The following is a 57,671-nucleotide window of genomic DNA, read 5'->3' on the forward strand; positions in this document are numbered from 1 at the left end:
AATGAATCCAAGGAAGTTGACGACATGAGTCACCGTATCGCCTGTCTCTTCAAGCCGATGCTTCGGCTCCTGCGCCGCCCGCACCGAGGCGTTGTCCCCGCTGCCGCCGATCGGCCGTGCCGGTGCCTCGATTCCTCTTACGTCGACACCCTGTACGTGAGCGGACCGACCGCCTACCACACCGGCTACCAGCCCCCGACCGCGGCCAGTCTGATCGCCATCTTCGGGATCGGCGTCGGGTCCTGCGGCATGCTCGCAGTAGGCGCGGAGGGCGCCAGGTGAACAGCCAGGTGAAGAGCGGCGTCACCGGTGCGCATGGCATGATCGGCCCGCGCCTGCTGCCCTGGGCCGGCGCGGAGGGCAAGCCCTGCTACCTCGTCGGTGACGGCACCGGGTATCTCTCCCGCGTCGCCGACAGCATCGAGAGCGTGCAGCTCGGCATGGCGGGTGACCTCCTTGATCACGCCACCGACATGCTCGCCAACCGTAAGGCTACTCGCGCGCAACTCCACTTCCTGGCGTCCCGCATGGCTGAATCGCTGCGCGACGTCCACCGCATCGCGGAGAGCCGGGGCGCCCGCCTTCCTGCACCCGTGTACGGCGGCCTTGATGGCATCGACGTTCCTGACGATCCCGCCCAGAGCCCCGTACGAGAAGACTGATCCCACCCCCGGCGGACGTCGCACCCTCACGGACGGCGACCCACCGAAAGGACCCGGCAGAGCACTACGCCGTTCCACGCACTTCAAAGCCCCAAAGGTCCGATACATCCCCGCCCTGCGCTCCACCCCATCCGGCCGGATCCCTCCCACCCGTCCCGCCCAAGGCGCAGAATGGATCACCTGAACGGGCAGGCAACGGTGGGGGAAGGCGCGGCGCATGGCAGTACACACCGAGCGGGATGAGGCGGAGTGGCCGTTCGTCGAGCAGCTGACGGCGATGGGCTGGACGCACGTCCCTGGTACGGAGGTCGGCACGCTCGACGCAGGCACGCCGCTCCTCGTCGACAAGCTGGGTGCGGCCCTTCGCCGTATTAACGTCCGTGCGACGGACCACGAGCCCTGGATGGACGACGCCGATATCGCCCGCTCCATCGTGGAGTTGACGTCCGTCCCGCTCGGGCAGGGCATCGCCCAGGCCAACTTCAATGCCACCGACCTGCTGCTCAGTGGTTACGTCCTCACCGGGCCTTCCACTGCTCACGGCGGCGCCTCCGCCACCGTCCAGTACATCGAGTGGCACCCCGACCACGTCGCGCTCAACGACTTCACCGTCGTCGACCAGCTCCGCGTCAAGAACCGTTCCGGTGACGTCTCGATACTCGACATCGTCCTCTTCGTGAATGGCATCCCCCTCGTCGCCGTCGAGTGCAAGAGCCCCGATCTCGCCGAACCCATACGCAGCGCCGTACTCGATCTGCGGCACTACGCCGGCGACCCGATCGAGGACGACGAACGCGCCGGAACCGACCTCCCGCTCCCCGGCGGCGTACCGGAGCTGTTCCGTACCGTGCAGCTGCTGGTCGCCGCGACCGGCGAAACCGCTCACCTCGGAACCGTCACTTCCACGCCCGACCACTACTATCCGTGGCGCAGCATCGCTCCGGAGAGCGAGAGCACTCTCCGGGCCGAGCTGCCCGGTCACGCGGGCAAGCTGACCGAGCAGCACAAGCTCGTCGGTGTCGTCCTACGGCCCGCGTCCCTCCTCAATTTCGTGCGGCACTACGTCATCCCGCTGCCCGTCGAGACCGACTCCGGCGCTGTGCGGACCGTCAAGGTGGTCGCCCGCCACCAGCAGTACCGGGCCGCGGAGAAGGCGGTACGGAAGCTGCTCACCGGCCGCCCGCGCGGCGGCCCGGTCCTCGAAGACGAGCGCGGTGGTGTCATCTGGCACACGCAGGGCTCCGGCAAGAGCCTGACGATGACCTTCCTGGTGCGTCGGGTCCATCTGCATCCGAAACTCAGCGAATTCACGGTCGTGATCGTCACCGACCGTACGCAGTTGCAGGACCAGCTCTCCCAAACCCTGAAACTGAGTGAGTCGGACGTTGAGACGGCCGAGACCCGCACCCAGATGGAAGGGCTGCTGAGGGACGGCGGACGGCGCGTCGTCTTCGCCATGATCCAGAAATACGGCGGCGGGTTCACCTTCGCCGCCGAAGCAGAGGGCGACGGTGACGACCGGGAGCTCGCCGGCGAGTACAAAGCCGCTGAGCAGGCCAGGAAGGGCAAGCATCGCAAGAAGAGCCCGCCGCCGGTCCCGAAGTTCCCCGAGTGCAACACCTCGTCCGACATCCTCGTCCTCGTGGACGAGGCGCACCGCTCGCACACCAGTGTCCTGCACGCCGCTCTGCGCAAGGCCATCCCGAATGCCGCGAAGATCGGGTTCACCGGTACGCCCATCATCACCGGCGAGGAATCCGACACCCGCCGTATCTTCAGCGGCGGTCCGGACAGGGGCTTCCTGGACGAGTACCGGATGGAGGACGCGGAGCACGACGGTGTCGTCGTACGCATCCGCTACGAGGGGCGCACCGGCGAGGGTAAGGTCCAGGACAAGGACGGCCTGGACCGCGACTTCGAGGACCTGATCCGCGACCGCAGCGACGACGAGCGCGCCGCGCTGCTCAGGCGCTGGCCCACCGAGCGTGACGTAGCCGAGTCCTGGCCGATGATCTGCAAGAAGGCCGAGGACATGCTGGAGCACTGGGTGTGCTGGGTGCTGCCCGGTGGCGGGTTCAAGGCTCAGGTCGCGGTCGTCAGCCGGAAGGCCGCCGTCGAGTATCACCATGCTCTGCGTCGGGCACGTGACCAACTCCTCGCCGATCTCTTCGAGTTTAGGCCGGAATCGGTTCAAGGGATCCCGGTCAAGGAGCTGCCCCAGCGTCTTCGCTACCTGTACCAGGCTTACGAGTACCGGGCGCTGCTCCGTCGCATCGACTTCGTACCCGTCATTTCCCCGGGCGCGGAGCGCAAGCGCCGAAAGTGGCTTCACTGGACCGATCCGAACCGGCAGACGGCGTACATCGAACGCTTCCACGATGCGCTTCCGCATCTGCCGCCCGAGCCGGACTGGGTCGCCGCTGCTCCCTTCAACGTCCCGGAGCCGGACATTCCCGAGGATGGTCTCGGCGCCGACACCCCTTGGTCCGACATGCCCACGGGGGAACCGGAACCGCGGCATGGACCTTCGAAGGCCGCCGTTCCCGACCCCGTGCACCCGGAGAGCCCCGTCGCCTTCCTGATCGTGAAATCGATGCTGCTCACGGGATTCGACGCCCCGCGCGAGCAGGTGCTCTACCTCGACCGCCCGATCCGAGACGCGGAGCTGCTCCAGGCCGTCGCCCGGGTCAACCGGCCCGCGCCGGGCAAGGAGGTGGGCTACGTCGTCGACTACTACGGCGTCTTCGAGCACCTTTCCAGCGCCCTCGCCGACTACCGGCAGGCCGACGTCGACGACACCATGCGCAGTCTCTCCGAGGAGGTCCGGGACCTGGAGCCCGCCGCCGAAGAGGTGCGCGCCTACCTGAGCGGACACGGTGTCACGGACGCGGACCTCACCGACCTCGCCCGGCTGCGTGGCGCCGTGCTCGCCTTCGAGGACGAGACGGTGCGCCTCGGTTTCGACGAGGTGCTCCACGAGTTCCTCGCCGTCCTGGAGCGAGTGCTGCCACACGAGGAAGCGCTGGACTACCTTGCCGACGCCCGACGTTGGGGGATGCTGCAGAAGCGCATCCGGCGGCTCTACCGGGACGACACGGGCGGGATGTTCACCCTGCGCCGGTACGGCCGCAAGGTGCGGTCGATGATCGCCGACCATCTGGAAGGGCCGAAGATCGAGCAGGTCATTCCGCCTGTGTCACTCACCTCGCCCGCCTTCGACGACATGGTGCGCGAGTTGCCCCCGCGTGAGGCCGCGGCCGAGATGGGGCACGCCCTCCGGTTCCATCTGGAAGAACGGGTCAGGAGGGAGGACCCGGAGAAGTACGACAGGCTCTCCAAGCGACTGGAGGAGATTCTGAAGCAGATGCCCGGCCGCTTCGAGGATCAGGTCGAAGAGTTCGAAACGCTCATCGAGCAGGCCCGGCAGGAGGACGAGGAGGACCCGGCGCTCGCCGGCCTCAGCCCGCTGGAACAGCGCGTCCACCGGCTTCTGGACCAGCTCCTGCAAGACAACCTGGGTGTCGAGGAAGGCGGGCAGGACACACGAGCCCTGGTCGTCGCCGTGTGCGATACCACGGCGAGTGTGATGTCCAAGGCCTCCTACCAGGGGCAGCACCAGGACATCACCCTGCTCGCGAACGGGATCAAGACACAGCTGATCCGTGGTGGACTCAGGCCTGCGACCGCGGACTGGGGGCCACTCACCAGCATCTCCGAACGACTCGCCGCGTATGCGGAGAACAACCGGCAGCAGTTCCTGGCTCGGGCCAGGGGAGAATAGGGCGCGTGACCGCGCTCGCCGAGAAACACCAGGACCGGACACCCGCCGATGGTGACTGGGTCTCCGTCGACGGTCTCTCCCTGCGCGTGCGCGCGAGTGCCCGCAGGAAGCGGTTCGCGCTCACCGTGGAGCCGGACGCGACCCTGACGCTGCACGTTCCCGAAGGGCGCCCGAGGACGGAGGCTGAAGGCTTCGTACGGGCGCACCGGGAGTGGGTGGTCGCGAAGCTCGGTCAACGGGAGCGGACTCGCCCGCTTAATCCCGCCAAGCGGCTGTCGGAGGGTGAGGTCTTCCGCTACCTCGGGCGAACGTACCGCCTGGCTGTGTCGGACAGCACACCGGCAGACGGCAGGGTCCGGCTGGTCGCAGGGCGGCTGGTCATCGCCCGCAAGCACACCGAGGACGCGGCGGAAGGGCGTGCGGCACTCGTCGACTGGTACTGCCGGGTGGGACGGTCATGGGTCGGCAACCGGCTTCAGCCCTGGGCGGCCCGCATGGCGGTGGGCGAGCCCCAGCTGGACGTGCGGGACCTGGGGCAGAAGTGGGGCGCGTACCAGCCGGGCGACGGGGCGAATGGGCACGGTCGGATGAGCCTGGGGTGGCCGCTCTTTCAACTGCCTATGCACCTGGTTGACTATGTCATCGCGCACGAATTGACGCATGTGAAGGTGTCGGGGCACGGAGCGGGCTTCTGGCGGCTGCTGAGGCTCGCGTTGCCGGAGTACGAGGAACGTCGCGCCGAACTCGATGAGCTGGGGCGTCGTATGTGGATGGGGGAGATCGAGCGGCAATAACCCCGCACACGACGTGGGATGCCGAACGGCCCCTGACCGTGGTGGTCAGGGGCGTTGCTGGCAATGCCTCAGTTCACGTCCGACGGGTCCAGGCGGTAGATCGTCGACCCGTTGCTCTGCGGCGTCGTCTCGGACGAAGACTTCGACGTCGAAGACGACTTGGACGAGGGCGACTTCGCGCCCGAAGTGCTCGCGCTTTTGCTGTACGCGCTCTCCTTCACAGCCGTACTGTGCTTCTGCACCCAGGACGTGACTTCGGAGGTGACGTTGTTGTTGCCGCCTCCGGGGCCGCCGCCCTCCCCCACGCTCGAATTCGCTCGCGCGGGAGCACCCCCATCGCCGCCGGCCTGGACGTAGTGCAGCTCGCCCTTCTTCACGAGTTCCTTGAGCTTGGCCAGGGTCATTGCGTTGTCGGTGCCGGTGAAGCCCCACATGGAGATGACCGGCACCTTGCTGCTCAGCTCGATCTGGGCCGCGTTCTGTGAGTTCGACACCGCCAGCAGCCACTTGGCGCCGTCCTGGTGCTTCTTCAGGTACGCGATCAGCTCGCTGCTCGCGCCGCCGCCCATGCCGCCGGGCCCGCCGCCACCGGTCAGGCCGCCGCGCTGTCCGCCGGTCCCGCCGGTGCCGTTCGGGGGCGTGCCGCCCGTCTCGCCGGCGCCGGCGTTTCCGCCGGGAGCCTGCCCGTTCTGGCCGCCGGGGAGCTCACCGTTGCCCTGCGGGCCGCCGGGCATGCCGCCCGTACTGCCGCTCGGCAGTTCGCCGTTCCCGCCGCCGGGGAGTTCGGCCTGTCCGCCGCCGGGCATCCCGCCGGCCTCCGTGGTGCCGCCGCCCTGTCGTCCCCCTGGCATCTCACCGCCGCCCGGGAAACCACCCCGGCCGCCGCCGAAGCCGTTGCCGGTGGAGGGGCCGGCCGTGGGGTTCGTACCGCCCATGCCGCCGCCGGAACCCGACGGCACCGACCAGGCGTACGCCGCCGGGCCCGCCACCGCCGCGACCACCGCCGCGGCCAGGGACGCGGCGAGCAGGCGTACCCGGTCGCCGTTCCGGAAGAGGAACAGGCCCACGATCGCCGCCGCCATGACCACGCCGATCGTCGGCCACAGCCAGGTCTGCCAGCCGGAGGCCCGGCGGAGCAGGACGATCGCCCACACCGCCGTCACCGCGAGCGCCACCGGCAGCACCCACAGCCAGCGCCGGTCCGTACGGAACGCACGCCACAGCATCACGCCACCGCCGCCGCACAGCGCCGCGATGCCGGGCGCGAGAGCCGTCGTGTAGTACGGGTGCATGGTGCCCTCGGCCATGGCGAACGTCAGGTAGTGCAGGGCCGTCCAGCCGCCCCACAGGACGAGTGCGGCTCGGGTGAGGTCCGTGCGCGGGGCGCGGCCGCACAGCACCAGGCCGCCGATGCAGGCGAGGGCCGCGAAGGGGATCAGCCAGGAGATCTGGCCGCCGAGGATGTCGTTGAAGAGACGGCCCGGGCCCGCCGTACCGGAGAAGCCGCCGCCTCCGCCGCCACCGCCTGCGCCGTTGCCCTCGCCGCCGAAGACCCGGCCCAGGCCGTTGTAGCCCATGATCAGGTTCCAGGCCGTGCCGTCCGTGGAGCCGCCGATGTAGGGGCGGTCGGAGGCGGGGACCAGGGAGACCGCCGCCGCCCACCAGAAGCTCGACACCGCCAACGCCAGGCCTGCGAGCAGGAGGTTGACGATGCGTTTCGTCAACGGCAGCCGGGCCGCGTACAGGTACACCGCGACAACCGCGGGCAGCGCGATGTAGCCCTGCAGCATCTTGGTGTTGAAGGCGAGGCCGAAACAGACCGCCGAGCCGAGCAGCGGCAGCAGACGGCCTCCCGTCACCGCGCGCAGGGCCAGGGCCGCGCCGCCGGCCATCAGCAGGACCAGCAGCGTGTCGGGGTTGTTGTCCCGGTTGATGGCCACGGTGATCGGGGTCAGGGCCAGGACGAGGGCCGCCAGGGCCGCCGCGCCGTGGCCCCACACCCGCTTCACCGAGGAGTGCAGGATCCAGATCGTCGCCAGCGCGGCCACGATCATCGGCGCCATCATCTGCCAGGTACCGAAGCCGAAGACGCGGCAGGACAGGCCCATGACCATGAGGGCGAGCGGCGGTTTGTCGACGGTGAGGAAGTTGCCCGCGTCCAGCGAGCCGAAGAACCACGCCTTCCAGCTCTGCGTGCCGCTGAGCACGGCCGCGCTGTAGAAGCTGTTGAGGCCGGAGCCGGAGAGGTTCCAGGAGTAGAGCGCCGCCGCCAGGATCATGATCGCGAGCAGGGCGGGGAGCGACCAGCGCGGTGCGGCGCCCGAGGGCCCGGCCGTGGGCGGCGGGCCGGGGGCGGTCAGGGTCGTCGGATGGGCGAGGGGATCGGTGGCAGATGTCACCACTGCACCTTGCAGAGCGGCGATGGGTGCCGACTGTGGCCCACCTGGGAAGAGGCTGTCAGTTCATCGGACGGTTCATCAGGCAGTTCGTCAGGACGTCCGCCGGGCAGTTCATCGGATCGCGCCACACCACCCCCCACCCTCTGACTCGAACTACCGCCCTGGGAACATGCGTACAACTCTCGGCCATCCCGGCGAGTCAGTTCAGAAGGCGCAGGGGTGCGCCCGATGGCGCGTCCCACCGGCGCCCACACGACGTTTCAAGGGGAACCTTCCATGACTCACCGGATATCCCGGCGTGCCAGAGTGCTGGCGGCGGCTCTCGGCGCCGGGGTGCTCATACCCTCCGTGGCCGCGGCCTCCCCGGCCGTCGCGACGACGCCGACCGTCAGCTGCACGTCGGGCAAGGCGGGCCTTGCGGCCAAGCTGCAGAAGGACATCACGGCCGCGCTCGCGAACCGCAAGGGCACCGTCGCGGTCGGGGTCTACGACCGCACCACCCACACCACGTGCAGTCTGCGGGCCACCAACTCCTACGACTCGGCCAGCACGGTCAAGGTCACCGTCCTCGCCACGCTGCTGTGGGACGCCAAGAAGCACAACCGGTACCTGACGAGCACGGAGCAGTCGCTCGCCAAGGCCATGATCACCGAGTCGGACAACACCGCGACCAGCAAGCTCTGGAAGCAGCTGGGCCTGACGAAGATCAAGGGTTTCCTGAGCGCCGCGGGCATGACGAAGACCGTTCCCGGCGCGGACGGCTACTGGGGCCTGACCCAGATCAACGTCACCGACGAGCAGAAGCTGCTCAAGCTCATCACCGCCAAGAACACGGTCCTGACCGACAACTCCCGCGCGTACATCCTGAAGCTGATGAGCCAGGTCATCTCCGAGCAGCGCTGGGGCACGCCGGCCGGTGCGCCGTCCACGGTGACCGTGCACGTCAAGAACGGCTGGCTGCAGCGCTCCACGCACGGCTGGCGGGTGCACAGCCTGGGCACCTTCAACGGTGGCGGCCACGACTACATGATGTCGGTGCTGACCTGGGACGACAGCACCATGGACTACGGCGTCACCACCATCCAGAACGTGGCGAAGGCCGTTCACAAGGACCTCGTTCCGACGACGTCCTCCGCCACCGCGCTGCGCTACACGCCGACGTCCACGCCGAGCGAGGCGTTCCCCGCGGTGCCGTCGAGCGGCTGACGCTTCACGAGGCGGTCTCCCCGGCGTCACCCTTCGGTCCTACGGTGACGCCCATGCGCCTGAGAACCGTACTCGCCACCCTCACCGCCGGCCTGGCGGCGGCCACCTGTCTGACCGCCGCCGGGCCCGTCGGCGCCAACTCGGCCGGTAACAACGCCTGTTCGCCCACCGTCGCCATCGACCGCTTCTCCGACGCGCTCGACAAGACGACGTACGACGGCACCTTCGTGGGCAACTTCTCCGCCCTCGCGGTGGACCGGGACGGCTCGATCGCCGCCTTGGAGGACCGCTCCTCCCTCTTCGGCCTGGACCCGCGGACCCTCCAGCCGGTCTCGTCCGTCCACCTCGCCGACGAGAAGGGTGCCGACCTCGACTCCGAGGGGCTCGTCATCGACCTCCCCCACTCTCGGCCTCGCTCGAGCGGGGGGACCCCCATCGGCACCCTGCTGATCACCTCCGAGACCGAGCCGTCCGTCCGCCGCTACTCCCGCGACGGGAAGATCCTCGACCGCCTCCCGGTCCCGCCCTCCCTCCTGGTCGCCCCGGCCGGCCGCGCCACCGCCAACCAGACCTTCGAGGGCCTGACCCTGCTGCCCGGCGGCCGCACCCTGCTCGCCTCCATGGAGGACGCGATCTCCGGGGACTCCGCCGGCATCGTCCGCTTCCAGACGTGGACCCGCCACCACGGCCGCTTCGAGCTCGCCGCCCAGTACGCCTACCGCACCGACCCCGGCCTCGGCGTCCCCGAGGTGCAGGCCACCCCCGACGGCCGTCTCCTCGTCCTGGAACGCGGCTTCACCGCGGGCGTCGGCAACACCGTCCGCCTCTACCAGGCCGACCTCCGCCACGCCACGGACACCAGCGGCATCGAGAACCTGACCGGCCAGGCGGACGTCCACCTGATCAGGAAGACCCTCCTCACCGACATCGCCACCTGCCCGTCCCTCGGCGCCACGGCCAAGCAGCCCCAGCCGAACCCCCTTCTCGACAACATCGAGGGCATGACGATCACGGGCCGCGACCACACCGGCCGCCTGAAGGTCCTGCTGGTCAGCGACGACAACCAGAACCCGGCCCAGACGACCCGGTTCTATTACTTGCGGGTACGTGTCTGACGTCTGCCTTCGTTTTGTTGCAGAGGGATGAAATCCGCTCCCCTCGACGTTGGTGCCTTCCGGTAGAGCAGGTCTGACGGAAGGCACCGGCGTGGCAGCGCAACGGGGATGGGCACGACGGCTGGCGGGCTACGCCTGGCGGTATCCGAAGGACGTCGTCCTGGCGCTCGGCTCCTCCCTTGCCGGAATGGCGGTCATGGCCGTCGTCCCGCTGATCACCAAGGTGATCATCGACGACGTGATCGGCGACCACAGCCGCGCCATGACCCCTTGGGCCGGCGCCCTGATCGGCGCGGCCCTCCTCGTCTACGGCCTCACCTACATCCGCCGCTACTACGGCGGCCGTCTCGCCCTCGACGTCCAGCATGACCTGCGGACCGAGATGTACGCCACGATCACCCGCCTCGACGGCCGCCGCCAGGACGAGCTGTCCACCGGCCAGGTGGTCGGCCGTGCCACCAGCGACCTCCAGCTGATCCAGGGCCTGCTCTTCATGCTCCCGATGACCATCGGGAACGTCCTGCTCTTCCTGATCTCCCTGATGATCATGGCGTGGCTGTCGCTGCCGCTGACCCTGGTCGCCCTGGCCGTCGCCCCGGCCCTCGGCTGGATCGCCAAGCGCAGCCGCAGCAAGCTGCACCCCGCCACCTGGTACGCGCAGGCCCAGGCCGCCGCCGTCGCGGGCGTGGTCGACGGCGCGGTGAGCGGCGTACGCGTGGTGAAGGGCTTCGGGCAGGAGGAGCAGGAGACCGGGAAGCTCAGGGAGGTCGGCCGCCGCCTCTTCGCGGGGCGGCTGCGCACCATACGCCTGAACAGCAGGTTCACCCCGGCCCTCCAGGCCGTCCCCGCCCTCGGTCAGGTCGCCATGCTGGCGCTCGGCGGCTGGCTGGCCGTGCGCGGGCACATCACCCTCGGCACCTTCGTCGCCTTCTCCACCTACCTCGCCCAGCTGGTCGGCCCGGTCCGCATGCTCGCCATGGTCCTCACGGTCGGCCAGCAGGCCCGCGCGGGCACCGAGCGCGTGCTGGAACTGATCGACACCGAGCCGTCGCTCACCGACGGCACCAAGGAACTCCCCGCCGACGCGCCCGCGAGCGTCGAGTTCGACGACGTGTCGTTCGGATACGCACACGAGCGCCCGGTTCTGGAGGGGCTCAGCTTCGAGATCCGGCCGGGCGAGACCCTCGCCGTCGTCGGCTCCTCCGGCTCCGGCAAGTCGACCGTCTCCCTCCTCCTGCCGCGCTTCTACGACGTCACCCGCGGCGCCGTCCTCATCGGCGGCCACGATGTACGCGAGCTGACCCTGGACTCGCTGCGGGCCGCGATCGGACTGGTGCCTGAAGATTCGTTCCTCTTCTCGGACACCGTCCGCAGCAACATCGCCTACGGCCGCCCCGACGCCACCCAGGAGGAGATCGAGGCGGCCGCCCGCGCCGCCCAGGCGGATCGTTTCATCGCCGAGCTGCCCGGGGGCTACGACACCAAGGTCGGTGAGCACGGCCTGACCCTCTCCGGCGGCCAGCGTCAGCGCATCGCGCTCGCCCGCGCCCTGCTCACCGACCCGCGCCTGCTGGTCCTGGACGACGCGACCTCGGCCGTGGACGCCCGCGTGGAACACGAGATCCACGAGGCCCTGAAGCACGTCATGGAGGGCCGCACCACCCTCCTCATCGCGCACCGCCGCTCCACCCTCAACCTCGCCGACCGCATCGCCGTCCTCGACGGCGGCCGGCTCGCCGACCTCGGCACCCACGAGGAGCTCCAGGAGCGCTCCGCCCTCTACCGCCGCCTGCTCACCGACCCGGACGAGCTGGGCGGAGTCTCCCCGGGCCATGCCCGCCCGGCCCCGCCGCAGGAGGACACCTCCGTCCGCGAGGAGCTGGACGCCGAGTTCGACGCCGAGCGCGGGGTCACCCCGCGGCTGTGGACCGGCGACCGCGAGCCCAAGGACCAGGCTCTGTCGGGCACCCCGGCCACCCCCGAACTCCTCGCCCAGGTCGAGGCGCTGCCCGCGGCCACCGACACCCCCGACATCGACGAGGCCCGCGCGGTCCGCCCCGAGGACTCGTACGGCCTGCGCCGCCTCCTGCGCGGCTTCGGCCCGCCCCTGCTCGTCAGCCTGCTGCTGGTCGCCGTGGACGCGGGCGCGGGCCTGCTGCTGCCGGTGCTGATCCGGCACGGCATCGACCAGGGCGTCACGAAGATGGCCCTCGGCGCCGTATGGGCGGCCTCGCTGCTGGGCCTGCTCACGGTCCTCGTCCAGTGGACGGCGCAGACCGGCGAGACCCGGATGACCGGCCGCACCGGCGAACGCGTCCTCTACTCCCTGCGCCTGAAGATCTTCGCCCAGCTCCAGCGGCTCGGCCTCGACTACTACGAGCGCGAGCTGACCGGCCGGATCATGACGCGGATGACGACGGACGTCGACGCCCTGTCCACCTTCCTGCAGACCGGCCTGGTCACGGCGTTCGTCTCGGTCGTCACCTTCTTCGGCATCATGGTCGTCCTGCTGGTGATCGACGTCCAGCTCGCCCTCGTCGTCTTCGCCACCCTGCCCCCGCTGATCATCGCCACCTTCTTCTTCCGCCGGGCGAGCGTGAAGGCGTACGAACTCGCCCGCGAGCGCGTGTCGTTGGTGAACGCGGACCTGCAGGAGTCGGTTGCGGGCCTGCGGATCGTCCAGGCCTTCCGGCGCGAGCAGGACGGCGGCCGCCGCTTTGCCGAGCGCAGTGACAGCTACCGGCGTGCCCGCATCCGGGGCCAGTGGCTGATATCCATCTACTTCCCGTTCGTCCAGCTGCTGTCCTCGGTCGCGTCGGCGGCCGTGCTGACAGCGGGCGCGAGCCGGGTGGAGGCCGCCACCCTGACCACCGGCGCCCTGGTCGCCTACCTCCTCTACATCGACCTGTTCTTCGCCCCGGTCCAGCAGCTCTCCCAGGTCTTCGACGGCTACCAGCAGGCCACGGTCTCGCTGGGCCGCATCCAGGAACTGCTGCGCGAGCCCACCTCCACCAAGTCCGCCGACGAACCCCTCGACGTTCTCTCCCTGCGCGGCGACATCGCCTTCGAGGACGTGCACTTCGCGTACGGCGACGAGGAGGAGGCGCTGACGGGCATCGACCTGACGGTCCCCGCCGGGCAGACGGTGGCCTTCGTCGGCGAGACGGGCGCCGGCAAGTCGACCCTCGTCAAGCTGGTGGCCCGCTTCTACGACCCCACCGCCGGCCGGGTCACCGTCGACGGCACGGACCTGCGCACCCTGGACCTGACCTCGTACCGCCACCGCCTCGGAGTCGTCCCGCAGGAGGCGTACCTCTTCCAGGGCACCATCCGCGACGCCATCGCCTACGGCCGCCCGGACGCCACCGACGCCGAGGTCGAGGCGGCCGCGCGGGCGGTCGGCGCGCACGAGATGATCGCCACCCTCGACGGCGGCTACCTGCACGAGGTCGCCGAGCGCGGCCGCAACCTCTCGGCCGGCCAGCGCCAGCTGATCGCACTCGCCCGCGCCGAACTGGTCGACCCCGACGTCCTCCTCCTCGACGAGGCCACGGCCGCCCTCGACCTGGCCACGGAGGCCCAGGTCAACCAGGCCACCGACCGCCTGGCGGGCCGCCGTACGACGCTGGTGGTCGCCCACCGGCTGACCACGGCCGCCCGCGCGGACCGGGTGGTGGTGATGGACCACGGCCGGGTGGCGGAGGACGGCACCCACGAGCAGCTCCTGGCCCGCGGCGGCCGCTACGCCGAGCTGTGGCGGGCCTTCGTCGGCCAGGCCGAACCGGAGGAACCGGTCGGCGTGTCCCACTGACGGCGTCCCGGCCCGGCGGCACGTTCTGCTGACGGTCGTGCAACCATCCGGCACATGTCGTGCGTCCGTACATCAGTACGGTCATCGATCAGGTATGGCGGCGGTGCGGGGAGGACAACAGTGGACAGTGGTGCGATACGTCGGCGCCTGGCGCTCGGAGCGGCGGTGCTGGCCGCGTCCGCCGGGCTCGCCCTCGCGGTACCCGGCAGCGCCCAGGCGGCGACCGCCGGCTCCTGCGCCGGGCGCCAGGTGCGGACCCTGCCCTTCAGCACGGGCATCGTGCACGTCTACAAGCGCGACGGCTACGTCTGCGCCGTCACCGTCGCCCGCAATCCCGGGGCCAAGCGCGTGATGTCGCTCAGTGTGCAGGCGCGCGGGAACCGGCCGGTCGTGGACAAGGGCACGTTCAGGCAGCTGGCGGGCCCGGTGACGGTCCACGCCGGGAACCGCTGCGTGTGGGTGAAGGGTTCGGTGGGCCGCGATTCGGTCAGTTCCGGCTGGATCCTGTGCTGATCGCGTTAACCTTCCAACCTCCCCTGGTGTGACGGCTGTTGCTCGGATAGCTTCCGGCGCACATCTGTCACACAGGGGAGAGTGCGCATGCGCAAGGCGCTCAGATGGCTGCTGGCGCTCACGGTGTTCATAGGCACGCTGAGCACGGCGGGCGCGGCCACCGCCGCACAGTCCGCACAGTCAGGGCCCACCGACATCAAGGACCGGCTCCTTTCCATACCCGGCATGAGCCTGGTCCAGGAGAAGCCGTACCCCGGCTACCGCTACTTCGTCCTGAACTACACCCAGCCGATCGACCACCGCCACCCGGACCGCGGCACGTTCCAGCAGCGCATCACCGTGCTGCACAAGGACGTCTCGCGCCCCACGGTCTTCTACACCAGCGGCTACAACGTCTCCACGACCCCGTCCCGCCGCGAGCCCACCCAGATCGTGGACGGCAACCAGGTCTCCCTGGAGTACCGCTTCTTCACGCCGTCCCGCCCCGACCCGGCCGACTGGTCCAAGCTGGACATCTGGCAGGCGGCGAGCGACCAGCACCGCGTCTACGAGGCCCTCAAGCCGGTCTACTCCGCCAACTGGCTGGCCACCGGCGGCTCCAAGGGCGGCATGACCGCCACCTACTACGAGCGCTTCTACCCGCACGACATGGACGGCGTCGTCGCCTACGTCGCCCCCAACGACGTCGTCAACAACGAGGACTCGGCCTACGACCGCTTCTTCACCACCGTCGGCACCCAGCAGTGCCGGGACCGGCTGAACGCCGTCCAGCGCGAGGCCCTGGTGCGCCGCGAGCCACTGGAGGCGAAGTACGCGAAGTTCGCCGCTGAGGGGGGCTACACCTTCGACACCGTCGGCAGCCTGGACAAGGCCTACGAGGCGGTCGTCCTCGACTACGTCTGGAGCTTTTGGCAGTACAGCCTGCTGAAGGACTGCGACTCCGTCCCGGCGGACGCGGCAACCGCGACGGACGAGGCGATCTGGAACTCGGTCGACACCATCTCCGGCTTCTCGGCCTACACCGACCAGGGCCTGGAGCAGTACACGCCGTACTACTACCAGGCGGGCACCCAGCTGGGCGCTCCGACGATCCACTTCCCGTACATCGACCGGAAGTTGATCCGCTACGGCTACCAGCCCCCGCGCAACTACGTCCCCCGCTCCATCCCGATGCGCTGGCAGCCCGGTGTGATGCGGGACGTGGACACATGGGTCCGCCACCACGCGCAGCACATGCTGTTCGTCTACGGCCAGAACGACCCGTGGGGGTCGGAGCGGTTCCGGTTGGGGGCGGGGGCGCGTGACTCGTATGTCTTCACGGCGCCCGGGTTGAATCACGGGGCGAATGTGGCGGGGTTGGCGGCCGAGGAGAAGGCCCTGGCGACGGTGCGGATTCTGGAGTGGGCGGGGGTTGCGTCGTCCGCGGTCGAGAAGAACCCGTCTGCGGCGAAGCCGCTCGCGCGCTACGACTCCAAGCTGGATGTACGGGACGTGGAGCGCGAGCCCGCGCTGCGGCCGTAGCGCCGATCCGACACCAGCTGACGGCGGGGGCCGCCTGGGCGGACCCCGCCGTCCTGGTTATGGGTGGGTTGGGCAGACGGGGCCTGCTGATTGGCCTGGGAGGTAGGCGGTCCGTTCCTGCGAGGTCAGGTCCCGGTTGACGGCGCGGCAGATCTTCTGAATTGCTTCCGCGGGTTCAGGAAGGGCGACATGCCACAGATGCACTGTCTTGTCGCCGCTGCCCGAGGCGAGGATACGGCCGTCAGGACTGAACGCCACTGAAGTCACCTCGTCGGTGTGCTGCCCCAGCAGGGTCATGCGGCTCTTGCCCGTGGCGACGTCCCACAGGCCCGTGGTCCAGTCGAAGTCAGCGGTGGCGAGGGTGTGGCCGTCGGGACTGAATGCCACCGACTCCGCACGGCCGGTACGCCCGGCCAGGGTGGTCCGGGTCTTGCGGGTGGAGGCGTCCCACAACCGCACGGTGTAGTCACCGATGGCGGTGGCGAGGGTGCGGCCGTCGGGGCTGAACGCCACGTCGTCCACCTGGTCGGGGGTGGCGATGGTACGTGCCTTGCTGGTGGTGACATCCCACAGGCGTGCAGTCTTGTCGACGCTTCCGGTGGCGAGGGTGTGGCCGTCGGGGCTGAACGCAACGGAGAACACCGCGTCGGTGTGCCCGGCGAGCTTGGTGCGTGGTTTGCCGGTGGCGGCATCCCACAACCGCACCGTGCCGTCGCGGCCGCCGGTGGCAAGTGTGTGGCCGTCGGGGCTGAACGCCACCGAGTGCAGCGGCGTGGTGTCGCTCAGGGGGTTGGTGCGGGGTTTGCCGGTAGTGGCGTCCCACAGCCGCGCGGTGCCGTCTGCGCCGGCGGTGGCGACTGTATGGCCGTCGGGGCTGAACGCGACCCCGAGTACCAGGTCATCGTGCCCGCGAAGAATGAGGCGTTGCTTTCCGGTGGTGACGTCCCACAGGCGTGCGGTTTCGTCAGCACTGGAGCTGGCGAGAGTCTTGCCGTCAGGGCTGAAGGCCACCGAGTAGACCAGGCCGGTGTGCCCGACCAGGGACGTGTCACCGCCGGTGGTGACGTTCCACAGGCGTGCGGTCTTGTCGTCACTTCCGGTGGCGAGGGTGCGGCCGTCGGGGCTGAACGCCACCGAATTCACCGCGTCGGTATGACCGATCAGCGACCCGCTCATCGCACCGGTGGTGACATCCCACAGCCGCGTGAGGCGATTGGTGCCGGCGATGGCGAGGGTGCGGCCGTCGGGGCTGAACGCCACGGAGAGCGCCGTGCCGGTGAGCACGTCCACCTTGGTGCGGGGTTCGCCGGTGGTGGCGTCCCACAGCTGCATGGCGCCATCACCACCGCCGGTGGCGAGGGTGCGGCCGTCGGGGCTGAACGCGACCGAGACCACCTGGGCGGTGTGGCCGGTGAGCTGGATGCGGGGTTTGCCGGTGTTGGCGTCCCACAGCCGTGCGGTGCCGTCTGCGCTGGCGGTGGCGACGGTGTGGCCGTCGGGGCTGAACGCGACGGAGAACACCGTGTCGGTGTGGCCGGTGAGCTGGGTGCGGGGTTTGCCGGTGTTGGCGTCCCACAGCCGTGCGGTGCCGTCTGCGCTGGCGGTGGCGACGGTGTGGCCGTCGGGGCTGAACGCGACGGAGAACACAGTGTTGGTGTGTCCGGTCAGGGGGGTGCGGGGTTTGCCGGTGGCGGCATCCCACAGCCACGCGCTGTAGGAACTCCCGGTCGCGATGGTGTTGCCGTCAGGGCTGAACGCCACCGAGTTCACCTCGCCAGAAAGACCGGTGAGCCTGGTGCGGGTTGTGCCGGTCGCGGTATCCCACACGCGCACGGTGCCGTCGGAACTCCCGGTGGCGAGGGTGTGGCTGTCGGAGCTGAACGCCACCGAGTTCACCGCATCGGCGTGCCCGAGCAGGCGCCGGCCCAGTGGGAGGTACGCGTCGGTCCGCAGCCTTGCGAGAGACTCGGCCGTGTGGCTGGTGCGGTATGCCTGGACGGCCAGCAGTGAGGAGAGTTCGGGGTTTACGTCGATGAGTGTGCCGGACTGGGTGGCGAGGAGCCGGGAAAGGGCGGCCTGCCGTTCACCGAGCGCCGTCCGCCGCTGCCAGATCGCCCCCGCACCGCCCAGGAGCGCCAGCACCAGCAACGTCGCCAGCACGGTGATGAGGCGTCTGCGCCGCTGAGCGATCGCCTCTTGGCGTTGCCGGCTCGCGGTGAGGAAGGCCGCGATGTCATCCGGCAGACCACGACGCCGCGACCACTCGACACCCTCCGCCAGCGCCGTCCCCGCGAGCAGATCCCCCGGATCGCGCTTCTCGGCCCACCGCAGCTGCCGTTCACGCGTGCGGTCCAGCCACTCATGGAACCGGTGATCCTGGCGTACCCACTCCCGCAGTGTGCCCCAGTCACGGATGAGCGCGTCATGGATCAGTTCCGCCACCGGTTCACCCGGCGGCGCATCGGGGCGGTGCGGATCGCGGAGTGTCTGTGTGGTGATGATGCGATGGCGGGCGAGCGCGGCGATGACGGCGTCGACGTCGCCGTCGGGTGTGCTGTCCGGCCCGGCCGCCAGGTCGCGCAGGTCGTCCAGGGGCACCTGCGCGCGCACGGCGGGGGTACGGCGACTGAGGTCCGCAGGGCGCACCAGGGAGGTGAGGATGCGCCTCGCGATGTGCTGCTGATCGGGCGACAGTTCCTCCAGGGCGCTGTCGCACCAGGTGGTCAGGCTTCCGGTGACCGCTCCGATGCGCCGGTATTCCTCATGGGTGAGGAACCCGTCCTTCCGCCGGAGCCACAACTGCTTGAGCGTCATCTCCAGCAGCGGCAGCACGGTGACCGGTGCCTGCCGGGTCGCCGCTGCTTCGGGGCTGGTCTCCAGGACGTCGCTGATGATCTGCTCGGGCAGTCCCGGCTGGAAGCGGAGTCCCACGTCCCGGGCGGGCAGCACGATGATGTCGTGCAGGTCCTCCTGGCTCAGCGTGCCCGGCACATTGAGGAGCCCGGGGGTGGCGGCCTCCAGCAACCGGGGTGCCAGTGCGGCGAGTTGAGGATAGAAGTCGTCGCGCATGACCAGAATCACGCTGAGCTTGGTGTAGGCGTCGGCCACCGTGGTGATGTCGTCGACCACGCTCAGGAAGTCCTGCATCCTGCCGTCGGTGCTCTGTACCAGCAGCTCTTCGAACTGGTCGATGACCAGCAGCACGCGATGGTGATCGGGCTCGTCCCCCAGCCTGTGGTTGACCGCCGCCATGATCCCGTCCCGGGTGGCCCCGGGGAGCCCGGCCCGCTCGATCTCCGCCAGCAGGTTCTGCCTCGGCCGGGCCAGCACCGGCAGCCACCGGTCGCTCCCCGGCACCTCCCCCTCCGCCAGCGCCCGCAACACCCCAGCCTGGATCAATGACGACTTGCCCGATCCCGACGGCCCGAGCAGCAGCGTCAGCCGTCGCTGCAGGGCCAGGTTCGCCACGACCTGCCGTACCGCGTCCGCCCGGCCCTGGAACCATCGCGCATGCTCCGCGGTGAACGGCTCCAGCCCCCGGTACGGACACACCTCCTGCGCCGCCAGCTCCGGCCGGATCTCCCGCAGGACCTCGGTGGGGGTGACGTAAGCGATGCCCTGCCCCCGCGCGAACCCGTCGGGTGCCGTGATCTCCGTGAGCATGCCGATGACCAGGCCGGTCATCTCGTCGAGGACGGGTCCGCCGCTGAACCCGGTGGTGAGGTCATTGGCGTCGGTCAGTTGAAGAATTGAGCCCCTGCCCGTCGAGGCCGGCAGTAGATCGCCGGCCTCCCCGTAGCCGGAGTGGCCGCCCTGCGGGGCTTGCGCGGGGAACCCGAACGAGCGCACCCGATGCCCTCGGCACCCCTCGGCGGAGCCCAGCGGCAGCACCCTCGTGCCGGGCGGCGTACCACCAAGCCGGACGAAGGCTACGTCCTCGTCCTCGGGCGCACGCCATCCTTCGACGGACCCCTCCAGGCCGTCCGCGCCCGCCACATGAGGGAATGCCAGCAGCACCCGCTCCCCAGGCCCGGACCCGGCCGCCCGGACCACGTGCGCGCAGGTGACCAGGACGTCCTCGGTCACCAGGAAACCCGCCCCCGCCACGTTCCCGTCCGGCCCGAGGATCTGTGCCACCGCGGTGGGCAGGTCCGACGGCATGCCGCCGTCCGCCCATTCCCCGGCGCTAGCCACCGTCGCCCTTCCATGACACTGTCACCTGCAGATGGCCGGCGGCCCTGCCCTTGGTGATCACGGCGCCGGCCTCGACCGCGAGGTCCACGCCGAACTCGACCGTGATCTCGTCGGGCCGGGCCATGCGCAGCTGATCGAGAGCCGCTTGCGCTGCCTCCGTGATCGGCGCCAGAGCGTCCTGCAGGGTGCCGGGCACCTCCCGGACGACGTCCTCGAGGCGCCCGGCCTTCACCGGCCCCGCCACCCCGGCCGGCGCCTCGACCAGCACGGAGCCCCCGCCCTCCAGTGGAATCCGGGTCAGGGATGTCAAGGCGCCTCCTCCGTCGCTCGCGGGCGTTCACCAGGGATCCCCGCCAGCATCCGGCACTTCTGGCATATGCCGCAGCTCGGAGTGGGCCGTACGGAGGAGACGTCAGACGGGCCGGGCGCAGCCCACCGGCCGCTTCCCGCCCAGCTGGACGTAGAGGACCGTCGGCCCCGGGCACAGGGCCCGGTCGGTGACCGCCGTCGTCACCTTGTACTGCGGTTTTCGCTGCCCCGACCCGTCGCACGCCGTCTCCCGCACCTGCCCGTCGCCCGAGTCGTACACGCAGTCACCGGGGATCGTGCGCGGGCCGCCTCCGCCGCCGGGGTCGCCGGGGTGCGGGGGTTCCAGGTTGCGCATGCAGGCGTAGCCCTGGGGAATGGCGCCGTCGCCGTCCTCGTCGCCCTGCGACCGCTGTTGGCTGATGTGCAGGACGAAGTCGGTGGCCGGCGGGCACCGGGGGCCGTCGGTGCCCGCGCCGTCGTAGCGGGCGACGACCCGGGCCGCGGCCCGCTCGCTCGCGCAGGGCACCTCGGTGAAGCTGGTGGTGCCGAAGGAGCTGCACTCTCCGACCGCGAGGAACTGGGCGCCGTAGCCGGACGGGCGGACGGAGGTGGGCCGGGCGTTGCCCACCGGGGCGTCCGCCGGGCCGTGGCAGCCGGTGAGCAGGGCGGCCAGCGTGGTCAGGGTGAGGGCGGGGGCGGCCGGCAGCAGCCGGACCGCCACCCCCACGGCACCTTTCCCGCGCATCGTCATTCCCCCCGGACGCCCCGGTCCAGCGTGGCCCTCGGCGGCGGGGCCACGCCAGACATCCGTGAGGATTTCCTCCCCTTGGGGGTATTACGCCCGGTGTGTGACGTACGTCTAGTACGTCAGCCCGTGGCCGAGGGGGTACAGCACCTGCGCCGGATCGTCCGCCCGCTGCACCGGCACCGGGAGCCGTCCGCGCGGGTCCACCCGGCCGGCGATCACCCGTGCGGCGGCGCGCAGTTCGACGTCAGTCCAGGAGTAGCTCGCCAGATACCCCTGGACGGCCGGGAGCTGGGCGACGTCGTAAGGGTTCCTTATGGCGACGGCCACCACCGGTTTCCCGGTGGCGAGCAGCCGCTCCACCAGGGTCCGCTGGCTGTTGCCGGCCGTCACGTTGTACGTCCCGACGACCACCGCGTCCGCGTCCTGCGCGGCCGTCTCCGCCTTGGCGATGGTGTCCGCCGAGGGTGCGGTGCCGGTGGACAGGGCGGTGGCGGTGAAGCCCAGTTCGGTGAGGGCGGTGGCGAGGACGCCGGTGGGCGGGCCGGTGGTGCCGGACGGGGAGGCCGGGTCGGCGCCGACGACGAGGATCCGGGGCTGGGTGCGGTCGTCGAGCGGGAGGATGTCGTCCTCGTTGACCAGCAGGGTCGTGGTCCGCTCGGCGATCCGGTCGGCCGTGGCCAGGTGGGACTTGGTGCCCACCGCCCGTTCGACGTCGGCCCGGGTGACGAGGGCCCGGTCGAAGAGTCCGAGCCTGACCTTCAGTCGCAGGATCCGCAGGATCGATTCGTCCAGGCGGGCCTCGGTCAGCTCGCCGATCTGCACGGCCTGGAGAACCGCGTGCCACGCCACGTCGATCGACGGCGGGTTGAGCAGCTGGTCGACGCCGGCCTTCAGGGCCAGCACCGGCACCCGGTTGTCGCCGTACTTGGTGCGCACGCCCTCCATGCCGAGGGAGTCCGTGACGACGACCCCGTCGTAGCCGAGTTCGCCGCGCAGGATGCCGGTGAGGATGGGGTGGGAGAGGGTGGCCGGGTCGCCGGAGTCGTCGAGGGCCGGGAACTGGATGTGGGCGGTCATGATCGAGTCGATGCCCGCCTCGATCGCGGCCCGGAAGGGTACGGAGTCCAGCGTCTCCCACAGCTCCCGGCTGTGGGTGATGACCGGGAAGCCGGTGTGGCTGTCGACGGCGGTGTCCCCGTGCCCCGGGAAGTGCTTGGCGGTCGCCGCGACCCGGGCGGCCTGATAGCCCTTCACCTCGGCCTCCACCAGCGCGGCCACCGCGTCCGGGTCGGCCCCGAAGGACCGTACGCCGATGACCGGGTTGGCCGGGTTGACGTTCACGTCGGCGTCGGGCGAGTAGTCCTGGTTGATGCCCATCGCGCGCAACTCGGCGCCGGAGATCCGGCCGAGGGTGCGGGCGTCGGACCGGGAGCGGCCCGCCCCGATCGCCATGGCGCCCGGGAACAGCGTGGCCGGCCTGCCCACCCTGCACACTATGCCGTGCTCCTGGTCGGTGGTGATGAGCACCGGCAGGCCGCGGGGCTGCTCCAGGGAGGCCTGCTGGATGCCGTTGGACAGGTCGGCGATCTGGTGGGGGTCGCGGGTGTTGTGCGCCCAGGTGAAGTAGATGATGCCGCCGACCCGGTACTTCGCGATCAGCTCGGCGGCCGTGCGGACCCCGATCTCCTTGAGGTTGGCGTCGATGTCGGCCTGGTCGGGGGCGGTGGCGGAGTGGCCGTAGACCCGCATCACGAAGAGCTGGCCGACCTTCTCCTCCAGCGTCATGCGGGAGATGAGGGTGCGCAGTCCGCGGTCGTCCGGGGTCGCGGCGTGGGCGGCGTGGGCCGGTACGGTCAGCGCGGCGGTGAGGCCCGCGGTGGCGGTGAGGACGGTCCGTCTGGACGGCCGTGCGGTGTTTCCCGTGCTTCCCGTGCTGGTGTCGTGCACGTGCGCTCCTTCCAGAGGAGAACCGCTGAAGGAAACTTCCGAGGAGTCACCAATATCCGGGAAGTTTCTTTCCGTCAAGGGACTGCACAGTAAGCCAGGATGGGGCCGCCATCGGCGCTTGGGAGGGGGGCGCGCCGATGGCGGTGGGCCGCCGGGGGTGGTACGGCGGAGAGGGTGCGTCGGCGGTTCGCGGCCTGTGGCCAGGGCCGACACCGCACCACGGGACTCGTCCGGCAGCCTGAGCCTTGGACGGACGAGGGCCCCGACCGGTTCCCGTGGCGGCGGGTCAGCGCAGCCCGTGCCGGTCAGCCCAGGCGGAGACGGCCGTCGCGATCTCGGCCGGGCGGTCCTCCGTGGCGTGGTGGCCGGCCGGGCCGCAGTGGACCGTCTCCAGGCCCGCCAGGTGCGTGGCGCACCACTCGGCCGTCTCCGGGCCGATCAGCAGAGTGGGGGAGCCCTCGAAGGTCAGCAGCAGCTTGGGCGCGTCGGGGCTCTTGGCCGGCCGTCCTCGGCTGGTGCCTGGACGGCTCCGCGCCGCTCACGGCTCGTCGTCCGGCGTAGCCGCGCGATCCCGTAGCTCCGGCGTCGTCAGAGCCACCCCCGTCACCGCCAGCAGACACAACACACCCCCGGTGACCAGGGCGGTCGCGCCCGAGGTCCAGCCGGCCACGACACCGGCGCGCAGGTTGCCGAAGTGGGGGCCCGCCTGGCCGACGATCGTCTCGGCCGCCGTGACCCGGCCCAGCAGGGCGTCCGGGGTGCGGGTCTGCACGATCGTGGTGCGGGAGAGGACGGCCACCGCGTCCGCCGCACCGGCCAGCACCAGCATCCCGAGGCCCGCCCAGGCGCTGGTCGTCAGGCCGAACAGGGCGAGGGCCACGCCCCAGGTGCCGGACGCGCACAGCATCACCGCGCCGGGGCGGGCCAGTCGGGTGACCGGGCCGGAGAAGGCGGTCGCGGCGACGCCTCCCACGGCGAGCGCGGACAGGAACAGGCCCAGCGTGCGCGGGTCGCCGCCGAAGCGCTCCGCGTTGACCAGCGGGAACAGGCTGGCCGGCATGGACAGTACGGTGGCCGCCAGGTCCGTCAGCAGCGCGCCGCGCACCACCCGATGGCCGGTCAGGAAACGCAGGCCGTCCAGCACGCCGTGGACACCCGGCCGGGACTTCTCGCCCTCGGGCGGCAGCGCGGGCAGCCCGTAGGCGCCGTAGAAGGACAGGCCGAAGCTCAGGGCGTCCAGCAGGTAGCAGACGCCGATGCCCCACCAGCCGAGCACGACGCCGGCGACGGCCGGGCCGAGGAGCATCATGGCCTGGCCGGAGACCTGGTTCAGGGCGAGACCGGCGGCCACCTGCTCCTTGGGCAGCAGCCGCGGTACGAACACGCCCGCCGCGGGCGCGCCGATCGCGGCGAACGACGTCTGCACCGCCACCAGCGCGAGCAGCACGCCCACCGGCACATGCCCGGCGAAGCCCTGCACGGCCAGCAGGAAGGAGCAGGCCGCCGAGCCGACGGTGCCCAGGAGGAACATACGGCGCCGGTCGGCCCGGTCGACCCAGGCGCCCGCGAACAGGCTGACACCGACCATCGGCAGTGCCTGCGCCAGACCGACCGCACCGCTCCAGACCGAGCTGTGGGTCATGTCCCAGACCTGGTACATGACGGTGACCATGGTCATGAAGCTGCCGAGCACGGACACCGTCCGCCCGATCAGCAGCCGCCGGAAGACGGGCGAGGTGCGCAGCGGTCGTACGTCGATCAGCGAACGGGCGAGGCTCATGAGAGCGGGCCGAGGCGTCGGCGAGCACACGGCGAGGGCTGCGGAATCACCGGGGGAGGCTAACCGCGCACCGACGGCCCGGCCAGCGAATTACTGGGCGCCCGTGGGCCGACAGGGGGCCGGTGCCTGCCGTCCGGCAGTCGTCCGTGCTCGCCGTCCGGCAGTTGTCCGCCGGCCGTCGCTCGGGAGGTTTCCGTTGCTTGCCGGCCGGAAGTGGTCCGCGCTCCGTCGGCCGGTAGTTGTGCGCCGGCCGTCGCTCGGCAGGTTTCCGCCGGCAGCCGTCTGGCAGTTGTCTGTTGCTCGCCGTCCGGCGGGCTTCCGCGGCTCGCCCCGGTAGCCGCTCAATGCTCGTCGCCCGGCCGCTGTCCGTGCCGCCGTCCGGTAGTTGTCCGTGTTCGCCGTCCGGCGGGCTTCCGCCGCTTGCTGCTCGTCCCGGCAGTCGTCCGTACCGCCGTCCGGCAGTCGTCCGTGCTCGCCGTCTGGCAGTTGTCCGCCGGCCGTCGCTCGGCAGGTTTCCGCCGGCAGCCGTCTGGCAGTTGTCTGTTGCTCGCCGTCCGGCGGGCTTCCGCGGCTCGCCCCGGTAGCCGCTCAATGCTCGTCGCCCGGCCGCTGTCCGTGCCGCCGTCCGGTAGTTGTCCGTGTTCGCCGTCCGGCGGGCTTCCGCCGCTTGCTGCTCGTCCCGGCAGCCGCCCGCGCTCGTCGCCCGGCAGCCGTCCGTGCCGCCGTCCGGCAGTTGTCCGTGTTCGCCGTCCGGCGGGCTTCCGCGGCTCGCTGCTCGTCCCGGCCGCCGTCCGCGCCCGTCGCCCGACAGCCGTCCGTGCTGCCGTCCGCTGCCCGTCGCCCGGCAGCCGTCCGTGCCGCCGTGGGCTGGCCGTCGCCCGGCAGGCCTCCGCCGCTTGCCGTCCGGCAGTTGTCCGCCGCCCGACAGGCCCCCGTCGCCCACCCCCCCGGCAGGCCTCATCCGCCCCCGCCCGCAAGCGCTCCGCGGACCCGCAGGTCCGGCTGTCGGGCTAAGCGGCCTCGCCGAGTAGTCGTACGAGATGGTCGCGGCCCGCGGTCAGCAGGGCCGGGAGCGGGGCGGCCGACTCGTACCAGCGCTTCTCGTACTCCCAGCACAGCCAGCCGTCCCAGCCGTGCCGGGAGAGGACGTCCACGCACTCGGTGAGCGGGAGGACGCCCGCGCCGAGCGGGAGCGGGGTGGTGTCCTCGGCCGAGGCGATGTCCTTGACCTGGACGTAGCCGAGGTGCGGGGCGAGTGCCGCGTAGCTTTCCGAGGGCTGCTCGCCGCCCAGCCAGGTGTGCATCACGTCCCACAGCGCGCCCACCTGCCGGTGGCCGACCGGGCCGAGGATCCGGATCGCGTCGGCGCCGGTGCGGTGCGAGTCGTGGGTCTCCAGCAGGATCCGCACGCCGAGCGCGGAGGCGTCCTCGGCGGCGGTGCCCAGCCGCCGCGCGGCGACGGCGTCGGACTCCTCGCGGGGGCGGTCCGGGTCGGCACCCGGGAAGACCCGCACGAAGGGGGCATGCAGGTCATGGGCCAACTGGAGGAGCTGACGGATCTCCTCCAGGACGGGGGTGTCGTCGCCGGGTGCGGCGACGCGCGCGTATCCGGCGAGGCCCAGCACCTCGACCCCGGCCCCCTTGAACAGCGCGGCCGTCTCGGCCCGCGCGGCGGGGTCGAGGCCCGGGTGCACCGGCTCCTCGGGATGCGCGCGCAGTTCCACGCCGTGATAACCGTGCTCGGTCGCGAGTGCCAGGACCTCGGGGACGGGCAGGCCGGGGACGCCGAGAGTGGAGAACGCCAGCTTCATGGTCCCGGACCCTACTCGTCACACGCCCGATCCGTGCAGATCCAATCGCCAGTCCTGGCCCATCAGATCCTTGCCGAAGGAGCGGTGCGGCCTCTCGGCGACGAGCCCGAAGCCGTGCCGCTGGTAGAGGTGACGGGCGCTGCTGAGCACGTCGTTGGTCCACAGCACCAGGTCGCGGTAGCCGGCCTCGCGCGCGAAGTCGACGACGGCCCGCACCAGCCGGTCGCCGACGCCACGCCCGCGCGCGTCGGGCTCTACGAGGAGCAGGCGCAGCCGCGCGGTGGCCGGAACCTCGTCGCGCACGCACATCACACACCCCACCGCCCGCCCGTCCAGCTCCGCGATCCACACCCGCTCCAGATGCGGATCGTGGTCCTCGGCGAAGTCCGCGACGATCCTCGCCACCAGGCCCTCGTAGTCGGCGTTCCAGCCGTACTCGGCTGCGTACAGCTCCGCATTGCGCTGCACGATCCAGCCGAGGTCGCCGGGGCGCGGCGCACGCAGGACGACCTCCCGGGGACCCGGCGCCCGCTCGTCCCCGAGGAGGTCCCGGATGGTCCGCATGGCCTCCCCGAGGCGCGGCCGCTCCTGCGGCGCCACGGAGTCCAGCAGCGCCCCGACCGTCTCCCGCGCCCGCTCGTCCAGCAGCCCGGCGGTCTCGCGTCCGCGCGTGGTGAGCGTGACGCTCCTGCGCCGCGGATCCGCCGCGGACGGCCCGCGCTCGACCAGCCCCGCCTCCTCGAACTTGTTCAGGATGCGGCTCAGATAGCCGGCGTCCAACGAGAGGCGGGTGCGCAGGTCGGCCGCGTCCAGCTGCCGGGAGTGCGCGAGTTCGTACAGCACACGGGACTCCGTGAGGGTGTACGGCGCGTACAGGTGGCGGCCGTAGTCGAGGGCGCCGATGACTCCGGTGTAGAAGCGGTTGAAGGCACGGACGTCCTGGACGGTCATGATCGCCTCCGGATGCTTGACTCAGTCAGAGATACTGCCACTCCGAGACCAAGAGAGCATCCGGTCGACGTCCACGTTGTGGTGAACGGGCCACCGGACGGAGGCGGCGGTCAGTGTTCGGTGAGTTCGGACAGCAGCGCCAGCCGGATCAGCTCCGCCTGGCTGCGGATGCCGGTTTTTGCCCGGATGCGGCGGAGGTAGCCGTCCACGGTGTGTACGGAGATGCCGATCAGGCGGGCGGTTGCGGTGTAGGTGTGACCGTGACCGATGTGCCGGAGGACTTGCTGTTCGCGCGGTGACAGTGCCGGGTGGGGCGGGCGCGTTGCGGTGGGGGGTATGTCGTGCATCGGCTGTTCTTCCTGGCGGGGCGGGACCTGGTGTCCGCGCTCGTATGCAGGAGTCACGGGATGCCTGGCCGCCAGCACTTTTCTGCGGACGTTTTTTTGCCGCTTTTGCCGCTTGTTCTGCGCGGCGCCCGTAGAGGAGAGCAGCCACCACGCAGTCCGTCCGCCGCTACGGGCGACGCAGGCACAGGCTCCGTACGCCGGCTGTCCGGCCCGGTCAAGACACGTCATTTCGTGGCTTGGCCGACCGTTGCGACGGCGTATCCCCTGGGAGAGCAGCGGAGGGGCCGCTGCCCGTCACGTCCCTGCGTTTGCGGATGTGCGGAACTGCGCGAGGGAGTCCATCGGCATGGGCGTGAACGACCGAGGGATGGTCGCCGCCATGCAGGCGTCCGATCCCCAGGGGCTTGCAGCGGCATACGACACGTACGCGCATCGCCTGTACGGCTACTGCTGCTCGGTGCTGCACAATCCCGACGCGGCAGCTGACGCCCTGCAGGACACGTTCGTCCTCGCGAACGAGCGAATCGGCCAGCTACGGAACCCGGAACGGCTGCGTCCTTGGCTGTATGCCATCGCCCGTAACGAGTGCCTGCATCAGCTGCGCGGTCAACGCCGTACCACTGCGATGGACGAGGCGGGCGAGGTGTGCGACGAGACCGTCGACCTCGATGCCGACCTGCGCACCGAAGAGCTGCAGCACCTGGTGAAGGACGCGTTCGAAGGGCTGAACACCCGCGACCGCGAGGTGCTGGAACTGGCCATGCGCCAGGACCTGGAGGGCGCGGAGCTCGCCGCCGCGCTGGGCCTGCCGCTGAACCACACGCATGCGCTGCTGTCCCGCGCGCGCCAGCAGCTGGAGGGCGCCCTGGCCGCGGTGATCGTGGCCCGCAACGGGCGGCGCGACTGCGCGGAGCTGGCCCAGATGCTCGAGGCGTGGGACGGCACGATGACCATCTTGATGCGCAAGCGCATCAACCGGCACATCGGCGCATGCGAGGTCTGCGCCGAGCGCAAGCACCACGACGTCAGCGCCGCCTCGCTGCTGAGCCTGCTGCCCTTCCCTTTGCTTTCGCCCTCGTTCCGCGACCGGATGATCGCGATGGTCACAGATCCGGAGCACGCGGGGTACCGGCACGAGGTGACCGGGCGCGCGGGGCGCTTCGACCAGAACGGCTTCGCCGTCCCCCGCGACCGGTGGCTGCGCCATACGTCTCCCACGCCGGCCAAGATGGCCGCGGCCGGTATTGCGGGCGCGGGAATCCTGGTCGCGGGCCCCTTCCTGTGGGCCGGCCAAGGGCCAGGGCCGCAGGAGGACCGACCCGGCCCGCAGATCATGCACATCGAGCCGGGCGGAACCGTACCCCCAGGCGTGATGCTGAAGCCGGGCGATGTCGTCAACGGCAGAACACTGGCCCCGGGCAGGACCTACGGGCCGGGCGACAGGGTGCCGCCGGACGAGCCGCAACGGCGCATGCACCGCGGCTCGTCGGACGGGCTGTCGGAGCAGCAGGGGCTGTCGAACAGGTTGTCGGAGGAGCAGGGGCCGTCGGACAAGCCGTCGGACAAGCCGTCGGACGTGCCAAGTCCGTCGGACAGGCCGTCGCAGCAGCCATCCGACCAGTCGTCGCAGCAGCCGTCGGACAAGTTGTCGGACGAGCCGGGACCGTCGGACAAGGCATCGCAAACGCCGTCGCAAACGCCGTCCGAGACGCCGTCGCAAACGCCGTCCGAGACGCCGTCGGAAACGCCGTCGGATACGCCGTCGGAAACGCTCTCCGAGACGCCGTCCGAGACGCCGTCCGAGACGCCGTCCGAGACGCCGTCGGAAACGCCGTCGGAAACGCCGTCGGAAACGCCGTCGGAAACGCCGTCCGAGACGCCGTCGGAAACGCCGCCGCAAACTCCGTCCGACACACCGTCGGACCAGCCGGACCCGTCGCAGCAGCCCTCGGACGGTTCGCCGACCTCGGCGCCTCAGTGCGATCCCATCGAGCAGAACTGCGGAGTGTCGTGATCAGCGACGGGCGGACCCACGACGGGACGGGGTTCTCGCACTGCTGCGCATGGCCCTGACAGTCGATGGGGGTGCGCGGTGCTGACAGGCAGCCGGCGTCCCTCTGCCGGTCTTCGGTGAACGGCACCTTCGGTGAACGGCGTCTTCGGCGGGCGCCGCAGCGCAGACCTGTGCGGGCCTTGCCGCGGTGCTCGTCGGCGGCGTGGTCCGCCTTGCGCGGCCGGGGAGCCGGGACGACGGCCGCGGTGCTCAGCTCGCTGCGTCGGTCGTGATGCGCATGCCCACGCGGACCTCGCGGCCCTCCTCGTTGTCGTGGACCTCGGTCCACAGCGCCAGGAAATCGACGATCCCCGTGCCGCGGCCGTGCTCGTCGGGGGCGAGGTCCGCGTGACCGTGCTCGTGCGGGACGACCGCGCCCGAGTCCGTGAGGGTGATGAGCAGCTCGCCTGCGTCGAGGACGAGGAGCAGGGTCATCAGGGCGTGTCCGTGCTGGACGGCGTTGGAGGCCAGCTCGTCGACGATGAGGGCGGCGGAGTCGCGTTCGTCCTCGCCGATTCCCCAGCGGCTGAGGAGATCTTCCGCGAAGTGGCGGGAGGCGGGAACGGATGCCTCCTGCGAGGGCAGGGTCAGCTGGGCCTGCTGGGCGCCGAGCGGGACGTGCGCTGCCGTTGCGGTGTTGCGCGTTTCGTCGTGGTGGTCGGAGAGGAACATGGCCGCGATCCTTCAAAGGGAGCTTTGACCGGTCGGGCAGAGCCCTTCCGGTGTCCTGCACCTGTGAGATCCGAGACCCGCACCAGGGCCAACACCTTTTCGAAACGGTTTTTCAAGATTCTTCGTGAGGGCGCCGGACGGTGACCGGCGCCTGTCGAACTCTCCCGCTGCCCTCGTCAAGCCACGAACATTCGCGACTGCCCCTTCCTCCACCGCAGGGGCCATCGTCGTGGTGGGAGGCGTGCTCCCGCCGCGAGGCCGGAGCGACCGTGCGCCTCTGTGGTTCCCAGCAGTTCCCGACCGAGGAGGAAGCAATGACCATCCATCCGACGAGCCCGCTGTCGGCGGCCGTCAACCACAACGAGACCGTGGTGGAAGCCTGGGGCAACCGGGACGAGACCGTCGTCGAAGGCTCGGGCAACCAGGACGAGACCGTGGTGGAGGGCTGGAACAACCGCAACGAGACCCTGCTCGAGAAGTAGGCGAAACCGCTGACATGCTCGAGTGAGGACTCCGTGATGACCGCCATGCGGGCGCTCTTCCCCGCACTGCCCCGAAAAGCCTGGTCGGTACTGGGCGCGGACGCACTGTCCGCGGTGGGCAGCGGCCTGACCTTGCCGTTCCTTGTGCTCTACCTGCACACCATCCGCGGGTTCGGCCTGGCGACGGCCAGTCTGGCCGTGGCGGCCGTCGCGGTGGCAGGCCTGGCAGGCAACCCGCTCGGGGGCGCGCTCAGCGACCGGGCCGGCCCCCGGACCGCACTGATCGCCGGTCTGACGATCGCCGGTGTGGGCAGTGCCGGGCTCACCGTGGTGACCCACCCCTGGCAGGCCTTCGCCGCGGCCGGCCTGTCCGGCCTCGGCCTTGCTGTGGCCTGGCCGGCCCAGGACTCCCTGCTGGCACGTCTGGTCCGGCCCGGGCAGCGCTCGAGTGTCTTCGCCGTCCGGCACGCGACCATGAACCTCGGCCTGGCGGCCGGGGCGCTGCTGGCCGCTCTGCTCGTCGACACCTCCCGGCCAGGGACGTTCATCGTGCTCTATCTGCTGGATGCGGCAAGCTTCCTGGCGGCGATCCCGATCGTGCTCGGGGTCAAGGCACCCCAGGCCGGCCCGGCGACCGAAAAGGCACCGGACACCGGGGAGAGCACCACCGAGCGCACCGGCTACCGGCAGGTGCTGCGTGATCCGCTCCTGCGGCAGCTGTGGCTGCTCACTGCACTGCTGATCACGGTCGGGTACGGCCAGTTCAACGCGGCGCTGCCCGCGTATGCCACCGGGCAGGGCGGCATCAGCGCACGGGAGCTGAGCATCGTCTTCGCCGCCAACACCCTCACCGTCGTCCTCGCCCAACTTCTGACGCTGCGGCTCCTGTCCGGGCGACGCCGCACTCGCGGAATCATGGTCTTGTGCGGGATGTGGGCCGTCACGTGGCTGCTGACCCTACTGGGCGGCGCCACCGAGGCCTTCGCCGTCGGGCTGTTCGTCGGCGCCGCGGTCGTCTTCGGACTCGGCGAGACCCTGCTCTCCTCCACCGTGCCCGCTCTCGTCAACGACATCGCACCGGAGCACCTGCGGGGCCGCTACAACGGCGCCTCCACGCTGGCCTACACCACCGGCTTCGCTCTCGGCCCCCTGCTGGCCGGATTCACCCTGGCTCGGGGCCTGGCACCCGCCCTGTTCGCCGGGCTGGTCACAGCCTGCGCACTGGGCGCGCTGCTCGCTCACCGTCTGGAACGCCGGCTGCCCCCGACGGCGAACATCGTGGACGCCCCCGTGGCCGGCGCAGCAGCACCGGCGGTGCCGTCTGCCGACCCTGCGGACGTCGCGCCATGACCGCGGCCTCGCCGACCGCGGCACAGCTGCTCGACCAGGCTCTCGCCCGACGTGACGCGGCCGATTACACCGCAGCACTCGCTTGGGCGGCGAGGGCGCGGGAGGTGGCCGGACCGAGCGCCGAGCCGGCTGAACTCGTCCCCGTCCTGCTGGTCGAAGGGCGGCTGCATCAGCAGCTCGGCAACCTGACGCGGGCGGCACAGGCCTGCCGGCAGGCCCTCGCCCTCGTGGCACGACAGTCCGGCACCGAGCGCGTCGGGCTGTACGTACAGGCCCGGACCGCGCTCGCCGGGGTGCTCCGGGCCCAGGGCCGTTACGCCGAGGCGATCAGGCTGTTCCGCTCCACGCTGACCCTGGCCGAGGCCGAACTCGGCCCGGACGCGGAACAGGTCGCGTGTCTGTGCAACGACCTCGCGGTGACGTTCAAGTACTCAGGACACTTCACCGAGGCCGAGCAGCTCTATCGGCGGGTGTTGACCATCCTGAAGCGCACGCATGGACCCGTGCACACAGAGGTGGCCACCGTCTACCACAACCTCGGCGGCCTGGCGCACGCCCGCGGAGATTTCACGGCGGCCGAGCCCCTGGCCCGCCGCTCGGTCGCCCTGCGGGAGCAGGCCCTTGGCCCGGGGCACATCACGGTGGCCGCCGACCGCGCCGCACTCGCCGCCATCTGCGACGCGCTCGGCCGGCAGGAGGAGGCCGAAGCGTTGCTCCGCCAGGCCCTGGCGGTGTTCGAGTCCGTCTACGGAGCCGAGCACCACGAGATCGCGATCACCCTGAACAATCTTGCCGCCATCGCCTACCGACGCGGGAGGACCGAGGAAGCCGAGACGCTCTTTCGACGGGCGATGACCATCAAGGAAAGGGTTCTCGGCACCGACCATCCCGAACTCGCCCCCACCCTGCACAATCTCGCGCAAGTCCGCAGAGCCCGGGGCGATCTCCACGAGGCCGCGGCGCTGTCACGTCGCGCCGTTGCCGTCCTGCAGGGCACTGTCGAGGACAGTCATCCCCTGCTGGCCACCTGCCGCAGCGCCGACCCCACGACGACCACCCCGGGCCCCGGCGCGGCCACCCCCTGAGGCCGCCGCACGCGCACGTCCCGCCGCCTGCGCCTACGACTCTTCAGCGGCCCGGCGGAACACGTTCACCTGCACCCCGGTCTTCCCGGTGGCCGACGACACCAGCTCCCAGGTCCGCTGGCCCCCGTCCGCAGGGAAGACCGACTTGCCGCCGCCGGGCATCACCGGCATCACGACGAGCTGCAACTCGTCCACCAGCCCCTCGGCCGGCAGCGCCCATGCGCGGGGGCACCCCATGGCCCCGCTCACCTGCGCTGATGAGGCACCGTTGCCTGGAGTCGGCCTGATCCGCCGGACAGGACCCGGCCGCGGCTCGACACCGGCCAAGAAGCGGGCGGCCTACCGCACCGGCAGCCTCTTCCCTCAGCCCCGCGGCACCCCGGTAGACCCACGCACCATCAACTCCCCCCGCACCGAGGCGATCCCGCCGAGCGGCGGCTCCTCGCGGCCCATCGCGATGCGGCCCGCCCGGGCGCCCGCCTCCGAGAGCGGCAGGCGCACCGTCGTGAGGGACGGCACCGCGTCGATACTGAACGGGAGGTCGTCGAAGCCCGCCACCGAGACGTCCTCGGGAATCCGCAGCCCCGATTCGCGCAGCGCGGCACACGCACCCAGCGCGACGGAGTCGTTCGCGGCCACGATCGCGGTGAGGGACGGGTCGCGGCGCAGCAGCTCCAGCGTGGCCTCGTGGCCGGACCGGCGGTCGTAGCGGCCGTACACCGTCCAGCGCGGGTCCTCCTCGATGCCGGCCGCCCGGAGCGCGGCGCGGTGGCCCTCCAGGCGGTGCCGCGTCGTCGTGCGCTCCTCGGGGCCCGCGATGTAGCCGAGGCGGCGGTGGCCGAGGCCGATGAGGTGGTCCGTCAGGGCGCGGGCGCCGCCGCGGTTGTCGAAGGTCAGGGCGATGGCCTGGGTGTCCGCCGCCGGCGGGCGCCCGCACAGCACCACCCGGGTCCCGGCGTCCGCCAGCTTGCGCAGCTTCGCCGCCACCGCCGCCGCGTGCGGCGCGTTCTCCACGGCCCCGCCGGTCAGCACCACGGCGGCGGCCCGCTGCCGCTGGAGGAGGGTGAGATACGTCAGCTCGCGCTCCGGCGACCCGCCGGTGTTGCACACGACCGCCAGGCGCTCGCCGCCCGCCCGGCCGCCCGGGCCCCCGATCTCGGCCTGGATCGCGCTCGCCATGATCCCGAAGAAGGGGTCGGCGATGTCGTTGACGAGGATGCCGACGAGGTCGGAGGTGGCCGCGGCGAGGGCGCTCGCCGGGCCGTTGAGGACGTAGTCGAGCTCGTCCACGGCCCGCAGCACCCGCTCGCGTGTGGAGGCGGCCACGGGGTAGTTGCCGTTCAGCACGCGCGACACCGTCGCGGGGGAGACCTGCGCGCGGGCCGCCACGTCCGCCAGGGTCACCGTCATCTCGTCGTCCTCCGGTCGCGCTTCTGATCGCGCATTGGTGCTCGTACGTCCTCGTAGACAGGCCGGGCACGGTCACGGTTCCGTGTGGTGTCGAGCAGACCTTAAGGCCAACCACCCCGTTTGTTCGCCCCCTCGAACAACTCGAAGTGGACCAGGCCTTGTCGCGACCCCTGGTCAGAGGCTAGCTTCTCATCGTATAGAAAGCGCTTGCTACTGTAGTTGCGAAGGGGACTGACGTGACACGCAAGACGGTGCGGATCGCCATGAACGGCGTGACCGGGCGCATGGGGTACCGCCAGCACCTCGTCCGGTCGATCCTCGCCCTGCGCGAGCAGGGCGGCCTCGGCCTCGGCGACGGCACCGTGCTGTGGCCGGAGCCGATCCTGCTCGGCCGCCGCGAACGTGCGCTCAGGGAGATCGCCGAGCGGCACGGCCTGGAGCACGTGTCGACGGACGTGGACGCGGTGCTCGCGGACCCGTCCGTCGACATCTACTTCGACTCCCAGGTCACCTCGGCCCGCGAGGAGTCGATCAAGAAGGCGATAGCGGCCGGCAAGCACATCTACACCGAGAAGCCCACGGCCACGGGGCTGGAGGGCGCCCTCGACCTCGCCCGCCTGGCCCACGCGAAGGGCATCAAGCACGGCGTCGTCCAGGACAAGATCTTCCTCCCCGGCCTCCTCAAGCTGAAGCGGCTCATCGACGGCGGCTTCTTCGGCCGGATCCTGTCCGTCCGGGGCGAGTTCGGCTACTGGGTCTTCGAGGGTGACTGGCAGCCCGCCCAGCGCCCCTCCTGGAACTACCGCGCCGAGGACGGCGGCGGCATCGTCGTCGACATGTTCCCGCACTGGGAATACGTGCTCCACGAGCTGTTCGGCCGGGTGACCTCCGTCCAGGCCCTGGCCACCACCCACATCCCGCAGCGCTGGGACGAGAACGGCAAGCCCTACGACGCCACCGCCGACGACGCGGCCTACGGCGTCTTCGAGCTCGAAGGCGGCGCGATCGCCCAGATCAACTCCTCCTGGGCGGTCCGCGTCAACCGCGACGAGCTGGTGGAATTCCAGGTCGACGGCACCGAGGGCTCGGCGGTCGCCGGCCTGCGCAACTGCCGCGTCCAGCACCGCAGCACCACCCCCAAGCCCGTCTGGAACCCGGACATCCCCGCCACCGAGGTCTTCCGGGACCAGTGGCAGGAGGTCCCGGACAACCAGGACTTCGACAACGGCTTCAAGGCCCAGTGGGAGCTGTTCCTCAAGCACGTCTACGCCGACGCGCCGTACCACTGGGACCTGCTGGCCGGCGCCCGTGGCGTACAACTGGCCGAGCTGGGCCTGAAGTCCTCGGCCGAGGGCCGCCGCCTCGACGTACCGGAGGTCTCCCTGTGACCATCCGACTGCCGGGCGCTGACGGCCGCTTGTGGACGTACGAGCCCCGAACCGAACCCCTGGCGCTCGCGCCGGGCACCCCCTTCACCTCCCGTACGGTCTTCTCGGCGGCGCACGTGGTCGCCGACCCGTTCGCGGACGTCTCGCCCGACTCGCCCGCCGCCGTCGACTGGGACGCCACCCTCGCCTTCCGCCGCCATCTGTGGTCCCACGGGCTCGGCGTCGCCGAGGCGATGGACACCGCCCAGCGCGGGATGGGCCTGGACTGGGCGGGCGCGGCCGAGCTGATCCGCCGGTCGGCGGCGGAGGCCCGGAGCGTCGGCGGCCGTATCGCCTGCGGCGTCGGCACCGACCAGATCACCGGCGGCACCCTGGCCGAGATCCGCGCGGCCTACGAGGAGCAGCTCGCGGTCGTCGAGGAGTCGGGCGCCCAGGCCATCCTGATGGCGTCCAGGGCGCTCGCGTCCGCCGTACGCGGCCCCGAGGACTACCTGGAGATCTACGGACATCTCCTGCGCCAGGCCGCCGAGCCGGTGATCCTGCACTGGCTGGGCCCGATGTTCGACCCGGCGCTGGAGGGCTACTGGGGCTCGTCCGACCTGGACGCCGCGACGGACACCTTCCTGGAGGTGATCTCGGCCCACCCCGACAAGGTCGACGGCATCAAGGTCTCGCTCCTGGACGCGCAGCGCGAGATCGACCTGAGGCGGAGGTTGCCGCAGGGTGTGCGCTGCTACACCGGCGACGACTTCCACTACCCCGAGCTGATCGCGGGCGACGGGAAGGGCTTCAGTCATGCCCTGCTCGGCATCTTCGACCCGCTGGGCCCCCTGGCGGCCGAGGCGGTCCGGGTGCTGGACACGGGGGACACGGCGGGCTTCCGCGCCCTGCTCGACCCCACGGTCGCCCTCTCCCGCCACCTCTTCCGGACCCCGACGCGCTTCTACAAGACGGGCGTCGTCTTCCTGGCCTGGCTCGCCGGCCACCAGTCGCATTTCACGATGGTCGGCGGCCTCCAGTCGGCCCGCTCCCTGCCGCACTTCGCCCGCGCCTACGAACTCGCCGACGGCCTTGGCCTGTTCCCGGACCCGAAGCTGGCCGAAGAACGCATGAAGAACCTGCTGTCGCTGTACGGGGTGATCCAGTGAGCACCGGACTCGAACGCCTCTCCATCAACCAGATGACGGTCAAGCAGCTGTCACTGCCCGAACTGGCCGACGCCTGCGTGCGGTTGGGCGTACCCGGCGTGGGCCTGTGGCGTGCGCCGGTCCAGTCGTACGGCGTGGAGGCGACCGCCAGGCTGGTGCGCGACGCGGGCCTGACGGTGACGACCCTGTGCCGGGGCGGCTTCTTCACGGCGATAGACCCGGCCGAGCGGGAGCAGGCCGTGGCCGACAACCGCCGGGCGATCGACGAGGCGGCCACGCTCGGCACGGACACTCTTGTCCTGGTCTCGGGCGGCCTGCCCGCAGGCTCGCGCGACCTGCACGGCGCCCGCGAGCGCATCGCCGACGCACTGGCGGAGCTGGGCCCGTACGCCGAGGAGCACGGCGTACGCCTGGCCATCGAGCCCCTGCACCCCATGTACGCGGCCGACCGCTGCGTGGTCTCGACCCTCGCCCAGGCCCTGGACCTCGCCGAGCGCTTCCCCGCGCACCAGGTGGGCGTGGCCGTGGACACGTACCACATCTGGTGGGACGACCGGGCCCCCGCCCAGATCGCCCGGGCGGGCGCGACGGGCCGCATCCACACCTTCCAGCTCGCCGACTGGACCACTCCGTTGCCCGAGGGCGTCCTGAACGGCCGGGGCCAGATCGGCGACGGCTCGATCGACATGCGGGAGTGGAAGGGGTACGTGGAGGCGGCGGGCTACACCGGCCCGATCGAGATCGAGCTGTTCAACGAGGGGTTGTGGGCCCGGGACGGGCGGGAGGTGCTGGCGGAGACGGCGGAGCGGTTCGTGACGTACGTAGCCGGATGACACCCGCCGGGCCCCTACCGGAGCAGGGCCCGCCACGGCGGTGCTCAGTGCTCGGGGTTGGGGTCACCGAAGTCGTGTGGAGGCTCGCATGTGGAACGTCCCGTTCTCGTCGCTGAGGACGGCACACCATTGCTGCGGCAAGCCCATCGCTGAACCGAGTGGGGCAGCGGAGTGAAAAATCCGGGTCCTGCGAATGAGGTGGGGCCGCAGGAGGTTAGAGCTCTGGACAACAGTCGTTGCTTGTGTTGTCTCCGCAGCCCGAGATGGCCTGGACCAAGCCGCACGGCCGACGACCGCCTCACACCGTGCCGATGTCGTGATGCCGTGATCTTGGAGGTCCCGTGTCGCCAGCCGATCCTGCCATCGATCGACTAGTGGAGTCCGCGCGCCATGCGCCTGAGGACCTGATTGCCCGGCTTGTGGAAAGCGACGACTTTCGCGAGTCGCGACTTGGGCAGGCAATCCGGGACGTTCAGAGAGCCCAACCGCACGCGGACGCCGCTGATGCGGGGAAGGTCATCGACCCGGTGACCCACGACCCCGCGTGGTGAAGCGCCCACACGCTCCGGCGCGAGGGCGGATTTTCGCGCTACTGGAGTTGGCCAGGGCCTGAAGGGAGCGCCTGTGGGCAGGAAGGCCGGCTCGGCCAGGGTGCTCGTGACCGACCTGGACGGCACGCTACTGGGAGGCGAAGGACCCGATCGGCGGCGTTTGCACGACGCCCTGATCCGGCACCCGGACATCACGGTGGTCTTCGCGACCGGACGCAGTCTTGCCTCCGTACAGGCGCTCCTGCGGGATGATCCCCTGGTGCCGTCCCCGCGCTGGATCATCGCCGACGTCGGGGCCAGCGTCATCGACGCCATCCGGATGGTTCACGTCGAAGCCCTGGAGGGGCAGCTGCGCGCGGGATGGCCGGGGGCCGACCGGGTTCGAGCAGCGCTGCGGCATTTCCCGCAGCTCGTGTACCAGGAGGGCGTGCCCCAGGAGGGCCGCTGTTCCTTCTATCTGATTCCCGAAGGTCTCTCGGACGACCTCAAGGACGCGGTGAAGTCGCTGGGATGCTCCTGGTCGTACGCCTCGGGCCGGTACTTCGACGTCCTGCCGGCCAGGGCGAGCAAAGGACGTGCACTGCGGCTGCTCGGTGACAGGCTGGGTTGGCCCCGGCAGGCGATGCTCGTGGCCGGGGACTCCCTCAACGACCTTTCGCTGTTCTCCCAGGGCACGAACGGGGTCGTGGTCGCCAATGCGGAGCCCTCTCTGGCTGCCGGCGTGCCCGCGATCGACAGGGTCCACCACTCCGCCCTGGACGGAGCTGCCGCCGTGCTGGAAGGGATGAAACGCCTCGGCTGGCTGGACCGACGATCGGTAGTCATCGGCTATCACCGCCCGCCCCTGCGCTGGCTCGACGGAGCCTGGCGACCACCTTCCAGTCCCAACGGCATCCTGCCGACCTTGCAGGCCGCTCTGACCGACAAACGCCTGGATGCCGTATGGGCAGCCGCCCACATCGGCGAAGCACCGCCGCCTGCCGAGCCGGATACAGCCACCGATGGCCTGCCGCTGTCCCTGCTGCCGCTATGTCCCGAACGGTGGGCGGGCTACTTTCACCGCGCCTGCAAAGAGACGCTCTGGCCAGTCCTGATGTCCCAGCCCGACCTCATCCGGTACCGGCGTGCCCACTGGGCCGACTACCAGGAGGTGAACGCCTCGTTCGCCCGCCATATCAGCTCCCTGGCCACGCAGGGAGGTACGGTCTGGTTGCACGACTACAACCTCTGGCTCGTACCGGCCGTTCTCAGAGCCCTGCGGCCCGACCTGGCCATCGGGCTGTTCCACCACACGCCCTTCCCCCGCCCGGATGTCTTCCGCCGTATCCCGGCAGCCGGGCAGCTGCTCGACTCACTCGCATGCCTGGACTGGGCCGGCTTCCACACCGCCGACTGCGCCGACAACTTCCGCCGGCTCCTCGCCGGCACCGCAAGGCCCACACCGCACGTCGGCGTGCACCCCCTGGGCATCGATCGCCATGCCGTCGCAGACCTCGCCAGGACCCGCCCCCAGCCGCAGCACGGGAACGACCGCAGCCAGCTGGTGCTGTCCGTGGAACGACTCGACTACGCCAAGGCGCCCGTCCACAAGATCCGTGCACTGGACGACCTCCTGGCCCACACCCCCGGGCTACGGGGACAGGTGCGCTACCGCCTGGTCTGCCCACCGCCGGAAATCGGCATCCGCGCCTACGACTCCACCCGCACAGAACTTGAGAACGCGATCACCCGAATCAACCACCGCTGGGGCACACGCGAGTGGGAGCCCGTCGACTACATCCCCCGTAATCTGGACTTCCCCGAGGTCGTCGATCACTACCTGGCAGCCGACGTGTTCTGGGTGACCTCACTCGCCGACGGGATGAACCTTACGGCCCAGGAATACATCGCCGCGCACCACGCCACCAACCGTCCTGGTGTTCTCATCCTGTCCCGTCACACGGGATTCGCGCAGCACACGGGAACCTCGGCCCTGCTCACCGATCCACTGCTTCCACAGGATCTGGTCGACACCCTCCGCACCGCACTGACCATGACGGTGTACGAACGCGCTGCGCACATCACACGCCTGGCGGGCCTGCTCGACATCCCGCCCCCAGCCCAGTGGGCCCACACAGTCATCGCCGCCATCCGTGGCGCCAGGGCATCGCTTCATTAGGCGGCAACCGGCCCGCACCGCCCTGTCGATCGCGTTGTCCGCCGCCGATCACCCGGATCTGCGCGATGCCGGACGAGCCGGAGCCGCCGAGCGCGGACTGCTCATCCAGTCCGCCGCGTACACGGTGGCGCGGCGGGGCGACAGGGACGGGATGCGGGAGCTGACCGACGAGGCCGCGGGCATCGCCCATCAGCTGGGCGGCGCCACCCTGCTGCGCGACCACGGCGGCGGCTTCAGCCCTCTCACCGTGCAACTCCATCGGATCTCCGCCGAGAACTATGCCGGCGACCCTCTGGCGGCGCTCGCCGCCGCCCGTTCCGTCTCGCTCAAGGCGCTGCCCAGCGTCGAGCGCCGCTCCCGCGCCCTGAGCGACATCGCCGTCACCTACGACCGGCTCGGCCGCAGCGACTGCATCCGCACCCTCCTGGCCGCCGAGCACTGCGCTCCCCAAGAGACCCACACCCGCCCGGCGACGAAGTCGCTCAGCCGCTGAGGTTGCCGTCCTTGACGGCGGTCACGAAGGATGTCCAGCCGTCCGTCGAGAAGACGAGGGCGGGCCCGGTGGTGTTCTTGCTGTCGCGGACGGGTACGACGGCGTGGCCACAGGCGATCTCCAGGCATTCATCGTTGGTGCCGCCGCTGTAGCTGGACTTGTACCACCCGGTGTATTCATTGCTCACCATGTGCGTGATCCTCCGCTGCCGCTCTGACGGCGGCCAGTGACTCCTGCTGCGACAACGCGTCGCTCAGGGCAAGAGCGTAGGAGGTCTGGCTGGCACTCACCAGCGCCGGATCGTCCATCAAGTTGCCGGTGAGAAAGCCTTCGACGTAGGCAACGGGGGCGGAGTCCTCGAAACTCATGAGCGTGAGCAGGCTCTGCTGGAGCGCGTGGGCCCCGACACCGAACGGCAGCACATGAAGCCGCAGTCGCCCTGCCTCGGCCATGTCCGCGATCTTGTGCAGCTGTACGGCCATGACCTTGGATCCGCCGACGCGGCGCCGTAGCACCGACTCGTCGAGCAGCGTCCAGATGACCGGCTGCTCGGGGCCGTCGAGGATTCGGCGGCGTTTTGTTCGGTTGACGAGGAACTCTTCAAGTTCCTCCGCCGTATAAGTCGGCCGGTACGCGCGGAAGAGCGCGCTCGCGTAGTCCTCGGTCTGGAATACGCCGGGAATCAACGCCAGCGCGAACTGCTGGATCAGTGTGGCCTGTTGCTCAAGCTCGGCCACGGCCGCGAAGCAGTCGTTGTACTTCGACTCCAAGTCCTCCAGCCACCGCGCGAAGAACCCGTCCGTCTTGAGCGCCTGGTCGATCCGCCGTGCGTCATCGGGCTTGGGCAGCCTCCTCCCCGCCTCGTAATGACTGATCAGCGTGGGCGAGCACACGACCAGTTCGCCCAGCTGCTCCTGGGTGAGCCCGGCTGCCACCCGCCGTAACCTCAGCTCCTCCCCGTACTTCTCGCGCGGCGTTCGCGGCCTGCGGTCAACGGTCATCCGGCCAACTCCCTTGCTGACAGGCTCAGTGTCAACTCCCCACCCCTAGAAGCGTAGCCACCGCCGACCCCACGCTGTGAGTGATTCGCCACAGAACGCAGTCACCGCAGGTGAGAAGGCAGGTCGGCATGACACATCTCCTGGCCCGGCTGGTCGAGCCATTGCTCCGGCTCTTCCTGCCCGCCCGAGGGCGACGGCGCCGTAAGCCGCTCGTACCGCCCCCGTGCGCGTACCCGTACTCGTGCCCGTACGCCGGCCGCCCGACGACGTACCGCAGAGACGAGGCTCCCCTCCGTGGCGAGGACAGCCCACTCGTCCGTCCCTATCTCGATCTCGTGGAGACCTACGCATGACCGAGCGCCTGCTTCCCTGGAACGGCGCGGAGGGCAAGCCGTGTTATCTCGTGGGCGACGGCACCGGGTTCGTCTCCCGGCTCGCGGACCAGATCGAGAGCGTGCAGCTCGGGATGGCGGGCGGCCTGCTGGACCATGCGGCCGAACTCCTCGCCGAGCAGCGGCTGACGCGCGAGGAGCTGCGCTATCTGGCCCGGCGGCTCAGCGAGTCCCTGGCGGACGTCAAGCGGGTCGCGGAGAGCAGGGGCGCACGGCTCGGTCGGAACGAGTGAACAGCACACGGTGAGGCTGTGCGCCCCGGCGGCGGCGTGCGTCGATAGGATCGCGGCGTTCCGACATGATCCATATCACCAGGAGACGTCTCATGTCCGAGGTCAGCTTCAAAGGAAACCCGGTTACCGTCGGCGGCACCTTCCCGCAGGGCGGTACCAAGGCACCGGCCTTCACCCTCGTGGCCAAGGACTTGGCGGATGTCTCGCTGGATGCCTACGCCGGCAAGCGCAAGGTCCTGAACATCTTCCCGAGCGTCGACACCGGTGTCTGTGCCGCTTCCGTGCGCAGGTTCAACCAGGTGGCGAACGACCTCGACAACACCGTGGTCCTGTGCATCTCCGCCGACCTGCCGTTCGCGCAGGCGCGCTTCTGCGGAGCCGAGGGGCTGTCCGATGTGGTCACCCTGTCCGCGATGCGCGGCCGTGAGTTCCTCGACAACTACGGTGTGGCGATCGAGTCCGGCCCGCTGAGCGGCCTGGCTGCCCGCGCCGTCGTCGTGCTCGATGCCGACAACCAGGTCATCCACGCGCAGTTGGTGCAGGAGATCACCAGCGAGCCCGACTACGACTCGGCCCTGGCTGCTCTTAGCTGATCGCCGCGGACTGCGGGGCGCTGCCCGAGCCGCTCACTCGGGTGGCGCCCTCGCTCAGGCCGTTTCGCTCCGGTCATCGGTTCTGATACGGGAGGGAAAGCCGAGAGGGCGGGTCAGAAGAACACCCCGCACCGCAACAGTACGTTCGCGTACGGCCGCGCCTCCCCGGTGCGGACGATCAGCCGGGCGCCCGCCGACAGCTCCTTCAGCCGCTCGTGCGGGACCAGGGCCAGGTCAGGGAAGAGGCCGTCCAGCAGGGACCGGTTGGGTCCGCGCAGCTCCTCCGCCGCCGTGGCGCCCTCCACCACCAGCTCGGCCAGCAGCCCGTCCAGGACCTCCGCGAACGACGGCACACCGGCGCGGAAGGCGAGGTCCACCACGCGCGGTCCGTCCGGTACCGGCATCCCGGCGTCGCACACCAGCACCCCGTCCCCGTGCCCCAACTCCGCGAGCGCACCGGACAGGTGCCGGTTGAGGATGCCCGCCTTCTTCACAGGGCGTCGACCTCCGCCGCCGTCGGGTACGACTCCTGCGCCCCCCGCTTCGTCACGGCCGCAGCGCCGACGCGGGCCGCGTAGGCCGCCGCCTCGGCCAAGCCGGAACCCGAGCCCAGCTTCCAGGCCAGCGCCGCTGTGAACGCGTCGCCCGCGCCCGTGGTGTCCACCGCGTCCACCCTCACCGACGGCACCCGCGTCACGCCGGAGGAATCGCACACCAGCGCCCCCTCCGCGCCCAGCGTCACCACCACCGAGCGCGGGCCCTTGGCCAGCAGAAGGCGTGCCCAGTCCGCGGGCTCCTCGCTCACGCAGGAGTCGCCGAGGATCACCCGGGCCTCGTGCTCGTTCACGATCAGCGGGTCGCAGGCCGCCAGCACCTCGGACGGCAACGGGCGCGGCGGGGACGGGTTCAGGACGAAACGGCTGCCCTCCGCGAGGTTCCGTACGACCTCCACGACCGTCTCCAGCGGGATCTCCAGCTGCGCCGACACCACCCGCGAGGCGAGGAAGAGGCTGACGGCGGCGGAGATGTCCGCGGGCATGAGATGGGCGTTGGCGCCGGGCGACACCACGATGCTGTTGTCCCCGCCGGGGTCGACGGTGATGAGCGCGACGCCCGTCGGCGCCCCGCCCACCAGCACGCCCACCGTGTCCGCCCCGGCCGCCCGCAGCGAGTCGAGAAGCAGACGGCCGTGGGCATCGTCACCGACCCGGGCCAGCAGCGCCGTACGCGCCCCGAGCCGGGCGGCCGCGACCGCCTGGTTGGCGCCCTTGCCGCCCGGGTGGACGGCCAGATCGCCGCCGAGCACCGTTTCGCCGGCGGCCGGCCGCCGCTCGACGCCGATCACCAGGTCGGCATTGGCCGAACCCACGACCAGGAGGTCGTAGTCGTACATGGAAATGACTCCCCTAAGACCCAAGAGATGACCCGATGCGAGACGGCCCGATGCGAGACGCCCGAGGCGGGCGGCCGCCACCCATCGTGCACGACCGCCCGCCCGTTCGCCGTGGCTTCGTCCGTCAGCCGCTGAAGCCCGCCACGTTGTCCTTCGTGACGACCTTCACCGGCACCTTCACCGTGGACTGCACCTTCTTGCCCTGGACGGCCTTCAGCGCGTTGTCCACGGCGATCTTCCCCAGCTGGCTCGGCTGCTGCGCCACCGACGCGTACAGCGTGCCGTCCTTGACCGCCGTCAGGCCGTCCGGGGTGCCGTCGAAGCCGACGACCTGGACCGACCTGCCGGCCTTGGAACCCAGCGCCTTGATCGCGCCGAGGGCCATCTCGTCGTTGGCGGCGATGACGCCCTGTACGTCGGGGTGGGCCTGGAGGAGGTTCGACATCACGTCGAGGCCCTTGGTGCGGTCGAAGTCGGCGGGCTGCTGGGCCAGGACCTGGATGCCCGGGTAGGCCTTCAGCCCCTTGGTGAAACCTTCCGCCCGCTCGCGGGCGGCGGAGGTGCCCGCCTGGCCCTGGAGGATCACGATCCTGCCCCGGCCGCCCAGCTTCTCGGCGATCGTCCGGGCGGCCAGCTCGCCGCCGGCGACGTTGTCGGAGGCCACCAGGGCGTCCACCGTGGCCTGGTTGACGCCCCGGTCGACCGCGATGACCGGGATCCGCGCCTTGTCGGCGGCCTTCACCGAATTGCTCGCCGCATCCGAGTCCACGGGGTTGACGATGATCGCGCCGAGGTTCGAACTGGTGAAGTTCTGCAGCTGGTTGGCCTGCTGGGAGGCGTCGTTCTGGGCGTCCGTGACGGTCAGGTCCACGCCGAGCTTCTTCGCCTCGGCCTGGGCGCCGGCCCGGATCTGCACGAAGAAGGGGTTGTTGAGCGTGGACAGCGACAGGCCCATCTTCGGGGTCGCCGAGGACGCGGAGCCGCTGTGCAGGAACGAGGTCGCGCCGACGATCGCCACGGTGACCACGGCCGCGAGCGCGTACGTCGTCGCCTGCTTGCCCTTGTCGCCGCCCGAGCCGGCGGTCACCGCGCTCGCGCCCGCCTTGCGGCGCACGGTGTCCAGCAGCACCGCCAGCGCGATGACGACACCGATGACGACCTGTTGCCAGAAGGCGGAGACGCTGAGGAGGTTGAGGCCGTTCCTGAGGACCGCGAGGATCAGCGCGCCGATCAGCGTGCCGGACGCCTTGCCGGTGCCGCCCGCCAGCGAGGCACCGCCGATGACGACCGCGGCGATCGCGTCCAGTTCGTAGCCGTCGGCGGCCTGCGGCTGCGCGGAGGAGAGCCGGGCGGCCAGCACGATGCCCGCGGCGGCCGCGAACACGCCGGACAGGGCGTAGATGGCGAGCTTCTGCTTCTTCACGCGCAGGCCCGACAGGCGCGCGGCCTCCTCGTTGCCGCCGATCGCGTACATGGACCGGCCGATGTAGGTCCGGCCGAGCACGAAGGCCGCGATCAGGCCCATGACGACCATGACCAGCACCGGCACCGGCAGCCAGTCGCCGAGAGCGTCCCCGAGGTGGGAGACCGAGTCCGGGAAGGGGATGGGGATGCCCCCGGAGATCACCAGGGACAGGCCACGCGCCACCGACAGCATGGCGAGCGTCGCGATGAACGGCGGCAGCTTGCCGTAGGCGATCAGGAAGCCGTTGACCAGGCCCGCGACGATGCCGGTGGCGACGGCGAGGAGGACCGCGAGCGCGACCGGTACGCCGTGCTGTGTGGCGCTCCAGGCGAGGACGGTGGCGGACAGGGCCGCCACCGAGCCGACCGACAGGTCGATGCCCGCGGAGACGATCACGAAGGTCACACCGAAGGCCAGGATCGCCGTCACGGCAGCCTGGACGCCGACGTTGAGCAGGTTGTCCGTCGTCAGGAAGTCGCCGGACAGCGCCGACAGGGCGATGACCAGGACGATCAGCGCGGTCAGCGCGCCGTTGTCGAGCAGGAGGCGGCGCAGGCCGCCCGGGGCGCCACTCGCGCCCGTCGTGCTCTTGAGCGTGTCAGTGGCCACGAACGGCCTCCGTTTCCGTGGTGGGGTTGCTGACGGCGAGGGACATCACCGTGTCCTGGGTGGCCTCGTGGGCCGCGAGTTCGCCCGCGATCCGGCCCTGGGCCATCACCAGCACCCGGTCGCTCATGCCGAGCACCTCGGGCAGATCGCTGGAGATCATCAGGACGGCGGCCCCGGCGGCCGTGAGCTCATTGATCAGCTGGTAGATCTCGACCTTGGCGCCGACGTCGATGCCGCGCGTCGGCTCGTCGAGGATCAGCACCTTGGTGTCGGCCAGCAGCCACTTGCCGATGACGACCTTCTGCTGGTTGCCGCCGGACAACGTCCGTACGTGCTGGCCGAGTCCGGCCATCCGCACGCCCAGCTGCCCCGCGATCCGCCCGGCCGCCGCGCGCTGCCCCTTGAGGTCGACGAGCCCGGCCCGGGTCGCCCTGCGCATGGTCACCAGACCGAGGTTCTCCTCGACGGAGGCGTCCAGCACCAGCCCCTGGCCCTTGCGGTCCTCGGGCACGAGGCCGATCCCGGCGGCCATGGCCGCGTTCACGTCGTGCCGCCGCAGCTCGGTGCCGGAGACCTTCACGGCCCCCTTGTCGTAGGGGTCGGCGCCGAACACGGCCCGGACGACCTCGGTACGGCCCGCCCCGACGAGCCCGGCGATGCCGACCACCTCACCGGCGTGCACCTCGAAGCTCACGTCGTGGAAGACGCCGTCACGGGTGAGCCCCTCGACGGTGAGCAACGCGGCGCCCGTCTCGGCCCGTTCGCGCGGGTACTGCTGCTCGATGGAGCGGCCCACCATGAGCCGTACGAGTTCGTCCTCGGGCGTGGAGGCGGGGACCTGCCCGACACTCTTGCCGTCCCGGATGACGGTGACCCGGTCGCCGAGGGCCGCGATCTCCTCCAGGTGGTGGGTGATGAACACGATCCCGACGCCGTCCTCGCGCAGCGAGCGCACGATCGCGAAGAGCTTGTCGACCTCCTCCGAGGTGAGCACGGCGGTCGGCTCGTCCATGATGAGCACGCGCGCGTCCAGGCTGAGCGCCTTGGCGATCTCGACCATCTGGAGGCGGGCGATGCCAAGTTCGCGCACACGCGCGCGTGGCGACACGTTGACGCCCACGCGTGCGAGGAGCACCTCGGCGTCGGCCTCCATCCGCCCCCGGTCGATCATCCCGAAGCGGCGCGGCTGGCGGCCCAGGAAGATGTTCTCGGCGACCGTCAGATCGGGAACGAGGTTGAACTCCTGGTAGATGGTGGCGATCCCGAGGCGCTCGGAGTCCTGCGCACCGTGGATGCGCACCTCCTCGCCGCCGGCCAGGATCCGCCCGGCGTCGGGCGTGTAGGCACCGGAGAGCATCTTGATGAGCGTGCTCTTGCCCGCGCCGTTCTCACTGAGCAGCACGTGCACCTCGCCCCGGCGCAGGTCGAAGTCGACGCCGTCCAGCGCCACCACGCCCGGGAAGGTCTTGCGTATGCCCTCGATGCGCAGCAACTCGTCCGGGTTGCTCACGACGTGCTCCTTTGCACTGGGGAGGGGGACGGCTCCTGGGGAGCCGGCTCGCCGCACGAGCGGCGTACGACGAGACGGGCGGCGAAGGTGACGGACGCGGGGGGCCGTCCCTCGATGCGGTCGACCAGGGCCCGTACGGCGGCCCGGCCCAGCTCGCCCGTGGGCTGGGCGATCGCGGTGATCGGCGGATCGGTGTGCACGAACCACGGGATGTCGTCGAACGCGGCCAGCGCGATGTCGTCCGGAACGCGCAGCCCGCGCGCGCGGATCGCGTCCAGGGCACCGAGTGCCATCAGGTTGTCCGCGGCGAAGACGACCTCGGGCGGCTCGGGCAGATCGAGGAAGCCCTCGGTGACCCGGCGGCCGCTCTCGGCCTGGAAGTCGCCCTGGCCGGTGTAGGCGTCCGGGAGGGGGATCCCGTACTCCGCCATGGCCTCCCGGAAGGCCTCGACACGCTCGCTGCCGGTCGTGGTGGCCGCCGGTCCCGCGATGATCGCGAGCCGCCGGTGTCCGAGCCGGTGGAGATGGGCGACGAGATCCCGTACCGCCTCGCGCCCGTCGGCCCGTACGACCGGCACGTCCACCCCGGGGATCCACCGGTCCACGAACACCATCGGCGTCCCCGCGCGCGCGGCGTCCAGCATCAGCGGGGAGCCGCCGTCGGTGGGGGAGACGAGAAGCCCGTCGATCCGCCGGTCAAGCAGAGTCCGCACATGATGGTCCTGCAGGTCCGGCCGCTCGTCGGCATTACCGATGATCACGCTGTAGCCGAGCGCGCGGGCCTCCTCCTCGACGGAGCGGGCCAGCTCGGTGAAGTACGGGTTCAGTACGTCGCTGATGACCAGGCCGAGGGTGTGGGTCTGGTCGGTGCGCAGGGAACGGGCGACGGCGTTCGGGCGGTAGCCCAGGGCCTCGACGGCGGCCAGTACGCGGGTGCGTGCGTCCGCACTGACCGACGGGTGCTCGTTCAGGACGCGCGAGACCGTGGCGACGGAGACGCCTGCCTCGGCAGCGACGTCCTTGATGCTCGCCATGCGCCGCTCCACCTCCTCGTGGAAGCCTCGTGGAAGCTTCTGGAATCGATTACATCGATGTGTACGGAGGATTGGAATCGATTACACAGGAGTTAATCAAGCCCTCAACCACCTCCCGAGACCGGATCGTGATGAACCGCGCTCATACGAGCGCAGCGCGATCGGAGGGCCGCCCGCTCAACGGCGGTCACCGGCACGGGAGATGACGAGGATGCAGACTGCCCCGGCCCCGATGAGTACTCAGCCCGGCAGCCCGCCCAGTACGGCCGCTCCCGGCGTGGGGCCCCGCCTGACGCACCCGCTTCAGCGCGCCCGGCCCGGTCGCGCCGGCTCGTCCGGCACGGCAGCGGCCATCTCGGCGGCGGCCCCCGGGACGGACAGCGTCCCGGTCGCCGCGAGGGCCGACTCGGCCGCGACGACCAGCGGCAGCGGGGCGTGCCAGGCCCGCACGGAAGGGCGGGAGGTCGCAGGCGTGGCAACCGGGAACGTCTGGAGGCGGCGTTCGGCGCCGGTGAACGGGACGTGGCGATCGCCTACGACAACGGCGTGCGCAGCCTCGGCCCGCACACGGTCGTCGGCCACGACGGGACAGTGCTGATCACGGCGGTCCGACACCCGCCGGCACACGGCGGGCCGCGCACGCCCCGGGATCTGCTCGCCCACCCCTTCCTCGTCCCGGACCGCGGCTGCACCGCCGAGATGCTGGTCGACGGGTTCGGCCGGGACCTGCCGGCCGGGGCCCGGCTCAGCACCGTCCAGGTCCCGGTCGCCGCCCTGCTGCCCCGGCAGGCCGTCTCCCGCGAGCTGGAGGACGGCGACCTGGTCGAGATCCCGCTCACCGAGCCCCTGTGCCCGGTCGCCCTGGTCGCCCAGCGGCGCCCCCGGCCGGGCCCCGCCGAACCCGCCGTACGCGCCCGCTGGACGTGGCCCGCCGCGCGGACCCGTTGCCGGGCGTGCCTGCCCGGGTGTCCTGAGCCGGGTCCGGTTGTCAGTCGGCGCCGGTACCTTCGGATCATGGCCAATCAGGCAGGGGCGGGGAACCCCACGGGTGAACGGCGGCTCGCCGTGCTCGAGGGCGTGCTGGAGCGGATCACGTACGCCAACGAGGAGAACGGCTACACGGTCGCCCGCGTCGACACCGGCAGAGGAGCGGGCGACCTCCTCACGGTCGTCGGCGCGCTGCTCGGCGCCCAGGTGGGGGAGTCGCTGCGGATGGAGGGGCGGTGGGGGTCGCATCCGCAGTACGGAAAGCAGTTCACCGTCGAGAACTACACGACCGTGCTGCCCGCCACCGTTCAGGGGATTCGGCGGTACCTCGGGTCCGGGCTGGTCAAGGGCATCGGGCCGGTGTTCGCCGACCGCATCACCCAGCACTTCGGCGTGGACACCCTGCAGATCATCGAGGAGGAGCCCAAGCGGCTCATCGAGGTGCCGGGCCTCGGTCCCAAGCGCACCAAGAAGATCGCCGACGCCTGGGAGGAGCAGAAGGCGATCAAGGAGGTCATGCTCTTCCTCCAGACCGTCGAGGTGTCGACCTCCATCGCCGTACGCATCTACAAGAAGTACGGCGACTCCTCGATCTCGGTCGTGAAGAACCAGCCGTACCGGCTGGCCTCCGACGTCTGGGGCATCGGATTCCTCACCGCCGACCGGATCGCCCAGTCCGTCGGCATCCCGCACGACAGCCCCGAGCGGGTGAAGGCGGGGCTTCAGTACGCGTTGTCCCAGTCCACCGACCAAGGACACTGCTACCTCCCCGAGGAACGGCTGATCGCCGACGCGGTGAAGCTGCTCCAGGTGGACACCGGGCTTGTCATCGAGTGCCTCGCGGAGCTCGCCGAGCCTTCGGAGGAGGGGGACGAGCCCGGGGTCGTACGAGAGAAGGTGCCGGGGCCGGACGGCGGCGAGCCCGTCACCGCCGTCTACCTCGTCCCCTTCCACCGCGCGGAACTCTCCCTCTCCGCCCAGCTGCTGCGGCTCCTGCGCACCGGCGAGGACCGGATGCCCGGCTTCCGGGACGTGGCCTGGGACAAGGCGCTCGCCTGGCTGAAGGACCGTACGGGTGCCGAACTGGCCCCCGAGCAGGAGGCCGCCGTGAAGCTCGCGCTGACCGAGAAGGTCGCCGTGCTCACTGGCGGTCCCGGCTGCGGCAAGTCCTTCACGGTCCGCTCGATCGTGGAGCTGGCCCGCGCCAGGCGCGCCAAGGTGCTGCTCGCGGCCCCCACCGGCCGCGCGGCCAAGCGGCTGGCCGAGCTGACGGGCGCCGAGGCCTCCACCGTCCACCGGCTGCTGGAGCTGAAGCCCGGCGGCGACGCGGCCTACGACCGGGACCGCCCGCTGGATGCCGACCTGGTGGTCGTGGACGAGGCGTCCATGCTGGACCTGCTCCTCGCGAACAAACTGGTGAAGGCCGTGCCTCCGGGGGCGCATCTGCTGTTCGTGGGGGATGTCGACCAGTTGCCCAGCGTCGGCGCGGGGGAGGTGCTGCGCGACCTGCTGGCCGACGGCAGCCCGATCCCGGCGGTGCGGCTCACCCGGGTCTTCCGGCAGGCCCAGCAGTCCGGCGTGGTGACCAACGCGCACCGGATCAACGCCGGGCAGCATCCGCTCACCGACGGCATGAAGGACTTCTTCCTCTTCGTCGAGGACGACACCGAGGAGGCCGGCCGGCTCACCGTGGACGTGGCCGCCCGGCGCATTCCGGCGAAGTTCGGCCTCGACCCGCGCCGGGACGTGCAGGTCCTCGCGCCCATGCACCGCGGCCCGGCCGGCGCCGGCGTGCTCAACGGCCTGCTCCAGCAGGCCATCACGCCGGGACGGCCCGACCTGGCGGAGAAGCGGTTCGGCGGCCGGGTCTTCCGCGTCGGCGACAAGGTCACCCAGATCCGCAACAATTACGAGAAGGGGAAGAACGGCGTCTTCAACGGCACCGTGGGCGTGGTCACCTCGCTCGATCCGGTCGACCAGCGTCTGACGGTGCTGACGGACGAGGACGAGGAGGTTCCGTACGAATTCGATGAACTGGACGAACTGGCGCACGCGTACGCGGTCACCATTCACCGTTCGCAGGGAAGTGAATATCCCGCCGTGGTGATCCCCGTCACCACCGGAGCCTGGATGATGCTCCAGCGGAACCTGCTGTACACGGCGGTGACACGGGCGAAGCGGCTGGTCGTCCTCGTCGGTTCACGCAAGGCGATCGGACAGGCGGTGCGCACGGTGTCCGCGGGGCGGCGTTGCACGGCGCTGGACCACAGGCTTCGCGGCTCCTGACGGCCGAAGACCCGGCTCTGACCAGGGGTGGCGACCTGCATCACAAAAAATGATCGATCAAATGAGTCGTGAAGGTCACAGAGCACTTCCAGATGCTGGTCAAAGGGGGCAGGATGAGCAGGTTGGCGGCACTGAGTGCCGCCAAAAGGCCCAATGGTCGACCCCGAGTGCACTCTCCTGAGCCAAATGGGGGATGGTAGAGACAGTCAGGGCACCTCGAAGATGAGGCACTACGTCGGGTGAGGGAAGACGTGAGCGACAACTCTGTAGTACTGCGGTACGGCGACGGCGAGTACACCTACCCGGTGGTCGACAGCACCGTCGGTGACACGGGCTTCGACATCGGGAAGCTCCGCGCCCAGACCGGTCTGGTGACGCTGGACAGCGGTTACGGCAACACGGCCGCCTATAAATCCGCCGTCACCTACCTCGACGGCGAGGCGGGCATCCTCCGCTACCGCGGCTACCCCATCGAGCAGCTGGCCGAGCGCTCCACCTTCCTTGAGGTGGCCTACCTGCTGATCAACGGCGAGCTGCCGACCGTCGACGAGCTGACGACGTTCAAGAACGACATCACGCGGCACACCCTGCTGCACGAGGACGTCAAGAACTTCTACAAAGGCTTCCCGCGCGACGCCCACCCGATGGCCATGCTGTCCTCGGTCGTCTCGGCGCTGTCCACGTTCTACCAGGACAGCCACAACCCGTTCGACGAGAAGCAGCGCAACCTCTCCACCATCCGCCTGCTCGCCAAGCTCCCGACGATCGCTGCGTACGCGTACAAGAAGTCGATCGGCCACCCGTTCGTCTACCCGCGCAACGACCTCGGCTACGTCGAGAACTTCCTGCGCATGACCTTCTCGGTCCCGGCGCAGGAGTACGACCTCGACCCGGTCGTCGTCTCCGCGCTCGACAAGCTGCTGATCCTGCACGCCGACCACGAGCAGAACTGTTCGACCTCGACGGTCCGCCTGGTCGGCTCGTCGCAGGCGAACATGTTCGCGTCGATCTCGGCCGGCATCTCCGCCCTGTGGGGCCCCCTGCACGGCGGCGCCAACCAGTCCGTCCTGGAGATGCTGGAAGGCATCCAGGAGAACGGCGGCGATGTCGACGCCTTCATCCGCAAGGTGAAGAACAAGGAGGACGGCGTCCGCCTGATGGGCTTCGGCCACCGGGTCTACAAGAGCTTCGACCCGCGCGCCAAGATCATCAAGGCCGCCGCGCACGACGTCCTCTCCGCCCTCGGCAAGTCCGACGATCTGCTGGACATCGCGCTCAAGCTGGAGGAGCACGCGCTCTCCGACGACTACTTCGTCTCGCGCAACCTCTACCCGAACGTCGACTTCTACACCGGCCTGATCTACCGCGCGATGGGCTTCCCGACCGAGATGTTCACGGTCCTGTTCGCCCTCGGCCGGCTGCCGGGCTGGATCGCCCAGTGGACCGAGATGATCAAGGAGCCCGGTTCCCGCATCGGCCGCCCGCGCCAGATCTACACCGGTGTGGTGGAGCGCGACTTCGTTCCGGTCGAGGAGCGCTGACACCAGCCGGTGGGGGGCGCCATTTCTCTGGTGCCCCGCCACTCGGGCGCGTCTCCCGCGGTTCCGGGGGCGCTGAACGCACTGAGCACGAGGGCCTGCCTGTCTGGTGGGCCCTGAGTCAGTGGTGAAGAGCGAAAAGCAGAAGGCGCCCTGAGCCGTCAGTCCCCCCACGGGCCGACGACCAGGGCGCCTTCCCATGTCCCGGTGCGGATTCCCCCCACGGGATCCGGCCGGGCGCTCGGAGAGGACAGCGCCTGAAATCGCTGTCTGAGCACAACGAGCAAAACCCGTCGTACTCCAGTGATGCGGTGCGGTCTGCCGGGACAACGCACGCAGGGAGGGCCGCTCAAAGCTTCCCGGTGTACGTGCCCCGGCAACGCATCTCTGAGGAAGTCCCCCAAGACATCCCCAGATGCCAGTCAGCGCCCCCCAAGACGCTGGTCTGACATCGCCAACTTAGACCTTCGAACCCCTTCGATGGTTACGTTCGCATCACTGTGATCTGCGTCTCTTGCATATGTCCTTTAGGTACGCAAGAGCCCCGATACCGCGATCGAGGACCAAGCGTAAGGATGATGCGCGAGCCTTGTGAAGAGCTTATGTGAGGCTCGCGCATGACTCTAGAGGGACTCTTACTTCGGCTGCGGCTAACCCCGGGTAACCTCGGGCGACTTCAGCGGAAGCGGCGCAGCCGCAGGCTGTTGGTCACCACGAACACCGAGGAGAACGCCATCGCGGCGCCCGCGATCATCGGGTTCAGCAGGCCCGCGGCAGCCAGCGGCAGCGCGGCCACGTTGTATCCGAACGCCCACACCAGGTTGCCCTTGATGGTGGCGAGGGTGCGCCGGGAGAGCCGGATGGCGTCCGCGGCCACCCTGAGGTCCCCGCGCACCAGCGTCAGATCGCCGGCCTCGATCGCCGCGTCCGTGCCGGTCCCCATGGCGAGTCCCAGGTCGGCGGTGGCCAGCGCGGCCGCGTCGTTGACGCCGTCGCCGACCATGGCCACGGTCCGTCCCTCGCCCTGCAGCCGCCGTACGACGTCCACCTTGTCCTCGGGCAGCACCTCGGCGATCACCTCGTCGATACCGACGGCCTGCGCGACCGCCTCGGCGACCGTCCGGTTGTCCCCGGTGAGCAGCACCGGCGTGAGCCCGAGGGCGCGCAGCTCGCGCACCGCCTCGGCGCTGGTCTCCTTGACCGCGTCGGCGACGGCGAGGACACCGCGGGCCCGCCCGTCCCAGCCGACCGTGACGGCCGTACGGCCCTCCTGCTCGGCCTGGCGCCGGGCCTGGGCCAACTCCTCCGGGAGCGCGTCGAACAACCGCCCCACGGCCACCTCACGGCCTTCCACGCGCCCGCGTACGCCCCGCCCGGGGACGTTCTCGAAGTGCTCGGCCCCCGGCAGTGCTCCGGTGCGCTCCTCGGCGCCCGCGGCGATCGCCCGGGCGACGGGATGCTCGGAGGCGTGCTCCAGGGCGCCCGCGAGCCGCAGCACCTCCTTCGCGTCCTCGCCGTCGGCGGCGTACACCTCCTGGAGGGTCATGCGGCCGCTGGTGACCGTGCCGGTCTTGTCCAGGACGACGGTGTCGACGCGCCGCGTGGACTCCAGCACCTCGGGGCCCTTGATCAGGATGCCGAGCTGGGCGCCCCGCCCGGTGCCGACCATCAGCGCTGTCGGCGTGGCGAGGCCCAGCGCGCAGGGGCAGGCGATGATCAGGACGGCGACGGCGGCCGTGAACGCGGCGACGCTGTCCCCGGTGACGCCCAGCCAGGCGCCGAAGGTGGCGACCGCGATGAGCATGACCACGGGGACGAAGACGGCGGAGATCCGGTCCGCGAGGCGCTGCACCTCGGCCTTGCCGTTCTGCGCGTCCTCCACCAGCCTCGCCATCCGGGCGAGCTGCGTGTCGGCGCCGACCCGGGTCGCCTCCACCACCAGCCGGCCGCCGGCGTTGACCGTGGCGCCGGTGACCTGGTCGCCGGGGCCGACGTCCACCGGCACCGACTCGCCGGTCAGCATGGACGCGTCCACCGCGGAGACGCCCTCGACGACCGTGCCGTCGGTGGCGATCTTCTCGCCGGGCCGTACGACGAACCGGTCGCCCACGGTCAGCGAGGCCACCGGCACGCGCTCCTCGCGCCCTGCCCGCAGTACGGCGACGTCCTTGGCGCCCAGCTCCATCAGGGCCCTGAGGGCCGCGCCCGCACGCCGCTTGGAGCGGGCCTCCAGATAGCGGCCCAGCAGGATCAGCGCGACGACTCCGGCGGCCACTTCGAGGTAGATGGTCGAGGCGCCGTCCATGCGCGAGACGGTGAACCGGAACTCGTCGTGCATGCCCGGCATGCCCGCGTCGCCGAAGAACAGTGCCCACAGCGACCAGCCGAACGCGGCCAGCGTGCCGACCGAGACCAGCGTGTCCATGGTGGCCGCGCCGTGCCGGAGGTTGGTCCAGGCGGCCTGGTGGAACGGCCGGCCGCCCCAGACGACGACCGGCGCGGCGAGCGTGAGCGAGAGCCACTGCCAGTTGTCGAACTGGAGCGAGGGCACCATGGCGAGCAGGACGACGGGGGCGGCGAGCAGCGCGGAGACGAGCAGGCGGTGCCGGAGGGCGGCGAGCTCGGGGTCCTGCCCGGAGGTCTGCGGCGTCTCGGGTTCGGGCTCCGGCGGCGGGGGCTCCTCGGCGGTGTAGCCGGTCTTCACCACGGTCGCGATCAGGTCGGCGACCTGGACGCCCCCGGTGTAGCTGACCTTCGCCTTCTCCGTCGCGAAGTTCACGGTGGCGCTCACGCCGTCCATGCGGTTGAGCTTCTTCTCCACCCGGGCGGCGCAGGAGGCACAGGTCATCCCTCCGATGAGCAGCTCGACCTCGGACGTGCCGCCTATCGCGCTCGTTGTCCCTGTCTCTGCGGTGGTGCTGGTCATGTCCGGACTCCAGACATCGGACCGGGCCGTACGGATCCAGTATCAGCTGGTCGGGACGGCCCGGTCGGGGAAAGGTTTCGGGGCCCGCGCGCGGGGGCGGGCCCGGTCACTCGGGGTCCTGCTCTCGGTCCTGCTCACAGGCCGTGCTTGCCGTGCTTCTCGGGCCTTGTTCCTCGGGACTTCTTCCTCGGC

At 70.6% G+C, this 57,671-nt stretch carries 44 protein-coding genes; 23 read left to right on the forward strand and 21 right to left on the reverse strand.

Annotated features, from left to right (window positions below; genetic code table 11):
- The 4 genes from AQI88_RS47095 to AQI88_RS24820 form a co-directional block, all read left to right on the forward strand.
- Positions 1-282, forward strand: a 282-nt coding sequence (locus AQI88_RS47095; protein ID WP_208615894.1) for a hypothetical protein, incomplete at its 5' end; no start/stop codon positions are given.
- 38 nt (positions 283-320) lie between these two features.
- Positions 321-662 carry a hypothetical protein gene (locus AQI88_RS24810; protein WP_067003584.1) on the forward strand — a complete coding sequence of 114 codons (342 nt, stop codon included), beginning with the start codon at positions 321-323 and terminating at the stop codon, positions 660-662.
- A 217-nt stretch (positions 663-879) separates the two neighbouring features.
- Positions 880-4,443 (forward strand): type I restriction endonuclease subunit R, encoded by a 3,564-nt coding sequence (locus tag AQI88_RS24815; RefSeq protein WP_067003229.1) that lies wholly within the window; start codon positions 880-882, stop codon positions 4,441-4,443.
- A gap of 5 nt (positions 4,444-4,448) precedes the next feature.
- Complete coding sequence (locus AQI88_RS24820) at positions 4,449-5,237, forward strand: M48 family metallopeptidase (protein ID WP_067003232.1); 789 nt, start codon at positions 4,449-4,451, stop codon at positions 5,235-5,237.
- A gap of 68 nt (positions 5,238-5,305) precedes the next feature.
- Here the strand turns inward: AQI88_RS24820 and AQI88_RS24825 are convergent, their stop codons facing one another.
- On the reverse strand, positions 5,306-7,636 hold the full coding sequence (locus AQI88_RS24825) for a mannosyltransferase YkcB-related protein (protein ID WP_067003234.1): 2,331 nt from the start codon (positions 7,634-7,636) through the stop codon (positions 5,306-5,308).
- Positions 7,637-7,912: 276 nt separating this feature from the next.
- Here AQI88_RS24825 and AQI88_RS24830 point away from each other — a divergent pair, with 276 nt between their 5' ends.
- From AQI88_RS24830 to AQI88_RS24850, 5 genes are all read left to right on the forward strand, one after another.
- Complete coding sequence (locus AQI88_RS24830; RefSeq protein WP_067003236.1) at positions 7,913-8,842, forward strand: serine hydrolase; 930 nt, start codon at positions 7,913-7,915, stop codon at positions 8,840-8,842.
- Positions 8,843-8,895: 53 nt separating this feature from the next.
- Entirely contained in the window at positions 8,896-9,957 is a 1,062-nt protein-coding gene (locus AQI88_RS24835) for an esterase-like activity of phytase family protein (protein ID WP_067003239.1), read from the forward strand.
- Between the two features lie 91 nt (positions 9,958-10,048).
- Entirely contained in the window at positions 10,049-13,768 is a 3,720-nt protein-coding gene (locus tag AQI88_RS24840; RefSeq protein WP_067003241.1) for an ABC transporter ATP-binding protein, read from the forward strand.
- 120 nt (positions 13,769-13,888) lie between these two features.
- The gene (locus tag AQI88_RS24845; RefSeq protein WP_067003243.1) at positions 13,889-14,281 is read left to right on the forward strand and encodes a hypothetical protein; all 393 of its coding nucleotides are present in this window, start codon (positions 13,889-13,891) and stop codon (positions 14,279-14,281) included.
- Positions 14,282-14,368: 87 nt separating this feature from the next.
- Positions 14,369-15,802 carry a S28 family serine protease gene (locus AQI88_RS24850; RefSeq protein WP_067003245.1) on the forward strand — a complete coding sequence of 478 codons (1,434 nt, stop codon included), beginning with the start codon at positions 14,369-14,371 and terminating at the stop codon, positions 15,800-15,802.
- A 57-nt stretch (positions 15,803-15,859) separates the two neighbouring features.
- Here the strand turns inward: AQI88_RS24850 and AQI88_RS24855 are convergent, their stop codons facing one another.
- From AQI88_RS24855 to AQI88_RS24890, 8 genes are all read right to left on the reverse strand, one after another.
- Positions 15,860-19,996 (reverse strand): nSTAND1 domain-containing NTPase, encoded by a 4,137-nt coding sequence (locus AQI88_RS24855; RefSeq protein ID WP_279616568.1) that lies wholly within the window; start codon positions 19,994-19,996, stop codon positions 15,860-15,862.
- On the reverse strand, positions 19,989-20,306 hold the full coding sequence (locus tag AQI88_RS24860) for a CU044_2847 family protein (protein WP_067003247.1): 318 nt from the start codon (positions 20,304-20,306) through the stop codon (positions 19,989-19,991). Before AQI88_RS24860 ends, AQI88_RS24855 begins: the two co-directional genes overlap by 8 nt.
- 102 nt (positions 20,307-20,408) lie before the next feature.
- Positions 20,409-21,050, reverse strand: a complete 642-nt coding sequence (locus tag AQI88_RS24865; protein ID WP_167357473.1) for a hypothetical protein — start codon at positions 21,048-21,050, stop codon at positions 20,409-20,411.
- Between the two features lie 114 nt (positions 21,051-21,164).
- Positions 21,165-23,000, reverse strand: coding sequence for a glycoside hydrolase family 3 protein (locus AQI88_RS24870; RefSeq protein WP_067003248.1), 1,836 nt, complete (start codon positions 22,998-23,000; stop codon positions 21,165-21,167).
- Between the two features lie 538 nt (positions 23,001-23,538).
- Positions 23,539-24,780 carry an MFS transporter gene (locus AQI88_RS24875; protein WP_067003250.1) on the reverse strand — a complete coding sequence of 414 codons (1,242 nt, stop codon included), beginning with the start codon at positions 24,778-24,780 and terminating at the stop codon, positions 23,539-23,541.
- Between the two features lie 1,010 nt (positions 24,781-25,790).
- Positions 25,791-26,591, reverse strand: coding sequence for a sugar phosphate isomerase/epimerase family protein (locus AQI88_RS24880; protein ID WP_067003252.1), 801 nt, complete (start codon positions 26,589-26,591; stop codon positions 25,791-25,793).
- Positions 26,592-26,609: 18 nt separating this feature from the next.
- Positions 26,610-27,542, reverse strand: coding sequence for a bifunctional helix-turn-helix transcriptional regulator/GNAT family N-acetyltransferase (locus AQI88_RS24885; protein ID WP_067003254.1), 933 nt, complete (start codon positions 27,540-27,542; stop codon positions 26,610-26,612).
- Between the two features lie 110 nt (positions 27,543-27,652).
- Positions 27,653-27,889, reverse strand: coding sequence for a response regulator transcription factor (locus tag AQI88_RS24890; RefSeq protein WP_067003256.1), 237 nt, complete (start codon positions 27,887-27,889; stop codon positions 27,653-27,655).
- A gap of 346 nt (positions 27,890-28,235) precedes the next feature.
- On the opposite strand from AQI88_RS24890, the gene AQI88_RS24895 reads away from it, so the two are divergent.
- Positions 28,236-29,903 (forward strand): RNA polymerase sigma factor, encoded by a 1,668-nt coding sequence (locus AQI88_RS24895; protein ID WP_067003257.1) that lies wholly within the window; start codon positions 28,236-28,238, stop codon positions 29,901-29,903.
- 249 nt (positions 29,904-30,152) lie between these two features.
- Here AQI88_RS24895 and AQI88_RS24900 read toward each other — a convergent pair whose 3' ends face one another.
- Positions 30,153-30,614 carry an ATP-binding protein gene (locus tag AQI88_RS24900; RefSeq protein ID WP_079057779.1) on the reverse strand — a complete coding sequence of 154 codons (462 nt, stop codon included), beginning with the start codon at positions 30,612-30,614 and terminating at the stop codon, positions 30,153-30,155.
- Between the two features lie 314 nt (positions 30,615-30,928).
- On the opposite strand from AQI88_RS24900, the gene AQI88_RS46055 reads away from it, so the two are divergent.
- The 3 genes from AQI88_RS46055 to AQI88_RS24910 are packed head-to-tail and all read left to right on the forward strand — an operon-like array spanning position 30,929 to position 33,531.
- Positions 30,929-31,096, forward strand: a complete 168-nt coding sequence (locus AQI88_RS46055; protein ID WP_159050389.1) for a hypothetical protein — start codon at positions 30,929-30,931, stop codon at positions 31,094-31,096.
- A gap of 36 nt (positions 31,097-31,132) precedes the next feature.
- Positions 31,133-32,446, forward strand: coding sequence for an MFS transporter (locus AQI88_RS24905; RefSeq protein ID WP_067003258.1), 1,314 nt, complete (start codon positions 31,133-31,135; stop codon positions 32,444-32,446).
- Positions 32,443-33,531, forward strand: coding sequence for a tetratricopeptide repeat protein (locus AQI88_RS24910; RefSeq protein ID WP_067003259.1), 1,089 nt, complete (start codon positions 32,443-32,445; stop codon positions 33,529-33,531). Before AQI88_RS24905 ends, AQI88_RS24910 begins: the two co-directional genes overlap by 4 nt.
- A 33-nt stretch (positions 33,532-33,564) precedes the next feature.
- On the opposite strand, the gene AQI88_RS24915 is transcribed toward AQI88_RS24910, so the two are convergent.
- Both AQI88_RS24915 and AQI88_RS24920 read right to left on the reverse strand, forming a co-directional pair.
- The gene (locus tag AQI88_RS24915) at positions 33,565-33,768 is read right to left on the reverse strand and encodes a dihydrofolate reductase family protein (RefSeq protein WP_067003260.1); all 204 of its coding nucleotides are present in this window, start codon (positions 33,766-33,768) and stop codon (positions 33,565-33,567) included.
- Between the two features lie 126 nt (positions 33,769-33,894).
- Positions 33,895-34,941 carry a LacI family DNA-binding transcriptional regulator gene (locus AQI88_RS24920; RefSeq protein WP_067003262.1) on the reverse strand — a complete coding sequence of 349 codons (1,047 nt, stop codon included), beginning with the start codon at positions 34,939-34,941 and terminating at the stop codon, positions 33,895-33,897.
- A 236-nt stretch (positions 34,942-35,177) separates the two neighbouring features.
- Between AQI88_RS24920 and AQI88_RS24925 the strand changes: the two genes are divergently transcribed.
- The 5 genes from AQI88_RS24925 (at position 35,178) to AQI88_RS24945 (ending at position 41,512) form a co-directional block, all read left to right on the forward strand.
- Positions 35,178-36,329: a Gfo/Idh/MocA family protein gene (locus tag AQI88_RS24925; protein WP_067003263.1), complete on the forward strand. Its 1,152-nt coding sequence runs from the start codon at positions 35,178-35,180 to the stop codon at positions 36,327-36,329.
- Entirely contained in the window at positions 36,326-37,477 is a 1,152-nt protein-coding gene (locus AQI88_RS24930; RefSeq protein ID WP_067003265.1) for a dihydrodipicolinate synthase family protein, read from the forward strand. The genes AQI88_RS24925 and AQI88_RS24930 overlap by 4 nt, the downstream gene beginning before the upstream one ends.
- Positions 37,478-37,509: 32 nt before the next feature.
- Entirely contained in the window at positions 37,510-38,310 is an 801-nt protein-coding gene (locus tag AQI88_RS24935; protein WP_067003590.1) for a sugar phosphate isomerase/epimerase family protein, read from the forward strand.
- A 624-nt stretch (positions 38,311-38,934) separates the two neighbouring features.
- Positions 38,935-41,019, forward strand: coding sequence for a trehalose-6-phosphate synthase (locus AQI88_RS24940; protein WP_244184294.1), 2,085 nt, complete (start codon positions 38,935-38,937; stop codon positions 41,017-41,019).
- Between the two features lie 34 nt (positions 41,020-41,053).
- The gene (locus AQI88_RS24945; RefSeq protein WP_208615895.1) at positions 41,054-41,512 is read left to right on the forward strand and encodes a hypothetical protein; all 459 of its coding nucleotides are present in this window, start codon (positions 41,054-41,056) and stop codon (positions 41,510-41,512) included.
- On the opposite strand, the gene AQI88_RS24950 is transcribed toward AQI88_RS24945, so the two are convergent.
- Together AQI88_RS24950 and AQI88_RS24955 are read right to left on the reverse strand one after the other, a co-directional pair.
- Positions 41,502-41,702: a DUF397 domain-containing protein gene (locus AQI88_RS24950; protein WP_067003270.1), complete on the reverse strand. Its 201-nt coding sequence runs from the start codon at positions 41,700-41,702 to the stop codon at positions 41,502-41,504. The two genes, AQI88_RS24945 and AQI88_RS24950, sit on opposite strands and share 11 nt — an antisense overlap.
- Positions 41,689-42,513, reverse strand: a complete 825-nt coding sequence (locus AQI88_RS24955) for a helix-turn-helix domain-containing protein (RefSeq protein WP_067003271.1) — start codon at positions 42,511-42,513, stop codon at positions 41,689-41,691. Before AQI88_RS24955 ends, AQI88_RS24950 begins: the two co-directional genes overlap by 14 nt.
- A gap of 128 nt (positions 42,514-42,641) precedes the next feature.
- On the opposite strand from AQI88_RS24955, the gene AQI88_RS46060 reads away from it, so the two are divergent.
- From AQI88_RS46060 to tpx, 3 genes are all read left to right on the forward strand, one after another.
- Positions 42,642-42,866: a hypothetical protein gene (locus tag AQI88_RS46060; protein ID WP_159050390.1), complete on the forward strand. Its 225-nt coding sequence runs from the start codon at positions 42,642-42,644 to the stop codon at positions 42,864-42,866.
- The gene (locus AQI88_RS24960) at positions 42,863-43,138 is read left to right on the forward strand and encodes a hypothetical protein (RefSeq protein WP_067003279.1); all 276 of its coding nucleotides are present in this window, start codon (positions 42,863-42,865) and stop codon (positions 43,136-43,138) included. The genes AQI88_RS46060 and AQI88_RS24960 overlap by 4 nt, the downstream gene beginning before the upstream one ends.
- 92 nt (positions 43,139-43,230) lie before the next feature.
- Positions 43,231-43,731, forward strand: coding sequence for a thiol peroxidase (gene tpx, locus AQI88_RS24965; protein ID WP_067003281.1), 501 nt, complete (start codon positions 43,231-43,233; stop codon positions 43,729-43,731).
- A gap of 113 nt (positions 43,732-43,844) precedes the next feature.
- Here the strand turns inward: tpx and rbsD are convergent, their stop codons facing one another.
- The 6 genes from rbsD to AQI88_RS47880 all read right to left on the reverse strand — a co-directional run bounded on the left by rbsD (position 43,845) and on the right by AQI88_RS47880 (position 50,324).
- Positions 43,845-44,225, reverse strand: a complete 381-nt coding sequence (gene rbsD, locus AQI88_RS24970) for a D-ribose pyranase (protein ID WP_067003283.1) — start codon at positions 44,223-44,225, stop codon at positions 43,845-43,847.
- Complete coding sequence (locus AQI88_RS24975; protein WP_067003285.1) at positions 44,222-45,124, reverse strand: ribokinase; 903 nt, start codon at positions 45,122-45,124, stop codon at positions 44,222-44,224. Before AQI88_RS24975 ends, rbsD begins: the two co-directional genes overlap by 4 nt.
- Before the next feature lie 124 nt (positions 45,125-45,248).
- Entirely contained in the window at positions 45,249-47,198 is a 1,950-nt protein-coding gene (locus tag AQI88_RS24980; RefSeq protein ID WP_067003287.1) for an ABC transporter permease/substrate-binding protein, read from the reverse strand.
- Positions 47,188-48,708: a sugar ABC transporter ATP-binding protein gene (locus tag AQI88_RS24985; protein WP_067003289.1), complete on the reverse strand. Its 1,521-nt coding sequence runs from the start codon at positions 48,706-48,708 to the stop codon at positions 47,188-47,190. The genes AQI88_RS24980 and AQI88_RS24985 overlap by 11 nt, the downstream gene beginning before the upstream one ends.
- The gene (locus AQI88_RS24990) at positions 48,705-49,742 is read right to left on the reverse strand and encodes a LacI family DNA-binding transcriptional regulator (RefSeq protein ID WP_067003290.1); all 1,038 of its coding nucleotides are present in this window, start codon (positions 49,740-49,742) and stop codon (positions 48,705-48,707) included. The genes AQI88_RS24985 and AQI88_RS24990 overlap by 4 nt, the downstream gene beginning before the upstream one ends.
- A 303-nt stretch (positions 49,743-50,045) precedes the next feature.
- Positions 50,046-50,324 carry a hypothetical protein gene (locus AQI88_RS47880; RefSeq protein ID WP_244184306.1) on the reverse strand — a complete coding sequence of 93 codons (279 nt, stop codon included), beginning with the start codon at positions 50,322-50,324 and terminating at the stop codon, positions 50,046-50,048.
- Between AQI88_RS47880 and recD2 the strand changes: the two genes are divergently transcribed.
- Both recD2 and AQI88_RS25000 read left to right on the forward strand, forming a co-directional pair.
- Positions 50,265-53,015: an SF1B family DNA helicase RecD2 gene (recD2, locus tag AQI88_RS24995; protein WP_244184295.1), complete on the forward strand. Its 2,751-nt coding sequence runs from the start codon at positions 50,265-50,267 to the stop codon at positions 53,013-53,015. The genes AQI88_RS47880 and recD2 overlap by 60 nt on opposite strands.
- A gap of 251 nt (positions 53,016-53,266) precedes the next feature.
- Complete coding sequence (locus tag AQI88_RS25000; RefSeq protein ID WP_067003292.1) at positions 53,267-54,556, forward strand: citrate synthase; 1,290 nt, start codon at positions 53,267-53,269, stop codon at positions 54,554-54,556.
- Between the two features lie 673 nt (positions 54,557-55,229).
- On the opposite strand, the gene AQI88_RS25005 is transcribed toward AQI88_RS25000, so the two are convergent.
- Entirely contained in the window at positions 55,230-57,479 is a 2,250-nt protein-coding gene (locus AQI88_RS25005) for a heavy metal translocating P-type ATPase (RefSeq protein ID WP_067003294.1), read from the reverse strand.
- Positions 57,480-57,671: the final 192 nt, after the last annotated feature.

This window comes from Streptomyces cellostaticus (assembly GCF_001513965.1).
GTDB lineage: Bacteria > Actinomycetota > Actinomycetes > Streptomycetales > Streptomycetaceae > Streptomyces > Streptomyces cellostaticus.

What these genes read in the sequence shown, in the direction of transcription:
- AQI88_RS24810 (WP_067003584.1), top strand. Translation starts at nt 321, where the DNA reads ATGATCGGCCCGCGCCTGCTGCCCTGGGCCGGCGCGGAGGGCAAGCCC.
- AQI88_RS24815 (WP_067003229.1), top strand. Translation starts at nt 880, where the DNA reads ATGGCAGTACACACCGAGCGGGATGAGGCGGAGTGGCCGTTCGTCGAG.
- AQI88_RS24830 (WP_067003236.1), top strand. Translation starts at nt 7,913, where the DNA reads ATGACTCACCGGATATCCCGGCGTGCCAGAGTGCTGGCGGCGGCTCTC.
- AQI88_RS24835 (WP_067003239.1), top strand. Translation starts at nt 8,896, where the DNA reads ATGCGCCTGAGAACCGTACTCGCCACCCTCACCGCCGGCCTGGCGGCG.
- AQI88_RS24850 (WP_067003245.1), top strand. Translation starts at nt 14,369, where the DNA reads ATGCGCAAGGCGCTCAGATGGCTGCTGGCGCTCACGGTGTTCATAGGC.
- AQI88_RS24865 (WP_167357473.1), bottom strand. Translation starts at nt 21,050, where the DNA reads ATGCGCGGGAAAGGTGCCGTGGGGGTGGCGGTCCGGCTGCTGCCGGCC.
- AQI88_RS24875 (WP_067003250.1), bottom strand. Translation starts at nt 24,780, where the DNA reads ATGAGCCTCGCCCGTTCGCTGATCGACGTACGACCGCTGCGCACCTCG.
- AQI88_RS24880 (WP_067003252.1), bottom strand. Translation starts at nt 26,591, where the DNA reads ATGAAGCTGGCGTTCTCCACTCTCGGCGTCCCCGGCCTGCCCGTCCCC.
- AQI88_RS24885 (WP_067003254.1), bottom strand. Translation starts at nt 27,542, where the DNA reads ATGACCGTCCAGGACGTCCGTGCCTTCAACCGCTTCTACACCGGAGTC.
- AQI88_RS24890 (WP_067003256.1), bottom strand. Translation starts at nt 27,889, where the DNA reads ATGCACGACATACCCCCCACCGCAACGCGCCCGCCCCACCCGGCACTG.
- AQI88_RS24895 (WP_067003257.1), top strand. Translation starts at nt 28,236, where the DNA reads ATGGGCGTGAACGACCGAGGGATGGTCGCCGCCATGCAGGCGTCCGAT.
- AQI88_RS24900 (WP_079057779.1), bottom strand. Translation starts at nt 30,614, where the DNA reads ATGTTCCTCTCCGACCACCACGACGAAACGCGCAACACCGCAACGGCA.
- AQI88_RS46055 (WP_159050389.1), top strand. Translation starts at nt 30,929, where the DNA reads ATGACCATCCATCCGACGAGCCCGCTGTCGGCGGCCGTCAACCACAAC.
- AQI88_RS24905 (WP_067003258.1), top strand. Translation starts at nt 31,133, where the DNA reads ATGACCGCCATGCGGGCGCTCTTCCCCGCACTGCCCCGAAAAGCCTGG.
- AQI88_RS24910 (WP_067003259.1), top strand. Translation starts at nt 32,443, where the DNA reads ATGACCGCGGCCTCGCCGACCGCGGCACAGCTGCTCGACCAGGCTCTC.
- AQI88_RS24915 (WP_067003260.1), bottom strand. Translation starts at nt 33,768, where the DNA reads ATGGGGTGCCCCCGCGCATGGGCGCTGCCGGCCGAGGGGCTGGTGGAC.
- AQI88_RS24920 (WP_067003262.1), bottom strand. Translation starts at nt 34,941, where the DNA reads ATGACGGTGACCCTGGCGGACGTGGCGGCCCGCGCGCAGGTCTCCCCC.
- AQI88_RS24935 (WP_067003590.1), top strand. Translation starts at nt 37,510, where the DNA reads ATGACGGTCAAGCAGCTGTCACTGCCCGAACTGGCCGACGCCTGCGTG.
- AQI88_RS24950 (WP_067003270.1), bottom strand. Translation starts at nt 41,702, where the DNA reads ATGGTGAGCAATGAATACACCGGGTGGTACAAGTCCAGCTACAGCGGC.
- AQI88_RS24955 (WP_067003271.1), bottom strand. Translation starts at nt 42,513, where the DNA reads ATGACCGTTGACCGCAGGCCGCGAACGCCGCGCGAGAAGTACGGGGAG.
- AQI88_RS46060 (WP_159050390.1), top strand. Translation starts at nt 42,642, where the DNA reads ATGACACATCTCCTGGCCCGGCTGGTCGAGCCATTGCTCCGGCTCTTC.
- AQI88_RS24960 (WP_067003279.1), top strand. Translation starts at nt 42,863, where the DNA reads ATGACCGAGCGCCTGCTTCCCTGGAACGGCGCGGAGGGCAAGCCGTGT.
- tpx (WP_067003281.1), top strand. Translation starts at nt 43,231, where the DNA reads ATGTCCGAGGTCAGCTTCAAAGGAAACCCGGTTACCGTCGGCGGCACC.
- AQI88_RS24975 (WP_067003285.1), bottom strand. Translation starts at nt 45,124, where the DNA reads ATGTACGACTACGACCTCCTGGTCGTGGGTTCGGCCAATGCCGACCTG.
- AQI88_RS24990 (WP_067003290.1), bottom strand. Translation starts at nt 49,742, where the DNA reads ATGGCGAGCATCAAGGACGTCGCTGCCGAGGCAGGCGTCTCCGTCGCC.
- AQI88_RS25005 (WP_067003294.1), bottom strand. Translation starts at nt 57,479, where the DNA reads ATGACCAGCACCACCGCAGAGACAGGGACAACGAGCGCGATAGGCGGC.